Source organism: Meridianimaribacter flavus (assembly GCF_004366715.1).
Classification (GTDB): domain Bacteria; phylum Bacteroidota; class Bacteroidia; order Flavobacteriales; family Flavobacteriaceae; genus Gaetbulibacter_B; species Gaetbulibacter_B jejuensis.
Genome location: NZ_SOQZ01000005.1, coordinates 115343 through 173013 on the forward strand (window position 1 = coordinate 115343; position 57671 = coordinate 173013).

At 33.5% G+C, this 57671-nt stretch carries 51 protein-coding genes and 1 tRNA gene (2 of these 52 running past the window's edge); 21 read left to right on the top strand and 31 right to left on the bottom strand.

What is annotated here, in order from left to right; translation table 11 throughout:
- Positions 1–814, bottom strand: the 5' portion of a protein-coding gene (locus A8975_RS11450; protein WP_131508767.1) for a hypothetical protein. It extends 458 nt beyond the left edge of the window; 814 of the gene's 1272 nt are visible here — the first part of the coding sequence; its start codon is at positions 812–814; its stop codon lies off the left edge, out of view.
- 201 nt (positions 815–1015) lie between these two features.
- On the opposite strand from A8975_RS11450, the gene A8975_RS11455 reads away from it, so the two are divergent.
- Both A8975_RS11455 and A8975_RS14575 read left to right on the top strand, forming a co-directional pair.
- Positions 1016–2359 carry a deoxyguanosinetriphosphate triphosphohydrolase gene (locus A8975_RS11455; protein ID WP_134200617.1) on the top strand — a complete coding sequence of 448 codons (1344 nt, stop codon included), beginning with the start codon at positions 1016–1018 and terminating at the stop codon, positions 2357–2359.
- A 179-nt stretch (positions 2360–2538) separates the two neighbouring features.
- Positions 2539–2706 carry a hypothetical protein gene (locus tag A8975_RS14575; protein ID WP_161566756.1) on the top strand — a complete coding sequence of 56 codons (168 nt, stop codon included), beginning with the start codon at positions 2539–2541 and terminating at the stop codon, positions 2704–2706.
- On the opposite strand, the gene A8975_RS11460 is transcribed toward A8975_RS14575, so the two are convergent.
- Both A8975_RS11460 and A8975_RS11465 read right to left on the bottom strand, forming a co-directional pair.
- Positions 2680–4464, bottom strand: a complete 1785-nt coding sequence (locus A8975_RS11460; RefSeq protein WP_134200619.1) for a 1-deoxy-D-xylulose-5-phosphate synthase — start codon at positions 4462–4464, stop codon at positions 2680–2682. The two genes, A8975_RS14575 and A8975_RS11460, sit on opposite strands and share 27 nt — an antisense overlap.
- A gap of 22 nt (positions 4465–4486) precedes the next feature.
- Positions 4487–5491, bottom strand: coding sequence for an energy transducer TonB (locus A8975_RS11465; protein ID WP_134200621.1), 1005 nt, complete (start codon positions 5489–5491; stop codon positions 4487–4489).
- Between the two features lie 79 nt (positions 5492–5570).
- On the opposite strand from A8975_RS11465, the gene A8975_RS11470 reads away from it, so the two are divergent.
- Entirely contained in the window at positions 5571–6020 is a 450-nt protein-coding gene (locus A8975_RS11470) for a nucleoside deaminase (protein ID WP_131508771.1), read from the top strand.
- A 63-nt stretch (positions 6021–6083) separates the two neighbouring features.
- On the opposite strand, the gene A8975_RS11475 is transcribed toward A8975_RS11470, so the two are convergent.
- From A8975_RS11475 to A8975_RS11510, 8 genes are all read right to left on the bottom strand, one after another.
- Complete coding sequence (locus tag A8975_RS11475) at positions 6084–6275, bottom strand: cold-shock protein (RefSeq protein ID WP_134200623.1); 192 nt, start codon at positions 6273–6275, stop codon at positions 6084–6086.
- A gap of 88 nt (positions 6276–6363) precedes the next feature.
- A complete protein-coding gene (locus A8975_RS11480) occupies positions 6364–6606 on the bottom strand; it encodes a hypothetical protein (RefSeq protein ID WP_134200625.1) in 243 nt (80 codons plus the stop codon).
- Complete coding sequence (locus A8975_RS11485; RefSeq protein ID WP_134200627.1) at positions 6603–8378, bottom strand: chloride channel protein; 1776 nt, start codon at positions 8376–8378, stop codon at positions 6603–6605. Before A8975_RS11485 ends, A8975_RS11480 begins: the two co-directional genes overlap by 4 nt.
- Positions 8379–8423: 45 nt before the next feature.
- Complete coding sequence (aspS, locus tag A8975_RS11490) at positions 8424–10178, bottom strand: aspartate--tRNA ligase (protein ID WP_134200629.1); 1755 nt, start codon at positions 10176–10178, stop codon at positions 8424–8426.
- Positions 10179–10304: 126 nt separating this feature from the next.
- Positions 10305–13826, bottom strand: coding sequence for an efflux RND transporter permease subunit (locus A8975_RS11495; protein ID WP_134200631.1), 3522 nt, complete (start codon positions 13824–13826; stop codon positions 10305–10307).
- 15 nt (positions 13827–13841) lie between these two features.
- Positions 13842–15032: an efflux RND transporter periplasmic adaptor subunit gene (locus A8975_RS11500; protein ID WP_134200633.1), complete on the bottom strand. Its 1191-nt coding sequence runs from the start codon at positions 15030–15032 to the stop codon at positions 13842–13844.
- A 21-nt stretch (positions 15033–15053) separates the two neighbouring features.
- A complete protein-coding gene (locus A8975_RS11505) occupies positions 15054–16469 on the bottom strand; it encodes a TolC family protein (protein WP_134200635.1) in 1416 nt (471 codons plus the stop codon).
- The gene (locus A8975_RS11510; RefSeq protein ID WP_134200637.1) at positions 16469–17080 is read right to left on the bottom strand and encodes a TetR/AcrR family transcriptional regulator; all 612 of its coding nucleotides are present in this window, start codon (positions 17078–17080) and stop codon (positions 16469–16471) included. The genes A8975_RS11505 and A8975_RS11510 overlap by 1 nt, the downstream gene beginning before the upstream one ends.
- A gap of 122 nt (positions 17081–17202) precedes the next feature.
- On the opposite strand from A8975_RS11510, the gene A8975_RS11515 reads away from it, so the two are divergent.
- Both A8975_RS11515 and A8975_RS11520 read left to right on the top strand, forming a co-directional pair.
- The gene (locus A8975_RS11515; protein ID WP_129760910.1) at positions 17203–18177 is read left to right on the top strand and encodes a polyprenyl synthetase family protein; all 975 of its coding nucleotides are present in this window, start codon (positions 17203–17205) and stop codon (positions 18175–18177) included.
- Positions 18177–18527 carry a hypothetical protein gene (locus tag A8975_RS11520; RefSeq protein WP_134200638.1) on the top strand — a complete coding sequence of 117 codons (351 nt, stop codon included), beginning with the start codon at positions 18177–18179 and terminating at the stop codon, positions 18525–18527. Before A8975_RS11515 ends, A8975_RS11520 begins: the two co-directional genes overlap by 1 nt.
- Here the strand turns inward: A8975_RS11520 and A8975_RS11525 are convergent.
- On the bottom strand, positions 18524–19057 hold the full coding sequence (locus A8975_RS11525) for an alpha-ketoglutarate decarboxylase (protein ID WP_134200640.1): 534 nt from the start codon (positions 19055–19057) through the stop codon (positions 18524–18526). The two genes, A8975_RS11520 and A8975_RS11525, sit on opposite strands and share 4 nt — an antisense overlap.
- A 113-nt stretch (positions 19058–19170) precedes the next feature.
- Between A8975_RS11525 and A8975_RS11530 the strand changes: the two genes are divergently transcribed.
- Both A8975_RS11530 and odhB read left to right on the top strand, forming a co-directional pair.
- Positions 19171–21927, top strand: a complete 2757-nt coding sequence (locus tag A8975_RS11530; RefSeq protein ID WP_134200642.1) for a 2-oxoglutarate dehydrogenase E1 component — start codon at positions 19171–19173, stop codon at positions 21925–21927.
- Positions 21928–21964: 37 nt separating this feature from the next.
- Complete coding sequence (gene odhB / locus A8975_RS11535) at positions 21965–23182, top strand: 2-oxoglutarate dehydrogenase complex dihydrolipoyllysine-residue succinyltransferase (RefSeq protein ID WP_134200644.1); 1218 nt, start codon at positions 21965–21967, stop codon at positions 23180–23182.
- A gap of 656 nt (positions 23183–23838) precedes the next feature.
- Here odhB and A8975_RS11540 read toward each other — a convergent pair.
- Positions 23839–24465 carry a response regulator transcription factor gene (locus tag A8975_RS11540; RefSeq protein ID WP_134200647.1) on the bottom strand — a complete coding sequence of 209 codons (627 nt, stop codon included), beginning with the start codon at positions 24463–24465 and terminating at the stop codon, positions 23839–23841.
- Between the two features lie 72 nt (positions 24466–24537).
- Positions 24538–24981, bottom strand: coding sequence for a retropepsin-like aspartic protease (locus tag A8975_RS11545; RefSeq protein ID WP_134200649.1), 444 nt, complete (start codon positions 24979–24981; stop codon positions 24538–24540).
- A gap of 46 nt (positions 24982–25027) precedes the next feature.
- Here A8975_RS11545 and A8975_RS11550 point away from each other — a divergent pair, with 46 nt between their 5' ends.
- The 8 genes from A8975_RS11550 to A8975_RS11585 all read left to right on the top strand — a co-directional run bounded on the left by A8975_RS11550 (position 25028) and on the right by A8975_RS11585 (position 30208).
- On the top strand, positions 25028–25795 hold the full coding sequence (locus A8975_RS11550) for a TatD family hydrolase (protein WP_131508784.1): 768 nt from the start codon (positions 25028–25030) through the stop codon (positions 25793–25795).
- 5 nt (positions 25796–25800) lie between these two features.
- Complete coding sequence (locus tag A8975_RS11555; RefSeq protein WP_129760918.1) at positions 25801–26832, top strand: asparaginase; 1032 nt, start codon at positions 25801–25803, stop codon at positions 26830–26832.
- 73 nt (positions 26833–26905) lie between these two features.
- A tRNA-Ser gene (locus A8975_RS11560) sits at positions 26906–26993 on the top strand.
- 73 nt (positions 26994–27066) lie between these two features.
- Positions 27067–27849 (top strand): MotA/TolQ/ExbB proton channel family protein, encoded by a 783-nt coding sequence (locus A8975_RS11565; protein WP_129760919.1) that lies wholly within the window; start codon positions 27067–27069, stop codon positions 27847–27849.
- 24 nt (positions 27850–27873) lie between these two features.
- Complete coding sequence (locus A8975_RS11570; protein ID WP_129760920.1) at positions 27874–28317, top strand: hypothetical protein; 444 nt, start codon at positions 27874–27876, stop codon at positions 28315–28317.
- A gap of 2 nt (positions 28318–28319) precedes the next feature.
- The gene (locus A8975_RS11575) at positions 28320–28922 is read left to right on the top strand and encodes an ExbD/TolR family protein (RefSeq protein WP_134200651.1); all 603 of its coding nucleotides are present in this window, start codon (positions 28320–28322) and stop codon (positions 28920–28922) included.
- 17 nt (positions 28923–28939) lie between these two features.
- Entirely contained in the window at positions 28940–29422 is a 483-nt protein-coding gene (locus A8975_RS11580) for an ExbD/TolR family protein (protein ID WP_129760922.1), read from the top strand.
- A 93-nt stretch (positions 29423–29515) separates the two neighbouring features.
- Entirely contained in the window at positions 29516–30208 is a 693-nt protein-coding gene (locus A8975_RS11585; RefSeq protein WP_134200653.1) for a porin family protein, read from the top strand.
- Here the strand turns inward: A8975_RS11585 and A8975_RS11590 are convergent.
- The 11 genes from A8975_RS11590 to rplM form a co-directional block, all read right to left on the bottom strand.
- Complete coding sequence (locus A8975_RS11590) at positions 30203–30811, bottom strand: hypothetical protein (protein WP_129760924.1); 609 nt, start codon at positions 30809–30811, stop codon at positions 30203–30205. The genes A8975_RS11585 and A8975_RS11590 overlap by 6 nt on opposite strands.
- Complete coding sequence (gene rpoN, locus A8975_RS11595; protein WP_134200655.1) at positions 30808–32274, bottom strand: RNA polymerase factor sigma-54; 1467 nt, start codon at positions 32272–32274, stop codon at positions 30808–30810. Before rpoN ends, A8975_RS11590 begins: the two co-directional genes overlap by 4 nt.
- A 146-nt stretch (positions 32275–32420) precedes the next feature.
- Entirely contained in the window at positions 32421–33854 is a 1434-nt protein-coding gene (asnS, locus tag A8975_RS11600; protein ID WP_131508788.1) for an asparagine--tRNA ligase, read from the bottom strand.
- Positions 33855–33893: 39 nt separating this feature from the next.
- Complete coding sequence (locus A8975_RS11605; RefSeq protein WP_134200657.1) at positions 33894–36296, bottom strand: efflux RND transporter permease subunit; 2403 nt, start codon at positions 36294–36296, stop codon at positions 33894–33896.
- A 73-nt stretch (positions 36297–36369) separates the two neighbouring features.
- On the bottom strand, positions 36370–37644 hold the full coding sequence (locus tag A8975_RS11610; protein ID WP_134200659.1) for a DUF5686 family protein: 1275 nt from the start codon (positions 37642–37644) through the stop codon (positions 36370–36372).
- 56 nt (positions 37645–37700) lie between these two features.
- A complete protein-coding gene (gene frr / locus A8975_RS11615; RefSeq protein ID WP_129760929.1) occupies positions 37701–38258 on the bottom strand; it encodes a ribosome recycling factor in 558 nt (185 codons plus the stop codon).
- A gap of 62 nt (positions 38259–38320) precedes the next feature.
- The gene (gene pyrH, locus A8975_RS11620) at positions 38321–39028 is read right to left on the bottom strand and encodes a UMP kinase (RefSeq protein WP_129760930.1); all 708 of its coding nucleotides are present in this window, start codon (positions 39026–39028) and stop codon (positions 38321–38323) included.
- 108 nt (positions 39029–39136) lie between these two features.
- Entirely contained in the window at positions 39137–40111 is a 975-nt protein-coding gene (tsf, locus tag A8975_RS11625) for a translation elongation factor Ts (RefSeq protein WP_129760931.1), read from the bottom strand.
- An 84-nt stretch (positions 40112–40195) separates the two neighbouring features.
- Entirely contained in the window at positions 40196–40966 is a 771-nt protein-coding gene (rpsB, locus tag A8975_RS11630; protein ID WP_129760932.1) for a 30S ribosomal protein S2, read from the bottom strand.
- 184 nt (positions 40967–41150) lie between these two features.
- Entirely contained in the window at positions 41151–41537 is a 387-nt protein-coding gene (gene rpsI / locus A8975_RS11635) for a 30S ribosomal protein S9 (RefSeq protein ID WP_129760933.1), read from the bottom strand.
- On the bottom strand, positions 41537–41992 hold the full coding sequence (gene rplM, locus A8975_RS11640) for a 50S ribosomal protein L13 (protein ID WP_129760934.1): 456 nt from the start codon (positions 41990–41992) through the stop codon (positions 41537–41539). The genes rpsI and rplM overlap by 1 nt, the downstream gene beginning before the upstream one ends.
- Positions 41993–42399: 407 nt before the next feature.
- Between rplM and A8975_RS11645 the strand changes: the two genes are divergently transcribed.
- Together A8975_RS11645 and A8975_RS11650 are read left to right on the top strand one after the other, a co-directional pair.
- Positions 42400–44031: an ABC-F family ATP-binding cassette domain-containing protein gene (locus tag A8975_RS11645; protein WP_134200661.1), complete on the top strand. Its 1632-nt coding sequence runs from the start codon at positions 42400–42402 to the stop codon at positions 44029–44031.
- 96 nt (positions 44032–44127) lie between these two features.
- Positions 44128–46077, top strand: coding sequence for a YgiQ family radical SAM protein (locus tag A8975_RS11650; RefSeq protein WP_134200663.1), 1950 nt, complete (start codon positions 44128–44130; stop codon positions 46075–46077).
- A 5-nt stretch (positions 46078–46082) separates the two neighbouring features.
- Here the strand turns inward: A8975_RS11650 and A8975_RS11655 are convergent, their stop codons facing one another.
- Together A8975_RS11655 and A8975_RS11660 are read right to left on the bottom strand one after the other, a co-directional pair.
- Positions 46083–46301, bottom strand: coding sequence for a hypothetical protein (locus A8975_RS11655; RefSeq protein ID WP_131508791.1), 219 nt, complete (start codon positions 46299–46301; stop codon positions 46083–46085).
- A gap of 10 nt (positions 46302–46311) precedes the next feature.
- Positions 46312–46803 (bottom strand): DinB family protein, encoded by a 492-nt coding sequence (locus tag A8975_RS11660; protein ID WP_131508792.1) that lies wholly within the window; start codon positions 46801–46803, stop codon positions 46312–46314.
- Between the two features lie 230 nt (positions 46804–47033).
- Between A8975_RS11660 and A8975_RS11665 the strand changes: the two genes are divergently transcribed.
- The gene (locus A8975_RS11665) at positions 47034–47990 is read left to right on the top strand and encodes a helix-turn-helix transcriptional regulator (protein ID WP_134200665.1); all 957 of its coding nucleotides are present in this window, start codon (positions 47034–47036) and stop codon (positions 47988–47990) included.
- Between the two features lie 12 nt (positions 47991–48002).
- On the opposite strand, the gene A8975_RS11670 is transcribed toward A8975_RS11665, so the two are convergent.
- The 3 genes from A8975_RS11670 to A8975_RS11680 all read right to left on the bottom strand — a co-directional run bounded on the left by A8975_RS11670 (position 48003) and on the right by A8975_RS11680 (position 52192).
- Entirely contained in the window at positions 48003–48956 is a 954-nt protein-coding gene (locus tag A8975_RS11670) for a bile acid:sodium symporter family protein (protein ID WP_134200667.1), read from the bottom strand.
- 20 nt (positions 48957–48976) lie between these two features.
- Complete coding sequence (gene polA / locus A8975_RS11675; protein ID WP_134200670.1) at positions 48977–51826, bottom strand: DNA polymerase I; 2850 nt, start codon at positions 51824–51826, stop codon at positions 48977–48979.
- A gap of 99 nt (positions 51827–51925) precedes the next feature.
- On the bottom strand, positions 51926–52192 hold the full coding sequence (locus A8975_RS11680) for a hypothetical protein (RefSeq protein WP_129760939.1): 267 nt from the start codon (positions 52190–52192) through the stop codon (positions 51926–51928).
- Between the two features lie 176 nt (positions 52193–52368).
- Here A8975_RS11680 and A8975_RS11685 point away from each other — a divergent pair, with 176 nt between their 5' ends.
- Complete coding sequence (locus A8975_RS11685; RefSeq protein ID WP_134200672.1) at positions 52369–53781, top strand: aldehyde dehydrogenase family protein; 1413 nt, start codon at positions 52369–52371, stop codon at positions 53779–53781.
- A 52-nt stretch (positions 53782–53833) separates the two neighbouring features.
- Here the strand turns inward: A8975_RS11685 and A8975_RS11690 are convergent, their stop codons facing one another.
- Entirely contained in the window at positions 53834–56422 is a 2589-nt protein-coding gene (locus tag A8975_RS11690) for a T9SS type A sorting domain-containing protein (RefSeq protein ID WP_131508797.1), read from the bottom strand.
- A 126-nt stretch (positions 56423–56548) separates the two neighbouring features.
- On the opposite strand from A8975_RS11690, the gene A8975_RS11695 reads away from it, so the two are divergent.
- Both A8975_RS11695 and A8975_RS11700 read left to right on the top strand, forming a co-directional pair.
- Complete coding sequence (locus A8975_RS11695; RefSeq protein ID WP_134200674.1) at positions 56549–56773, top strand: hypothetical protein; 225 nt, start codon at positions 56549–56551, stop codon at positions 56771–56773.
- A gap of 144 nt (positions 56774–56917) precedes the next feature.
- On the top strand, positions 56918–57671 hold the beginning of the coding sequence (locus A8975_RS11700; protein ID WP_134200676.1) for a histidine kinase dimerization/phosphoacceptor domain -containing protein. It continues 824 nt past the right edge of the window; 754 of the gene's 1578 nt are visible here — the first part of the coding sequence; the start codon lies at positions 56918–56920; its stop codon lies off the right edge, out of view.

The window sequence follows — 57671 nt, forward strand, 5'->3', positions numbered from 1 at the left end:
CAATAGTACCAGAGTAAGCTTGATCAATATCTAAAGCGTCATCTCCTTGTCCCCAAACTAATAAGTTAGAAGCGTTAACTGAACCACCAAAGAATTCAATACCGTCGTCTACGTTAGCAACAACTTCAATATTGCTAATAAGAGTTCCAGTTCCAACACCACCTAGAGTTAAACCGTTAATTTCGTTACCTTCTCCAATTAAAGCTCCACCATGACGAATAGAAATATATTGTAATACACCAGAGTTGTCAGCAGCATCAGAACCACCATAAAGACCAAATGTGTCATCAGCAGGAATACCTTCTATTTGAGCTTCAGTAATATCTCCAGAGAAAGAACATGGAGCATAACCCATAACTAATAATCCTCCCCAAAGACCTCTATCGTTTACATCTAGGTTAGTACCAGCAGTTTCTCCACAAGTAATGTTATCACTTGTAGAAGTAAAGATAATTGGCTGAGAAGCAGTCCCTACAGCGTTTATTTTAGCACCTCTAGCAATAATTAATGCAGAAGCTAATGAACCAGTTCCTGGAGAACCTTTAATTATTGTACCTGGTTGGATAGTTAAAGTAGCACCATTGTCTACCACTACTTTTTGGTTTAAAACATAAATGTTGTCGCTAGACCAAGTTGTGTCTGAAGTAATTGCTCCTGTTACAGAAACAGTAGGACAAATATCTCCTCCACCATCTCCACCACCTTGATTGATGATTGTAGTTTCCTCAATAATAATAGGAGTATCGTCATCTTTAAAACAGCCAGTAAATACTAATGATAGCATTGTTAATACGGCTAAAGTTAATTTTCTCATTTTACTTTTTTTTAAAATAGTTTTGTTATATTAAATCGATGCTGCAAAGAAACTGTTGAACTGTAAAGACAAGGTTAATCAGAAGTTAAACATTGGTAATAAAAAAGTTATTTAAATGTTACCAAACCTTGATTTTTTGAGTTTCTCTAAACATTAAATTAACATTGAATTAGCTATCTTGCGAGCACTTAATATTTTGTTATGAATTGGGAACAATTACTCTCTTTAAAACGATTTGGTGATACTAATAAAAGGCTAAGAAAGGAGCAGGATGAGACTAGATTAGGGTTTGAGGTTGATTATGATAGGGTTATATTTTCTTCGGAGTTTAGAAGTCTTCAAGACAAAACTCAAGTTATTCCACTTTCTAAAACCGATTTTGTTCATACTCGTTTAACGCACAGTTTAGAGGTAAGTGTCGTGGGTAGGTCTTTAGGTAGAAAGGCAGGACAAAGGTTAATAGAGAAGCATCCTTATTTACAAAATATTCATGGTTATCAAGCAAATGATTTTGGAGCTATTGTTGCCGCAGCTGCTTTAGCGCATGATATTGGTAATCCGCCTTTTGGACATTCTGGAGAAAAAAGTATAGGTGAGTTTTTTAAAACAGGAAAAGGTGTAAAGTTTAAAGATAAACTTACGCAAAAAGAGTATCAAGATTTATGCGACTTTGAAGGAAATGCCAATGGCTTTAAAATATTAACCGAGAGTAGACCAGGTAGAGAAGGAGGTTTAAGGTTGAGCTATGCTACCTTAGGTGCTTTTATAAAGTACCCTAAAGAGTCATTGCCTAAAAAGCCAACAACTCATATTGCTGATAAAAAATATGGCTTTTTTCAAAGTGAAAAATCAGTGTTTTTAGATGTTGTTAAAGAACTAGGTCTTGTAAAGCGTAGTAATGATAATGATATTAGTTTTAGTAGACATCCACTAACTTACTTGGTTGAAGCCGCTGATGATATTTGCTACACTATTATTGATTTTGAAGATGGTATCAATCTTGGGTTAATACAAGAAGAATATGCGCTTGAGTATCTTATTAATCTTGTTAGAGGCTCAATTAATACTTCAAAATATCACGAATTAACGACCACACAAGATAGGGTTAGTTATTTAAGAGCTTTAGCTATTAATACGTTAATTAACGAAGCTGTTGAATTATTTATTGAAAATGAAGGAGCTATTTTAGATGGAACATTTTCCAAAGCTTTATTGGATTTGAGTAAATACAAAGCCCAGATAAAGGATATTATTCAAATCAGCATTTCAAATGTTTACCAGTCTGAAGAGGTAATTGATAAAGAGATTTCTGGTTATGAAGTTTTAAATCAGTTACTGAACGTATATACTGATGCAGTCGACAATAAATTGAATAATTCACTTTCTAGTTTTAATAGTTTAGTTTTAAAATCATTACCAAAAACTGTTAATTTGAATGATGATAATCTTTACAGTTGCCTAATGGCTGTATGTAATTATATTTCAAAACTTTCTGACAGTAATGCAATTTTAACCTATAGAAAACTTAAAGGTAATCACCTATAAATACTCAAATTGTTAATATAAATGTTGATAATTTTCAACTGTTTTTTTTAAAGTGGTTGAATTAAGCCTGAACTTTGAGAGTATAGATGGGAAATTAAATAATTGCATTTCATCGATAAAATTTGTGTTTTAACGATGATTTGTTATATTTGTTAACACAATCCCATAAATCTACTAAGATGAAAAAAAATCTATTAGGTGCGATAGTTATATTTTTTGTAACAGTAGCGTTTTTGCTAATGATAGACGATATCTCTAAAAGCAAAAATTCACAGCATGTACAAAACATTGATATGTACAATGTAGATCAGCAACCAGATTTAGCTACTACTGATACTGAGGAATAGGTCTTCAATAGTTTTAACCAAGCTATCTACATCCATTTTAGAAACCTTTTGTAATTGGTCAACCGTTCCATGTTGAATAAATTCATCAGGAATACCAACAACTTCTGTTTTTGCTGAGTAATCATATTTTGACTTAAACTCTAAAACTGCACTACCAAAGCCACCAACTACTGTTCCGTCTTCAATTGTTATTACAGCTTTAAATGTTTTAAAAATATGATGCAATAAACTCTCGTCAAGTGGTTTTACAAAACGCATATCAAAATGAGCAATTGTATCAGTATACTTGCAGTTTTCAATAGCATTTTCAACGTTTTTGTAAATAGAACCAATACTTAAAACAGCAACGTCTTTACCTTCTTTTAGTTGAATACCTTTACCTATTTGTAAAGTTTCAAAAGGGGTTTTCCAATCTATTACACTACCTCGTCCTCTAGGATACCTTATGGCAATTGGATGGTCTAAACCTAATTGCGCAGTGTACATAATATTGCGTAATTCAATTTCGTTTCTAGGTGCAAAAACAATTAAATTAGGGATACATCGTAAGTAAGCCAAATCAAAAACACCATGATGTGTCGCTCCATCTTCACCAACCAATCCTGCTCTATCCAAGCAAAAAATGACAGGAAGATTTTGAGTAGCAACATCGTGTATTACTTGATCGTAAGCACGTTGTAAAAATGTAGAATAAATATTACAAAATACAGTAAAACCTTGGGTAACCAAACCTGCAGCAAAAGTTACTGCATGTTGTTCGGCAATACCAACATCAAAAGCACGTTTAGGAAATTCTTTCATCATGTATTTTAAAGAACTTCCAGTAGGCATCGCAGGAGTAATCCCAATTATGTTTTTGTTGTTTTTTGCAATCTCAACAATGGTTAATCCAAATACATCCTGAAATTTAGGAGGTTGGCTAGAACCCGATTTAACAATCAGTTCGCCTGTTTTAGCATTGAACTTTCCAGGAGCGTGATATTTTACTTGATCGTTTTCAGCTTGCTTTAACCCTTTTCCTTTAGTAGTTATTATATGAAGGAACTTAGGTCCTTTAACGGTTTTTAGTCTGTTGAGTTCTGAGATCAAAAGTGTTAAATCATGGCCATCAATAGGTCCTGAATAGTTAAAGTTTAGAGCTTCAAAAATATTGTCTTGTTTTTGAGTACCTTTTTTTACATTGGTTAAATACTGTTTTAAAGCACCAACACTTGGGTCTATTCCAATAGCATTGTCGTTTAAAATCACCAACAAATTAGCATTAGTTACTCCAGCATGATTAAGACCTTCAAAAGCCATTCCGCTTGCAATTGATGCATCGCCAATGACTGCAATATGGTGTTTGTTTTCATTCTTTAACTGAGAAGCAATTGCCATTCCTAAAGCTGCTGATATTGATGTAGAAGAATGCCCAACACCAAAGGTGTCAAACTCACTTTCGCTACGTTTAGGAAACCCACTAATACCACCAAATTGCCTGTTGGTGTCAAAAACGGTTTTTCTACCAGTTAAAATTTTATGCACATACGCTTGATGACCAACATCCCAAACCAAAATGTCATCAGGAGTATTAAATACGTAGTGTAACGCTATTGTAAGTTCTACCACACCAAGACTAGCACCAAGATGTCCTTCTTTAGTTGCGACAATGTTAATGATAAATTCACGTAGTTCTTTAGCAAGTTGAGGTAAATCATCAACTGATAATTGACGTAAATCCTTAGGAACGTTAATATGGTCTAAATGTCTTTTTTGCACTATACAAAAGTACAAGAATTAATTAGTCTTTAATATCAAAAATAATAGGTAAAGAGTATACTGATGCAACATTTTTATCACGCTGTTTTGCTGGAATAAATTGAGGAAGTAGCTTCATAACTCGTGTGGCTTCTTTATCAAAATAAGGATGAGGTGATCTTACTTTGATGTCTTTTGTAGTTCCTTGCTCATCTATAGTGAATTGGACATGAATTCTTTGTTTGCCAGATAAACCTAAATCTCCTTGCGGTATTTTAAAAATCTCATTCACAAATTCACCGATTTTTTTATTAAAATAATCTCGTTTTTCAACAACACTTAAACTTTTAGGTGTGTTTTTAAACTCAGGAGGATTTTCAACTTGAATAAAACCTAATATTATATTTTCTTCAACTTCAATAATTTCTCCAGTTACATTAGGAATAGGGCAAAAAGGAGGAGCTGTAATTTCTGTAGAATCTTTTTTTGATGTCTTTGAGGAAGTTTTATCGGTTTTTGGGTGTTCATCAATTTCAATAACTATACCAGTTAACACAGGTTTTGGTGGTGGTTTAATGCCTTTAATAGTATCTTTTTTTGATTTCTTTTCTAGAGTTTCATCAAGTATATGTTCAATATCTTTATCAATTTCTCCCATTTTTTCAATAGTGTCTGTTTTTGCATCTATCAACTCAATGCTTTCAATTTTCTTTGTATTGCCTTTTTCATCAGCACAACTAAAAATAGTGGTTCCCATGGCTAATAATAATGCCAATAAGAACATTTTATGAAAACTTAGTGTTTGATCAAAAACACTTTGAGACACTTTTAGGTTAATGGTATCTAATTGACTTTGTTTAATGTGTCCACAAATGCGCTGGTGTTTGTTGGCATGGATAAAGTCTTGAATGTCATCAGTGGTCATGTTTGTAAAGTCGACAACGGTTTTGGAGCAAGATTGACAAAAACGTCCTTTTTCATTAGGCGTCATTTTCAACCAGTTTTCATGACATGGTTTGGGAATAGAAATTGAATAGTGAGGTTTCATAATTAATAGCTTTGTAGTTTGAATATCAAATTTCTTGCCGATTTGTTTTTGATTCAATTAGAATTGTATTTTTACAACCATGGAAAACCCTTTTGACGATACCTATTTTATGAAAAAAGCTTTACAGGAAGCTGAAATTGCTTTTGAAAAAGGCGAAATTCCTGTTGGAGCTGTTATTGTAATTGAAGATAGAATTATAGCAAGAGCACATAACCTTACTGAGTTGCTCAATGATGTTACTGCTCATGCCGAAATGCAAGCTATTACTGCTGCAGCAAATTTTTTAGGAGGAAAATATCTGCACAACTGTACATTGTATGTTACTCTAGAACCTTGCCAGATGTGTGCTGGTGCATTGTATTGGAGTCAAATATCTAAGATAGTGTATGGAGCTAGTGATGAAGAACGTGGTTGTATAAACCTAAAAACAAAACTACATCCAAAAACTAAAATGGTAGGAGGTGTACTGCAAGACGAAGCTTCGCAACTGTTAAAGCGTTTTTTTATTGAAAAACGCAATTTAAATTAGGGCATAAAAAAACGCCCAACATTTCTGTTGAGCGTTGAAACTGTGATAAATAAAGTATATCGCTTAGAGAACTTGCACGTTAGCGGCAACCATCCCTTTTCTTCCTTCTTCTTCTGTGTACTCCACATTATCGCCTTCACGAAGTTCAATACCGTTTAGGTTTGAAACGTGTACGAAAATGTCTTTTCCTGTTTCGTCGTTGGTAATGAATCCAAATCCTTTTGAATCATTAAAAAATTTAACTGTTCCAGTCATTGTAAAAAAATATTAATTAAAGGACAAAGGTATAATATTAAATGAAGCAATATGTTAACAAATTGTATTTTTATTAAAAAATTGATAATCAGCGTTTTTTTTCACGATTTCGCATTTTTTCTAAATTCTCATTGGTAATCATATAGTCTTTAAGGTTTTTATCTTTCCATCTGTAGTATGAAAACAACGGAAACACAACAAAAAACAACCCTACCACACCTAATCCAATGAGTTTTTGAGAGTATTCTGCATCAATAGAAAAACCACAAATAATAGATGCTAGTGAAGCAAAAAACGCAATGCCTGTGAAAATTTTTATAAATCGAATCATGATGTAAAATTAATCAATTCGCGTCTATAGGCAGTGAGTAATTTAGATTTTGACACAAACCCATAGTACTTTCCATCTTTTATTACAGGTAAGTTCCAAGCTCCAGAATCTTGAAAGCGCTGCATTACCTTTTGCATGGAATCTTCATTGTAGTTTATATAATCTGGTGGATTATGCATAAAAGTTTCAACCGAAGTAGTGTTATATAAACTTTGGTCAAACATCACATTTCTTATATCGTCCAATAGAATAATACCAACCAATCGTTTGTCTTCATCTACAACAGGAAATAAATTCCTGCTTGATTTTGCAACACCTTTATGAAGCATTTTGCCTAAAGACATTTCAGGATGTAAAAGCGTAAAATCATTTTCAATCACACTATCTAAAGTCATTAATGTTAATACACTTTTGTCTTTATTATGAGTTAACAAAGCACCTTTTTCAGCCAATTCTTTAGTGTAAATAGTGTGCTCAACAGCATTTTTGGTAATAATGAACGACATAGAAACTGTAATCATTAAAGGAACAAAAAGTTCGTAGCCACCAGTAATTTCGGCAATTAAAAATATAGCAGTTAAAGGCGCGTGAAGTACACCAGCAATTAATCCTGCCATTCCTATTAAAGTGAAATTAGATTCAGATACATTAAAATTCAGTCCTAGATTATTAATGATTTTTGCCACAACATTTCCCAAGGCACTACCCATAACCATTGTTGGGATAATAATACCACCAGCTCCACCAGCTGCAAGAGTTGTGGTCATGGCAATGGCTTTAAAAATTGTAATCCCTATTAATAAAGCAATAACAACCCAAATGTTATCAATAAAAGCGTCAAAAGGAGTTTTTCCTAATGCTTTTAGATGGTTGTCGTGTAATAAATCATTTATAAAACCAAAACCTTCACCATATAAAGGCGGAATAAAATAAAGCATAGTACCTATTGCTAAACCACCTATAATTAACTTTTGACCATTGGTTTTAAACCGATTAAAAAATGCATAAACGCCAAAGTATATTTTAGAAAAATAGATAGAAGCTATTCCTGTTCCAACACCAAGTACTAAGTAAAACAGCGTGTCTTTAATGGTGAATTTATCAACAACGGTAAAGTTGAACAGCACTTCATCACCTAAAAAGAAATAAGATGTCAATACCGAAGATACCGAAGCAATTAAAAGCGGAAGTAATGAAGCAAATGTGAGGTCTAAGCTAAAAACTTCAATAGCGAAAATAATTGCTGCAATAGGCGATTTAAAAATAGAAGCTATAGCACCTGCAGATGCACAGCCTATTAATAAAGTTCTTGTTTTCCTATCAATATGAAATAGTTGACCAATATTAGAGCTTATAGCAGAAGCAGAGGCTATTGCAGGACCTAATAGTCCTACCGAACCACCAAAACCTACTGTTATTGGAGCAGTAATTAGCGGTAAGTAAATTTTACTTCGCTTTAATAAACCATTCTTTTTGGAAAGTGAAAATAGTATGGTTGGGATAGCGTGTTCAATAGGTTGTTTTGAAATATGCTTAACAAACAAATACACTAGCCACAACCCAATAATTGGAAAAATGAAGTAAAAACTACTTTGAGAAAAGGTAATAGTTTCTAAAAACCACTCAATACCATAGGTAATATTTTTTATGATTACTGAAACAATTCCAGCTAGTAAACCAATTAAAATACTTAAAAGGAATACAAAGTTTTTATGGGAAATATACTTGTATCTCCATATATGTATTCGTTTTAAGAATGATTTTGCTGGCATAAATTAAAACTACTAAAAAATCCTGCAATTAGCAGGATTTTATTTTTATGATTTTAAATTGAGTTTTAAATTGAGTTCTGTGAGTTGCTCTTCATCAATAGGAGCAGGAGCATCTATCATAACATCTCGACCAGAATTGTTTTTTGGGAATGCAATAAAATCTCTAATGGTTTCTTGACCTCCAAGAATAGCCACTAGTCTATCTAGTCCAAAAGCTAAACCACCATGAGGAGGAGCTCCATATTCAAAGGCATTCATAAGGAAACCAAACTGCGCTTTTGCTTCTTCTTCGGTAAACCCTAAATAGTCAAACATTAAGGCTTGTGTTTTTTTATCATGAATTCTTATAGAACCACCACCAATTTCGTTTCCGTTTAACACTAAATCATAAGCGTTTGCTTTAACAGCTCCAGGGTTGGTTTCTAAAAGTTCCAATTGTCCTGGTTTTGGAGAAGTAAATGGATGATGCATTGCATGGTAACGCTCTGTGTCTTCATCCCATTCTAATAATGGAAAATCCATTACCCAAAGTGGTGCAAATTCATTTGGTTTTCTTAATCCTAAACGTTCAGCAAGCTCCATACGTAAAGCACTTAACTGTGTTCTTACTTTATTTGTGTCACCAGATAGCACACAAATTAAATCTCCTGCTTTAGCTCCAGTTACTTCAGCCCATTTAGCTAAATCGTCTTGGTCATAAAACTTATCCACTGAAGATTTGAAAGTACCATCATCATTACAACGACAATACACCATTCCTAAAGCGCCAACTTGCGGTCGCTTTACCCAGTCAATAAGTTTGTCTATCTCTTTTCTTGTGTAACTGTTTCCTCCAGGAACAGCGATTCCTACTACTAATTCAGCGTTGTTAAAAACACCAAAGTCTTTATGTTGTGCTACTTCGTTAAGTTCTCCAAACTCCATTCCAAAACGAATGTCTGGTTTGTCGTTTCCATACAAGCGCATAGCATCGTCATAAAGCATTCTTGGGAATTCTTGAATATCAACTCCATTTACTTCTTTAAGTAAATGACGTGTTAAACCTTCAAAAGCGTTTAAGATATCTTCTTGCTCTACAAACGCCATTTCACAGTCTATTTGTGTAAACTCAGGTTGTCTGTCGGCACGTAAATCTTCATCTCTAAAGCATTTTACAATTTGAAAATACTTATCCATTCCACCAACCATAAGCAATTGCTTAAAAGTTTGAGGTGACTGCGGAAGCGCATAAAATTGACCTTCGTTCATACGAGAAGGTACCACAAAATCGCGAGCTCCTTCAGGAGTAGACTTAATTAAATACGGAGTTTCTACTTCTATAAAACCTTCTTTTGATAAATAGTTGCGAACTTCTTGAGTAACTTTATGTCTGAATATCAAACTGTTTTTTACTGGATTACGACGAATATCTAAGTAACGATACTTCATACGTAACTCTTCACCTCCATCTGTATCATCTTCAATAGTAAAAGGCGGTAATTTGGCAGAGTTTAAAATGGTTAATTTGCTTACCAATATTTCAACGTCGCCTGTAAGTATGTTAGGGTTTTTAGAAGCACGTTCAATAACAGTTCCTGTAACTTGAATGACAAACTCACGACCTAGCTTTTGAGCTTGTTCCATCATGGTTTTAGAAGTGCGTTCTTCATCAAAAATAAGTTGTGTAATACCATAACGGTCGCGTAAGTCTACCCAAACCATAAAGCCTTTATCACGAACTTTTTGAACCCAACCTGAAAGTGTTACTTCTGTATTAATATGTGATGCTCTTAACTCACCACAGTTATGACTTCTATACATACTATAAATTTTGATGTGCAAATTTAATGAAGTTAAATGATTATCAAATAAAAAAAGCCTCAACATTTGTAGAGGCTTTTCTGCTATTAATCAAACTACTTAAACAGGGTTAAGATAGTACTTTCATTATTCTTCAATGCGTTCATTCATAGAAAACGCTACTTGCTCTTCTTCTTCATTGCCAGATGATCTTTTTCGGAGCCACATTTTAAACTTAGTGACTAAGAAGAATAGAACAGGAACTATAATAAGGGTAAGGAACGTTGCAATAAGTAATCCGTAAATTACTGTCCAAGCTAATGGTCCCCAGAAAATAACGTTGTCACCACCAATGTATACATTAGCATCAAACTCTTTAAATAATGTAAAGAAATTAATGTTTAATCCAATGGCTAATGGTACTAAACCAAATATAGTTGTGATTGCAGTTAATAGTACTGGACGTAAACGTGCTTTACCTGCTTTTACAATACTTTCGTATAAATCTTCTTCTTCAAGGTAATCGTCATCTTCAAGATTAAGATTTACCTTTTTTCGGTCAATTAACAGTTGTGCGTAATCTAGGAGTACAACACCATTGTTTACCACAACTCCTGCTAGTGATATAATACCAACCATGGTCATCATAATTACAAAGGCGCTTCCTGTTATAACAATTCCTCCAAATACACCTATTAAACTTAAGAAGATCGCTAACATGATAATTGTTGGCTTTGAAATAGAGTTAAATTGGAATATTAAAATGAAGAAAATTAAACCTAAACCTGTAAAGAATGCACCCATTAAAAAGGCCATTTGTTTGTTTTGCTCTTCAATTTGACCAGTATAATCTACTTTAATATTATCAGGCAAACCTTCGTAAGCCTGCATTTCATTTTGAATTTGGGTTACCACAGCTCCTGCATCAGTAAATCCTGGTGCTAATGCTGAATAAACTGTTACCACACGCTTGGTGTCTTTGTGTTTAATAGCACTAAAACCTGAAGTATTTTCGGCATGAGCAATGGCAGAAACAGGTATCTCTTTAATTTGCCCACTTGCCATATCTCTAAATGTGATTTTTTGATTGAAAAGTGCACTTTTATTGTAGCGGTTATCTTCATTAAATCTCACATAAATATCATAATCGTCACCACCTTCTTTGTAAATACCAGCTTTAGACCCAAAAATAGAATTACGTAATTGCTGCCCAACTTGTGATGCAGATACACCTAATTCACCTGCTTTTTCTCTGTCAACAATAACACGCATTACAGGTTTGTCTTTGTTAACATCAATTTTAAGCTCATCAATACCAGCTACGTTTTTACTGTTGATAAACTCACGCATTTGCTCAGCAGCATTGATAAGTTCGTTATAGTCTTCACCTTCTAATTCGATATTAATTGGTGCTCCTGCAGGAGGTCCATCAACATTTTTTTCTACAGAGATTAATACACCTGGGAATATGCCAACTAAAGCTTTTTGAACTTTTTGACGCAGTAACTCACTGTCTTCACCTTCACGATATTTAAATTCACGCATTGATGCGGTAATTTTTGCTTTATGAGGCATTTCGGCAGCTGAACCACCATCGGTTTGTGGGTTTCCAGCACCTTCACCAACTTGAGATACAGCACTTTCAACCATAAAGTTGTAATCGCCATTTTTATATTGGTCGTCATCTAAAACATCGTAAACAATCTTTTCAATTTCTTTGGTTATAGCATTGGTTTTTTCAATTGCTGTACCTTCAGGATATTCAATGTAAACAATGATTTGATTCGGGATGTTATCTGGGAAAAACTCTACTTTGGTACGTTGGGTAGCTAATGAAGCTCCAAAAGCTATAAAAGCAATAATAAGCAGTAAAAATGTTCCGACAGCTAAACCGTAAGGACGCCAACCTTTTAAGGCTTTACGCAATTGTCTTTCATACCAGTTTTCTAGTTTTACTAATGTTTTGGTTTGGAAATTATTTGCCCATTTACGTAAAAACAATCGATACACCCAAAGCATAACAGCTGTAAATACCATTAAGGTTCCTAAAGCTCTGTATTCTCCACCAACAATAAATATAATAATACCAATAACAGCCATTATAATTGTTGTTCTTATGATTTTGTGAAGAGGCATGTCTTTGTCTTCGGTATTCATAAATTGAGATACTAAAACAGAGTTAAAGAAAATAGCCACGAATAATGATGATCCTAATACTATAGATAGTGTTTGAGGTAAAATCATCATAAATTCTCCCATAATTCCAGGCCATAATCCTAATGGAATAAAGGCAGCTACTGTAGTTGCTGTTGAAATGATAATAGGAAACGCAATTTCACCAATACCTTTTTTAGCAGCTTCAATTCGGCTCATACCTTCTTCGTCCATTAAACGATAGACGTTTTCAACAACCACAATACCATTGTCTACCAACATACCAAGTCCCATAATTAGTCCAAATAATACCATGGTGTTTAGGGTAATACCAAACATACTTAGTATCATGAGCGACATAAACATAGACATTGGTATTGCAAACCCAACAAATATGGCATTTTTAAATCCTAAGAAGAACATTAAAACGGTTACTACCAGAATAACTCCAAAAATGATATTGTTTACTAAATCATCAACTTGACCGATAGTAACTGAAGATTGGTCGTTAGTAATGGTAATGTCTAAATCTTGAGGGAAAACATTTTCTTTAGATTCCTTAACTATAGTATGAATTTGTTCTGCAGCATCCACCATATTTTTACCAGCACGTTTTTTTACATCAAGCATTACTACTGGATGTCCATACTCACGTGCATAAGTGGTTTTATCTTCTTCTTTAAAGCTGACCGTTGCAACATCTTTTAAATAGATAGGATAATCGTTTTCAGATTTTACAACAAAGTTTTCCAATTCTGAAGGTGTTTCGATTTCACCTAAAACTCTAATCGTACGACGTTGTCCACTCGCTTTGATGTTACCAGCAGACATAGTTACGTTTCCACCATTTATGGCATTAATGATATCGCTAAAGGTTACTTTAGCTGCGGTCATTTTATAAATATCTACAGCAACTTCAACTTCTTTTTCTTGCGCACCACGAATAGCAACTTCTTTAATTTCTAGTAAGTCTTCAATTTCATCTTGAAGGTACTCACCATATTCTTTAAGTTTTTCTACAGGATAATCACCAGAAATATTAATGTTTAGAATTGGCATTTCTTCTGAAAGACTTAGCTCAAACACATCAGGTTCTACTTTTGCACCATTAAATGTTGGCCAATCCTCGCCAGCAGTTTCAGATTCTATTTCGTCTTTTACCTTCTGTTTGGCTTGTTCAACGGTTAAGTTTTCGTCAAACTCAACAATTACCATAGAATAATCTTCGGCTGAGGTAGAGGTTATTTCTACTACATTACTTACGGTTTTTAGCTGGTCTTCTAGTGGGTCTGTTACTAGTTTTTCAATGTCCTCAGCTGTGTTTCCTGGAAAAACAGTGCTTACATATATTTTGGTTTCGTTTACTTCTGGGAAGTTTTCTCGTGGCATATCAAAAAATGCCGAAACACCTAGATAAAAGAATACCAATATAAGGACATACATTGTCGTTTTATTGTTGATTGCCCATGAGGACAACCCAAATTCTTTATTGACTTTTTTCTGTTTGTCAGTCATAACTTTGGTTGATCGTTAATTGATTGAGTCTTTATTGATATTAATTACCTTAACTGTTTGCTCGTCTTTAACACTACGTGCACCTTCTTTAATGATTTCAGCACCTTTTTCAATTCCTGAAAGGACTTCAATAACATCTCCTTGTGTTTTACCAGTTTTGATAATTACTTTTTTAGCAACACCTTCTTCTTTGTCATTTTTATCTTCAACAACATATATGTATTGCTCGCCTTCAGCATTTTCGGAAATGACACTTTGAGGGATTAAAATGGCACTCTCATTAGTGTAATCGTTGATTTTTAACTTCGCTGTTAAGTTTGGTTTAATAGTATTGTCTCCTTTAGGTAATCCAATTTCAACTTTAAATGTTCTGTTAGCAGCATTGATAAAATCTCCTGCTTGACGAACATTACTTTCAACAGTTTTACCAAGTACAGGAAACTCAACATCTACATGTTTACCTACAGTAACGTCTTTAATGTAACGCTCAGGAACCTCAGTTTCTATATACATATTACTTAGGTTTACAATTCGCATTAAAGGCGATTGACCAGCAGCTACAACACTACCTTGTTCGGTAATAACGTCATCAATAGTTCCAGAAAATGGAGCTCTTACAGTAGTTTTAGCTACTTGTTGTTTTATTTGGTCAACAGCTTTTTGTTGCGCTTCGTAATTAGATTTTGCTTGTAAAAATTGAATTTCACTACCTATGTTTTGATCCCATAAACGTTTTTGACGTTCGTAAGTGGTTTTAGCTAAATCTGCTTGAATTTGAAGCTGAGATAATTGTTGGCCTAATCCACCATCATCAATTTTAGCTAACACTTGTCCTTTAGTTACCTTTTGTCCTTCTTTTACATATACATTGGTAAGAATACCATTATACTCTGGTGTGATTACTAAAAGGTTTTTTGTTGTAACATTACCTTGAACTTCAAAATAGTGGTTAAACACTTCTTGTTTAGCTGTGATTGTAGTAATAAGTGGTACTTTTTTTACAGTATCTAATTTTGAAATAACAGCATCTAGTTGTTTTAGCTTTTCATCTGCTTCGTGTTGTTCTGCAACAACTTCAGCACGTTTTTGGCGTAATAATTCTAGATTGTTGGAGCTTAAAACATTCTCCATAGAGTTCTTTTTGTTTTCGCCTCCACATGAGACTAAAACTAAAGCTGTAATTACTAATAAATATATTTTTTTCATGATGTGGTATTACGTAATTGATTAGTTTGATTGAATATTGTTAAGTGTGGTTTCTAATTCTGCTTTAGAGTTAATTACGTTAAGCATAGCTTGTAAAAACTCTTGTTGAGCAGTGTATAGTTGAGTTTGAGCTTGACGTAACTCAAAGCTAGAACCTACACCTTCAAAAAATTTGGTTTGGTTTTTACGCTCGATACGTTCGGCTAGATTAAGATTTTCTTTTTTGTTGTCGTATTCTTCAATAGCAAATTGGTATTCGCTTTTAGCATTAGCTATTTTAAGTCTTATTTGTTGTTCGGTTTCGGTTAAATCAGCTTTTGCTTTTTCAAGATTTATTTGAGCACGTTGTGTTGAAGCACTTCGCATACCTGAACTAAATATTGGAATGTTTAAGCTTACACCAAATAATGAAGAACCAAACCAATCTTGTTCCTTTTCTAAAAAGGAAAAATCATCGCTAAATGCAGAATAGCCACCATTAACAAAAGCGTTTAGTGTTGGTAATGCTTTGCTTTTTTCTAGTTTAACTAAAAGCTCTTTTGAAATCATATCGTTTTCAGAAATTTGAAAATCAATAGTATTTTCAACAGACTCGTCAGCTTCTAATAATTCTAAGCTTATATTTTGTGCTGTTAAGGTTTCTAAATTATCAGTAAGTGTTGTTTGAGAATTTAAGTCAATACCAAGAGTTATATTAAGCATTTGGTAGGCTAATGTTTTTAAACGCTCAGTATTTCTTAAGTTACTTTCTACACTAGATAATGTGATTTTTAATTGCTCAACGCTCTCTTCTTCTTCAAGACCATTTTCATAAATCTTAGTAGTCTCGTCAAGGTTTTTAGTTAGTACTTCTAAGTTTCTTTTTAAAATAGAAATACTTTCTTCTGCAAGTAATACATTTCCGTAAGCGTTAATTACTGCTTTTCTTACTTCTAAATCGGTTTTAACTTTAGCATTTTCAGAAATTTGTAAATACACTTTTGCCGATTGTAAGCCAACAAGATATGACCCATCAAAAAGTAATTGAGATAAGGTAGCTGTTGCTGTTACGCTTTGCTTTGTTCCAAAACGTAAAGGAATAAACCCTTGAGGAGTAGTAACATTGAAGTTATCTTGAGTTACATCAAAATAGTCATTCACTATATCAATAGTACTTTGAGTATTGTCAAAAGCAGCAGCAGGTAAAAGCTGAACTTGTTGTTTTAACCAGTTTTGATAATCTACACCAACATTAACTTGTGGTAATCCTGCAGCAGTGGTTTCCCATTTTTGCTTTTTGGCTGCTTCTATATCTCGAGTAGCATTTTGTGCCGATCGATTGTTTTCTAGAGCATAATCTATAGCTTCCTGTAGGCTGAAATTATAGACATTCTCTTCTTGAGCAAAAGCTGACCAAGACAAGAATAACCCTAAAAGGATAATTGAGATGTGTTTCATTAATTATTGTTTTGATTGATTTGTAAATAGTTGTTTAAGTGTTCTAGTCCTTTGCTTGTGCAAATACCTCGCAAATGGTATTCTAGATAATTGTTCATAAGCATTCTCATAGAAAAATGTTCTAATGGAAATAATGACTTGTCTTTTAAAGCCATCATACAATTAAAATAGATTTTTGATATGAAATCTGAATTCAAATCTTCTCTAAATAATCCCATTTTTTTACCACGTTCTATGTTGCACCCAACACAATCTTCCATAACGCACATTTGTTTTTCTTTAATGTTATGGAAAATTTTTGGGTAGTATTTTTCTAGTTGATATTGAGGAGAAGACTTTTCATCTTTTAAGTTTTTCATCAAAAACTGTTTGATTTCATAAATCTCTTCAATAGGGTTTTTTTCTTGGGTTCTAATCTCTTCAATACCAGTAGAAATAATTTGAAACAAAAGCATTACTGATTCTTCAACCAATACGGTTTTGTTTTCAAAATACTGATATATCGTTTTTTTAGAGATGCCTTGCGCATTGGCAATATCATCCATAGTTACACTCTTAAACCCATAGGTTAAGAACAAATCGACTGCTGTTTTTAAAATATCTTGCTTCATAATTCTGAGGCAAAACTACGATAGGAAACTTTAAAAACAAAAAAAGTTTCCAAAGTTTTAACAATTATTTAATATTGAAGATTGTGCTTGTTATACTGACGACAAATACCGATTTTTGTTTCATGCAAACAGTACAATATTATCAAGAGCAGTTTATAGCTTATTTGGAAGAGTTTACAAAACAACGTGAGCCAGAAAACCTTTATAATCCAGTTAATTATATTTTAAAGTTAGGAGGAAAGCGCTTGCGGCCTGTTTTAACTTTAATGGCAGCCGAAGTTTTTAATTGTGAATACCAAAAAGCGCTTGATGCTGCTTTGAGTGTTGAGGTGTTTCATAATTTTTCATTAGTTCATGATGATATTATGGATGATGCACCTTTGCGAAGAGGTCAAGAAACTGTTCATGAAAAATGGGATATTAACACAGGTATTTTGTCTGGTGATGCGATGTTAATTTTAGCATATCAGTTATTCGAAAACTATGAGGCTACTACTTTTCAGGCTTTGGCAAAGTTGTTTAGCAAAACAGCTTTAGAGGTTTGCGAAGGACAACAGTATGACATTGATTTTGAAACACGAGATGATGTTACTATTCCCGAGTATTTAAAAATGATTGAATATAAAACTGCTGTTTTGGTTGGTGCTGCTATGCAAATGGGAGCAATTGTAGCGCAATCTTCTAAAGAAGACCAAGAAGGTATTTATGCTTTTGGCAAAAACCTAGGTATAGCTTTTCAATTACAAGATGATTATTTGGATGCTTTTGGAGACCCAAAAACGTTTGGAAAGCAAGTAGGTGGTGATATTATAGAAAATAAAAAGACCTTTTTATATTTAAAAACCCTAGAGTTTTCAAATGCTAATGATAAGTTACAGTTGCAGCATCTTTTTAGTATTAATCCAACAGACGCTAAGGATAAAATAGAAACCGTAAAGCAGTTATTTGAGTCGAGTGGTGCTTCTGAAGCTACAAAAGAAGAAATAAAAAAATATACCGAAAAGGCGTTTTCAGTTTTAGAACATCTAAATATTTCAAATGAAAATAAAGCTATCCTTAAAGCATTTGGGGAACAATTAATGAACAGAAATGTATAATGCAGCTACCAGCAACTTTTGAAGAATTAATTGATGAAGCAAATAAGCTTGAGTTGTATTCTAAATTAGTAAAGCAATTAAACAAGGATTTCTTATTTGCTAATATTGATTTAGATTTTGATGAAGCTATTTTGCCAACAAGTTTAAAGCTACTGCTTCATGAAACCGTTTACAAACTCATCCAAGAAAAATTTGCGGAGTACCTTAACTTACTTTACATCATTGATGTGCCAGAAGATAAAATAAAACAGCTAAATGGTGATGATACTTTAAAACTTTCAGAAGAGGTTGCCTTTTTAATTTTGCTTCGCGAATGGCAAAAAGTATGGTTTAAGCATAAATACTCTTAAAAATAAAACCTAACAAAAGGCATCCAAGGGTCAGCATAAATGCTTTTGTCTTCATCATATAAAACGTCATACCGAATACCAAAGGTTACATTTTGAGTTCTGTAACCAGCACCAATAAATAAAGCAGGATACCAATAGTTTTGGTCTTCAATACCTAAATTATCTTCCCATTTTCTGCTTACGTTGAGTTCTTCAAATTCTGCAGAAAGCTGAATTTCATTTATAGGTTGAAAAAGACCAATTAAACTACCTCCAAAAATGGTGGATTTATAAAAGTTTTTTCTAGAGTTGTAAGTTCCATTAAGACCAAGCCCTAACGCAAATTGATTATTGAATTCATAAATAGCACTTGGTGCTAAAGTGCCACTAAAAAAGCCATCACCAAAGCTTAGTCCTACTCCTCCTCCAAATCGCACATGATTCCAAAAATCGCTAGTGTTTTCTTGGGCATTTACAGTGTTAAAACAAACCGAAATAAGTATTAATAAGATGATTTTTTTGAGGTTAAATTTTGTAGAAAAGGTCTTCATAGTATAAATAGTTGAAAAAGAGATGTTATAAATATAATAAAACATAAGTGTATTATAGTAAAAGTTGTACTTTTGTATAAATTTTGTCGGAACGATACAGTTTTTAACTACTTATGGATAAATATTCCTTTTTAAACGCAGCACATACAGCATATTTTGCTGATTTATACGAACAATATTTACAAAACCCAGACTCAGTTGAACCAAGTTGGAGAGCCTTTTTTCAAGGTTACGATTTTGGTAGTGAGAGTTACGGAATGGAAGGTGAAATTGTTGAAGGCGTTTCTACCCAAATTCCTGAGCATGTACAAAAAGAGTTTCAGGTTATAAAACTTATTGATGGTTACCGTAGCAGAGGTCACTTGTTTACAAAAACTAACCCAGTAAGAGCAAGACGTAAATATGTTCCAACGCTAGATATTGAGCATTTTGGATTGTCTAATAGTGATTTAGATACTGTTTTCAATGCAGGTGAAGTATTAGGGATTGGAGCACAAACTTTACGTGAAATCATCAAACACCTAGATAGTATTTATTGCGATTCTATTGGTGTTGAATACATGTATATTAGAAAACCTGAGGAAATCAATTGGATTCAGGAAAAATTAAATATCAACGATAACCAACCAAATTTTTCAGCAGAACAAAAAAAGCATATCCTTAAAAAACTTAATGAGGCTGTCTCTTTTGAAAGTTTCTTGCATACAAAGTATGTAGGTCAAAAGCGTTTCTCTCTAGAAGGAGGAGAGTCTTTAATTCCTGCATTAGATGCTGTAATTGAAAAAGCAGCAGACTATGGTGTTAAAGAGTTTGTAATGGGTATGGCACATAGAGGTCGTTTAAGTACGCTTACAAATATCTTTGGAAAATCTGCAAAAGACATCTTTAGTGAGTTTGATGGTAAGGATTATGAAGAAGAAATTTTTGATGGCGATGTTAAGTACCATTTAGGTTGGACAAGCGATAGAGTTACCGACTCTGGCAAAAAAATAAACCTTAACATAGCACCAAACCCTTCACACTTAGAAACTGTTGGAGCAGTTGTTGAAGGAATTACTAGAGCAAAACAAGACGATAAATATCCTGAAAACCCATCTCAAGTACTACCAATAGTTGTGCATGGTGATGCAGCTATTGCTGGTCAAGGATTGGTATACGAAGTTGTGCAAATGGCACAATTAGACGGTTATAAAACTAATGGAACCATTCATATTGTAGTAAATAACCAAATTGGTTTTACTACTAACTATTTAGATGCAAGGTCAAGTACCTATTGTACTGATGTTGGTAAGGTAACATTGTCACCTGTATTACACGTAAACGCTGATGATGCCGAAGCTGTGGTACATGCCATGTTGTTTGCTTTAGACTTTAGAATGCAGTTTAAACGCGATGTATTTATAGATTTATTGGGTTACAGAAAGTATGGTCATAACGAAGGTGATGAACCTAAGTTTACACAGCCATTACTTTATAAAGCTATTGCAAAGCATCAAAACCCAAGAGATATTTATGCTCAAAAACTAATTGACCAAGGTATTATCACTAAAGACCATGTATCACAATTAGAAGAAGATTACAAAGCATCTTTAGAAGAAAAATTAGAAGACTCTCGTAAAGAGGATAAAACAGTAATTACTCCATTTATGCAAAATGAATGGACTGAATATATTACTGTTGATGAAAATAAAATGATGAAACCTGTAGATACTGCTTATTCTGCTGAAGGATTAAAGCGTATCACAGAAGTAATTTCTTCATTGCCAAAAGACAAAAAATTCATACGTAAAATAGAGCGTTTAGTACAATCCAGACAAACTATGTTTGATGAAAACAAGTTAGACTGGGCTATGGCTGAACACTTAGCCTATGGTAGTTTACTAGAAGAAGGTCACGATGTTCGTATATCTGGTCAAGATGTAGAACGTGGTACATTCTCTCACAGACATGCCGTTGTAAAAGTAGAAGATAGCGAAGAAGAAATTGTATTACTTAATAAGTTGAGTGATAAGCAAGGAAAATTCTTTATCTACAACTCACTATTATCAGAATATGGTGTGGTAGGTTTTGATTATGGTTATGCTATGGCAAGCCCTAAAACCTTAACCATTTGGGAAGCGCAATTTGGAGATTTCAGTAATGGAGCTCAAATTATGCTAGACCAATATATTTCTGCAGCTGAAGATAAATGGAAACTTCAAAATGGTTTGGTAATGTTATTACCTCATGGTTATGAAGGTCAAGGTGCAGAGCATTCATCAGCACGTATGGAACGTTACTTACAACTATGTGCAAAAGATAATATGTATGTAGCAGACTGTACAACACCTGCTAACATGTTCCATTTATTACGTAGACAAGTAAAAGCAAAATTCCGTAAGCCTTTAATTGTGTTTACGCCTAAGAGTTTATTGCGTCATCCATTGTGTGTGTCAACAGTTGATGAGTTTGCAAATGGTAGTTTCCAAATGCTAATCGACGATGAGTCTGTAAAAACTGATGCTGTAAAAACGCTAGTGTTTGTAACAGGTAAGTTTTATTATGACTTATTAGAAGAACGCGAAAAACTAGAAAGAAACGATGTTGCTTTAGTAAGAATAGAGCAATTATTCCCATTACCAGAAAAAGAAATTAAAGCTGTTTTGGAAAAATACAGTCATGTTGAAGATATGGTTTGGGCTCAAGAAGAACCAAGAAATATGGGAGCTTATAGCTTTATGTTAATGCATTTAGATGAAGCTAAAAACTTTAGAGTAGCATCGCGAAGAGCTTATGGAGCACCTGCAGCAGGAAGCTCAGTACGTTCTAAAAAACGTCATCAAGAAGTTATTGATTTCGTTTTCGATAAAACAAAAAACAACCAACGATAAAATAAAAACAAATCCAAAAACATAAAATTATAGAACAATGATTTTAGAAATGAAAGTACCTTCACCAGGAGAGTCTATTACTGAAGTAGAAATTGCAGAATGGTTAGTGCAAGATGGTGATTATGTAGAAAAAGATCAGGCCATTGCTGAAGTAGATAGTGATAAGGCGACTCTTGAGCTTCCAGCTGAAGCTAGCGGAACGATTACCTTAAAGGCAGAAGAAGGTGATGCAGTTGCAGTAGGAGAAGTGGTTTGTTTAATTGATACAAGTGCAGCAAAACCAGAAGGATCTGATGCACCTGCAAAAGAAGAGAAAAAAGAAGAAGCACCTAAAGTTGAAGAAAAGAAAGCAGAACCAGTTGCAGAGAACAAAACGTATGCAACAGGAACAGCAAGTCCTGCAGCAAAAAAGATTTTAGCTGAAAAAGGAATGGAAGCTTCTCAAATACAAGGCACAGGTAAAGACGGTAGAGTAACCAAAGACGATGCTGTAAACGCAAAACCATCTATGGGAACTCCAACAGGAGGAAGTCGTGGAGAGTCACGCTCTAAACTATCAATGTTACGTCGTAAAGTAGCAGAGCGTTTAGTGTCTGCTAAAAACGAAACAGCAATGTTAACCACTTTTAATGAGGCTAACATGACACCTATTTTTGAATTGCGTAAACAATACAAAGAAGAGTTTAAAGCAAAGCATGGTGTAGGTCTTGGGTTTATGAGCTTCTTTACGTTAGCAGTGGTAAGAGCATTAAAAGAATATCCAGCTGTTAACTCTATGATAGATGGAAAAGAAATGATTTCTTACGATTTCTGTGATATTAGTATAGCAGTGTCAGGACCAAAAGGACTTATGGTTCCAGTAATACGAAACGCTGAAAACTTAACCTTTAGAGGTGTTGAAGCTGAAGTAAAACGTTTAGCATTAAGAGCTCGTGATGGTCAAATTACTGTTGATGAAATGACAGGTGGTACATTTACAATTTCAAATGGAGGTGTATTTGGTAGTATGTTATCTACACCAATTATCAACCCACCACAAAGTGGTATTTTAGGAATGCACAATATTATTGAGCGTCCAATTGCTGTTGATGGTAAAGTTGAAATTCACCCAATGATGTATTTAGCATTATCTTATGATCACAGAATTATTGATGGTAGAGAGTCTGTTGGATTTTTAGTTGCAATTAAAGAAGCACTTGAAAACCCAGTTGAGTTATTAATGAATAATGATGTTAAGAAGGCTTTAGAGTTATAAAGTAATAGACATATCATATAAAACAAAAAGCGCAATTCCCCTTAAATTGCGCTTTTTTCTTGAAAATAACTAACTAATAACTAAAAAAAATTGACAAGAATATTTATAGATATTATTAAAATGACACTAATTACTAAACCAATAATAAAAAGCTTATTAGAAGATTTTAAATTATGTTTCATCTTAATCGAGTCAATATTTTCACTCAAAATCCCTGGGCAATTAAGCCCAGAGCTTTCAAGTTTCCCTTATAAAAAATTAATAGCACTGTAAAGGTCTAGAATAATTGAAAGCCAAACAATACGTAACGTTACGTATATTTTGGTTTTTTGTAATAAAAAAAGTGCAAATTTTGAGGGTTTGCACTTTTTTCAATCATCATAGTATGGTTAAGTTCATTGAAAACAGACTAAAATATTTAATGTTATTGTTAACACGACACTTAAAACTAGAGTAACAATCAAAGGTGAATTAAAGAGTGACAACTTCTGTTTCATTTTTTTGTAATTTTTAACTTCGAGAATAGTTGTTAAAAACAAAAAAGCTCCTAGTTAAGCTAATAACCAAGAGCTTTTTATCCCCTAAGTAGTTTGATTAATAGCACTGTAAAGTTGAGCAATATATCAATGCCAAACAATACGTAACATTACGTATTTTTAAGTAAGAAATTCCTGATTTTCCTTTGCCCAAATCAATAAACTGTTTTGAAACGGAGTGATATCAAGCTTTTTAATGATGTTGCTTTTGTGTTTTTCTACAGTTCTGTTAGAGATAAACATTAGTTCTCCAATTTCTTTTGCAGTTTTGTTTTGCGCAATATGTTTTAATACTTCTTTTTCGGTTGGAGTCAACTCTTCAAGTTCTTTTGGGACTTCTTTAATTTCTAAATGCGAAATAAGTTCAGGACTAAAATACGGTGTGTTTTTTAATACCGAAGAAATACATTGCTCAATTTCAACTAAAGCAAATTCTTTAAGGACATAACCAAAGATATTTAGTGCTTTGGCTTCGTAATAGGTTTCTTCGTCCTTTTCAAAAGTTATAAGGACAATTTTTGTTGGTAAATTATTATCGAAACACTTTTTTGCGATTTCCAAACCTGTCAAATGTGGCATCCTAATGTCTAGTATGGCAATTTCAGGTTGGTGAGTTTCTATAAGGTTGTAGGCGTCTCTGCCATTTTCGGCACTACCTATTATATTGTAGTCCTTTTCTTTTAAAAAATCATTCAGACCTTTTAGGATCAATGGATGATCGTCTGCTATTATTATAGAGGCATGCATTTGTGCTATTAATTAATTGAGGGATTGACTATAAATATAAGCACAATTTTGAAATATTCAGAAAGAATTATACTACAATTTTAAGTATAAATATTTTTTTTGATAATCAATCACTGCTTTTCCCTTTTTTAAGATGTCAGCACCAATAATGCCATCAACTGGTTTTGAGTTATGACTTGTTAGTGCAGTATTTACATGTGCTAGGTTAAATAAGATTAAAGCTACTTTGTCTTTTTTCCATTTACCAATTTTTACTTTATTCTTTTTGGAAATTTGCGTTTCCATATCAGTTGCGCCAGCTCCTGCAGCTCGTATAGGAGAGTCTTTTGCTTTTAAGTTGAACCTCTCAACAGCATCAAAGCCTACGCAAGAGTTTGAAGCACCAGTATCTAAAATAAATAAACCTTTTACTCCATTTATTGTAGCGCGAATTTCAAAATGATTGGTTCTAGTTAGGTGTAGCTTTATTTTAGTAAACCCCTTTTCTAACAGAAACTCTTGAAGACTGTTTTCCATAACTTTTTTTACAAATATAGTGGTATAAAAGAATTATTTTAGCAAAATGATTATTACCGATACACATACTCATTTATACAGTGAGGCTTTTGATGAAGATAGAAAGGAAATGATACAACGTGCTATAGATGCCAATGTTTCTCGTTTTTTTATTCCAGCAATAGACTCTAGCTACACAACGTCTATGTTACAGTTGGAACAAGAATTTCCCAATCATGTGTTTTTAATGATGGGTTTGCATCCTACTTCTGTAAAAGATAACTATAAAGAAGAATTACAACATGTTGAGGAGTTAATGGCAAAAAGACACTTTTATGCTGTTGGCGAAATAGGGATCGATTTATATTGGGATACTTCTACTTTAGAAATTCAAAAAAAAGCATTTAAGCATCAAATTCAGTTAGCAAAAAAATACAAGTTGCCAATTGTGATACATTGTCGTGATGCTTTTGATGAAATATTTGAAGTTCTAGAAACCGAAAAAGACGATGCGCTTTTTGGTATCTTTCATTGCTTTACTGGTACTTTTGAGCAAGCACAAAAAGCAATTTCTTACAATATGAAATTAGGAATAGGTGGTGTTGCAACATTTAAAAATGGAAAAATAGACCAGTTTTTAAATCAAATAGACTTAAAACATATTGTTTTGGAAACCGACTCGCCATATTTAGCACCAAAACCATATCGAGGGAAACGTAATGAAAGTAGTTATATAATAAAGGTGTTAGAGAAACTATCAGAACTGTATAATTTTCCTCAAGAAACCATTGCAGAAATAACAACACAAAACTCAAAAGACATATTTAATATATAATAGGTATGGAAAGCAATAGCCCAAAAATACTTTTAATATATACTGGTGGAACTATTGGGATGATTAAAAACCCAAATACTGGAGCATTGAAGTCCTTTGACTTTAATAATCTGTTAAAACGTATTCCTGAATTAAAACTATTAGACTGTGATATAAGTACAATATCCTTTAAAGATCCAATAGATTCTTCAAACATGAATCCTGACTATTGGGTTCAAATAGCCGAAATTATAGAAGACAATTACGATAGCTTTGATGGGTTTGTAGTACTTCATGGCAGTGATACCATGAGCTATACAGCTTCAGCATTAAGTTTTATGTTAGAAAACTTAGCTAAACCTGTAATATTAACAGGGTCGCAATTACCAATTGGTGATTTGCGTACCGATGCCAAAGAAAACTTGATAACCACAATTCAAATGGCATCGTTGCAAACTAGGAACAGACCATTAATAAGAGAGGTAGGGTTATATTTTGAATACAAATTATATAGAGGAAATCGTACAACTAAAATAAATGCAGAACATTTTGAAGCATTTGAGTCCTTAAATTATCCTCATTTAGCCGAATCTGGAGTACATATTAAGGTAAACCATGAAGACTTGTATAAACCAAATGCTAGAAAAAAGTTGGTTGTGCATAAATCTTTTGATAACAGTATTGCTTTAATAAAGCTGTTTCCAGGTATTTCGAAATCGGTTTTGGAATGCATGACACATAATCCTAATATAAAAGGTATTGTTTTAGAAACCTATGGAGCTGGTAATGCTACAACCGAAGATTGGTTTATAGACTTAATGGAATCTGCTATAAAAAAAGGGGTGCAAATTATAAATGTAACACAATGCTCAGGAGGAAGTGTCAATATGGGACAGTATGAAACCAGTTCGCAGCTTAAAAAAGCAGGTGTAATTTCAGGAAAAGACATTACAACCGAAGCTGCAATAGCAAAATTAATGTATATGTTGGGAGAAAACATTTCTGCTAAAACGTTCAAAACCATATTTGAAACGCCTTTACGTGGAGAAATGTCTTAAAATTAACTTTCAAAATTTTAACATTCAAAGAATTTTTTGTTATTTGACCCACTGTAATTAAAGATAAAGTTACAGAGAGGTGGCCGAGTGGTCGAAGGCGCACGCCTGGAAAGTGTGTATACGTCAAAAGCGTATCGAGGGTTCGAATCCCTTCCTCTCTGCTGTTATTTTATTTTTAATTGTAATTTTTTTATATCTTTAACACTTTAACTAATAAAATTAAGAATAAGAACAATGAAAAGACTATTTTCTATCCTAGCCATAGCAGGAACCATGGCTTTCGGAACTGTTAATGCAAACGCATTTACTACAACTACAACTGCCGCAACAACAACTGTTGCAACTGTAACACAAGAAGAAGAGGCTGCAGCTCCTGCTGAAGAAGACCTTGGATTTCACCAAGAATTAAAGAAACGTTTTATTGAAGGTGGACCTGGGTTTATGGGAATTGTATTGCTATGTTTAATTTTAGGTTTAGCAATTGCAATTGAAAGAATTATCTTTTTAAACTTATCTACTACAAATACTAAGAAATTAACTCAAAATGTAGAAGATGCATTAGCATCAGGTGGTATCGAAGCAGCTAAAGAAGTTTGCAGAAACACAAAAGGACCTGTTGCATCTATTTTTTATCAAGGATTAGACAGAGCAGACGAAGATATCGATGCTGCTGAAAAAGCTGTTGTTGCCTATGGTGGAGTACAAATGGGACAATTAGAGAAAAACGTATCATGGATTTCATTATTTATCGCATTGGCACCAATGCTTGGGTTCATGGGTACAGTAATTGGTATGATTCAAGCATTCGATAAAATTGAAGCAGCTGGTGACATGCAACCTTCTTTAGTAGCAGGTGGTATTAAAGTTGCCTTATTAACAACTGTATTCGGTCTTATTGTAGCAATTATACTTCAAATTTTCTACAACTATATTATTGCAAAAATTGATAGTATCGTTAACGATATGGAAGATGCGTCTATTACATTAATGGACATGTTAGTAAAGCACAAAAAATAATAAGCAATAAATTATAGAAAAATTATGCATAAGATTTTAAAAATAGTAGCAGCTGTACTTAGTTTACTAGGTATTGTCTTCCTAATTAGAATTATTTCTAAAGGAGACGAAGCTATTAAAGCAGCTGCCTTAGAAGGAGATACAGCAATTGTAGATCCAATGGCAATAGTTACTTATATTGTTCTTGGACTCGTATTACTATTTGTTGTAGTGTTTGTGTTAAAAAATCTATTCACAAATACTGGATCCTTAAAAAACACGTTAATAGGAGTAGGCCTTTTTGCTGCTGTACTTATAATTGCATACGCAGTATCTGGTGGAGACACTAATACATATATGTACAATAACAAAGTAGCAACTGAAGGACAATCTCACATGGTAGGAGCTGGTTTAATTGCCTTCTACATATTAATAATTGGAGCAGCTGCGGCAATGTTATTTGCTGGAGCAAAAAAAATGATTAAGTAATTATGGCAAAAAGATCAGCACCAGAAGTTAATGCAGGCTCAATGGCTGATATTGCATTCTTACTTCTTATTTTCTTTTTGGTTACAACAACTATTGAGACTGATACAGGTTTAAATAGAAAGTTGCCTCCAATTGAAGAAAGTGAAGAAGATGTAATCATCAAGCAAAAAAATATTTTTACCGTACTTATTAATGGTAAAGACCAATTGCTTGTTGAGGACGAATTGATGGATCTTAAAGATTTGCGTAAAGCTGCAGTAGAATTCCTTGATAATGGAGGAGGAACTGGAGAGGATGGATGTGACTATTGTAAAGGGAAAAGAGACCCTAAGTCATCTGACAATCCTGATAAAGCTATCATATCTTTAAAGAACGAGCGTGAAACTACTTACAAGACTTATATTTCTGTTCAAAATGAGTTAGTAGCAGCATACAATGAACTTAGAAATCGTAGAGCGCAAGAGCTTTACGGAACTTCATTTTTACAAATGCAAGCTAACTATGACGACGTAAACTGGGTTGGAAGTAAAGACAAGCTTAAAGAAAAGATTGAAAAGATAAAGATTGAGTACCCTCAAAAATTATCTGAAGTTCAACAAAAGTAATTTAGAAAACATAAGATATGTCTAAATTTAATAAGAAAAAATCAGGCGATTTACCAGCTATTTCAACTGCGTCTTTACCTGATATTGTATTTATGTTATTATTCTTCTTTATGGTTGCTACCGTAATGAGAGATAATACCTTAAAAATTAAAAACGAATTACCAAGTGCTGACCAAGTTGAAAAGCTAGATAAAAAAGATTTGGTGATGTACATATACGTAGGACAACCTACAGAAAGATATCAAAGCCAATTTGGTAAAGAATCACGTATACAGTTAAATGATAAATTTGCTGATGTAAGTGATATAAAAGCTTTTATAGCTGCAGAACGAGCATCTAAAAGAGAAGAACTAATCCCGTTTCTTACAACTGCTTTAAAAGTAGATAAAGAAGCAAATATGGGATTAATTGGAGATATTAAGCAGGAACTTAGAGAAGAGAATGCTTTAAAAATTAACTACACCACTAAACAAGGTGATATCTCTGCTAATAGAAAATAATTTTATTTGTTAAATTTCTAAAACATCCTGGTTATTTTGATCAGGATGTTTTTTTATACATTATATTTTAATCATTACCATATATTTGTATAAATGAATCTCAAACTCCTATTTGCATTTCTATTGTTGTCACAATTTGTATTGGGACAAACTACTAACGATTCTACTCTAGTTGATTCTCGTTATAGAGAAGACCAATTTTATGTTTCGGCAACTTATAACTTACTAGCAAATAAACACGAAGATGTTTCTCAAAGAGGCTTTTCTAGTGGTTTTCATTTGGGCTTTATAAGGGATATGCCTATCAATAAAAAGAGAAATGTAGCTGTTGGTTTAGGTATTGGTTTATCAGCCAATTCTTATAATCAAAATCTATTAATCGATGAAATTCCTGGAGGATATACATATACTGTTTTAGATGAAGACGAAACGTCTTTTTCAAAGAATAAATTTACTACCTATGTTCTTGAGGTACCACTAGAATTTAGATGGAGGACATCTGACGCCTCTACATATAAGTTTTGGAGGATTTATTCAGGACTGAAATTTGGTTACGTTTTTGCTAATTCTACAAAGTTTAAAGGCAATTCAGAAACCATTAAGCTTACTAATGTTTCTGACTTCAATACAATTCAATATGGCTTGACCTTTAGCGCAGGTTATGACACTTGGAATATTCATTTTTACTATGCTTTAAATCCAATCTTTGAAAGTAGTGCGAAAATTGAAGATTCTACTATTGACATGTCAGTTGCCAGAATTGGAATAATGTTTTACATTTTATAGCCAATAATTAAGTAAGATTAATTGTGGAATTAATCCAATAAAAAAGCCTATAATTAGTTCTATGCTACTATGCGCTTTTAAATGCAGCCTAGAGCTTGCAATAGCGCCTAAAATGATACACATAAGTGCAATAGTACCATTAATATTTATTTTAAAATGAATACCTATTGCAACTGCAAACATGAAAAAACCAGCTGCAGCTATCATATGTATACTTGCTTTAAATTTTAGAAAAGCCAAAATAAGACACGTTATGGTTGAGCAAAGTACACCTACAAAAAAGTAGTATAATTCAGGAATTTCATTATAGGTTAAAACCCTATTTAAAACAAGTATTATGATTGCACTATTAAGAATTAAAGGGATAATACGTTCTTGAGTTGTTTCAAGGTAAAAAGAGTCTATTTTTTTAATGGTTTTAAGTAGATAAAATAGCAATATAGGAAGTGCAATAGTGAGTATTGAAACCGAAAATAGTTTAGCTTTTACTATAGGAACAGGAATAAACCTAGGTGTTTTTGAAAAGTAAAAGATTACACCTAATAAAGGCATTAAAACAGGATGGAAAATAAATGATATGGCTCTAAGAATATGGTTTATCATATCTTTTTTCTCAATCGTGCCACAGGAATATCTAGTTGCTCTCTGTATTTTGCTACAGTACGTCTAGCAATTGGATAGCCTTTTTCTTTTAAAATTGAAGCTAATTTTTCATCGGTTAGTGGTTTTCTTTTGTTTTCTTCTTCAATAACCGTTTCTAGAATTTTTTTAATTTCTCTAGTTGAAACTTCTTCACCTTGGTCATTTGTCATCGACTCAGAGAAAAATTCCTTAATCAATTTAGTACCATAAGGTGTATCTACATATTTACTATTAGCAACTCTTGATATTGTTGATACATCCATGTCTATTTCATCAGCAATATCTTTTAAAATCATTGGTCTTAACTTACGTTCGTCACCTGTTAAAAAATACTCTTTTTGATAATGCATAATAGCACTCATGGTAACAAAAAGGGTTTGTTGACGTTGTTTAATAGCTTCAATAAACCATTTTGCAGCATCTAGTTTTTGCTTAATGAAAAGCACAGCATCTTTTTGTGATTTGCTCTTGTCTTTAGATTCTTTATAGCCTTTCATCATGTTGCTATATTCTCTTGAAACATGAAGCTCAGGAGCGTTTCTTCCGTTTAAGGTAAGCTCAAGTTCGCCATCTACAATTTTAATAGCAAAATCTGGTACTACGTGTTCAACAATCCTATTATTACCAGCATAAGAACCACCAGGTTTTGGGTTAAGATGCTCAATTTCATCTATAGCATCTTTAAGCTGTACTTCGGTAATGTCAAATTTTTGAAGTAGCTTTTTGTAATGCTTTTTGGTGAACTGTTCAAAAGCTTTATCAATAATATCAATAGCAAGTTCAACATCAGGTGTTTTTTCTTTTCTATGTAGCTGAATGCTTAAACACTCTTGAAGGTTTCTTGCGCCAACACCAGCAGGATCTAGTTGATGTACTTTATGTAGTACTTTTTCAACCGATGCTTCATCAGTATACACACCTTGAGTAAATGCTAAATCGTCAACAATATCGTTTAAAGAACGACGTATGTATCCACTCTCATCAACGCTTCCAACTAAAAATTCAGCGATTTCATATTCGTTATCATCTAGTCGGAATGTGTTTAACTGATTGGTTAAATGCTGAGTAAAAGAGGTTCCAGCAGCATAAGGTACATTTTTTTCTTCATCGTCGCTACTGTAATTATTGGCTTGAGTCCTGTAGTCAGGAATATCATCATCACTCAAGTACTCATCTACATTTATGTCTTCGGCATTTATAGATTCGTTGTCATTATAGTCGTCAGCAGAGTTGTCAAATTCATCATATTTATCATCAAATTCATCTGATGATTCTTTACCACTTTCTAAAGCTGGGTTTTCTTCTAATTCTTGCTTTAATCTTTGCTCAAACGCTTGTGTAGGCAACTGAATCAATTTCATTAATTGAATTTGTTGCGGAGACAACTTTTGTGATAATTTAAACTGTAAATACTGTTTAAGCATTGTGTTATTTGGGTTTAGAGTAAAAATAAAAAAAACAATCTACATTATGTTAGAACGTAGATTGTTTTATTTCATTATTTATTTTGAAGTGATACATTTAATAAACATCTAGCGATATAAATTAAAAATCTCAGTGTCTTCTGCAATTAGAATTCAGCATTTTGAGGTGTTCTTGGGTAAGGTATAACATCTCTAATGTTACCCATTCCTGTAGCAAACATAACTAAACGCTCAAAACCTAATCCAAATCCAGAGTGAACAGCAGTTCCGTATTTACGTAAATCTAAATACCACCATAGTTCTTCTTCTTCGATATCAAGTGCTTTCATTTTTTCTTTTAAAACGTCTAAACGCTCTTCACGTTGTGAACCACCTACAATTTCTCCAATTCCTGGGAATAAAATATCCATAGCTCTAACGGTTTTTCCGTCTTCATTTAAACGCATGTAAAATGCTTTAATGTTTGCAGGATAATCAAATAAGATTACTGGGCATTTAAAGTGCTTTTCAACTAAATAACGCTCATGTTCGCTTTGCAAGTCCGCTCCCCATTCTTCAATAATATAATTGAATTTCTTTTTCTTGTTTGGCTTACTATTACGTAAAATATCTATGGCTTCAGTGTAACTTACACGCTTAAAGTTATTGTCTACAACAAATTTCAACTTTTCAATTAAGCTCATTTCGCTACGTTCAGCTTGAGGTTTTGTTTTTTCTTCGTCAAGTAAACGGTTTTCTAAAAATTTTAGGTCGTCCATGTTGTGTTCTAGAACATAGCTCAACACCGATTTCATAAAATCTTCGGCTAAATCCATGTTGCCAGCTAAATCCATAAAAGCCACTTCTGGTTCTATCATCCAGAATTCAGCTAAGTGACGCGATGTGTTAGAATTTTCCGCTCTAAATGTTGGTCCAAATGTGTACACTTTACCTAATGACATTGCATAGGTTTCGGCCTCTAACTGACCAGAAACGGTTAAGTTGGTTTCTTTTCCAAAGAAATCTTCTTTGTAGTTTACTTTTCCATCTTCAGTCAATGGAGGGTTTTTAGCATCTAGAGCACTTACTCTAAACATTTCACCAGCACCTTCGGCATCACTACCTGTAATGATTGGTGTGTGCATGTAATAAAAACCATTTTCATTAAAGTACTTGTGAATAGCAAATGATAATGAAGAACGCAAGCGCATTACAGCGCTAAATGTACTTGTTCTTGTGCGCAAGTGTGCATTTTCACGTAAAAACTCAAACGAGTGTTTTTTAGGTTGAATAGGATATTCGTCTGGGTGAGAATCACCAAGAATATCAATGGTTTTAACCTGTATTTCTACACTTTGTCCTTTTCCTTGGCTTTCTACAAGTTCACCTTTTATATGTATTGCAGCACCAGTAGTTATGCGCTTTAAGGTGGCTTCGTCTGTGTTTTCAAAATCAACTACACATTGTATATTATTAATTGTAGAACCATCATTTAAAGCTATAAAACGATTAGCTCTAAACGTTCTAACCCATCCTTTAATTTCAATGTCTTGTAGTGTAATGTCACTTGACAATAGTTCTGCAACAGTGTGTAATTTCATTTGATATTAAATTTAAAATGCAAAGATAATTTTTTATGATTATTCTGAAGAATTTTCTATTTCATCATCTTCTTCAGGAATAATGTTTATTGCTGGTTTTCGTAATACTTCTTTATTGGCAATGCTTCTTTCTAACGATAATAATAACGATGGTAAAAGCAATAGGTTAGACAACATTGCAAAAAGTAATGTAGCCGAAACTAGAGCTCCTAAAGCAACTGTACCTCCAAAACTAGATATGGTAAATACCGAAAAGCCAAAGAATAATACTATTGAAGTATAAAACATGCTTACACCTGTTTCGCGCAATGCTGCATAAACCGATTTTCTTATTTTCCAGTGGTTGGCTTGAAGCTCTTGACGGTATTTTGCTAAAAAGTGAATAGTGTCATCTACCGAAATACCAAAAGCAATACTAAATACTAGAATTGTTGAAGGTTTTATAGGCACTCCTAAATAACCCATTAAACCTGCGGTTACTAGTAATGGTAATATGTTAGGAATTAAGGATACAATAATCATCCTAAAAGATCTAAACATATAAGCCATAAATAATGAGATTAAAATTATGGCTAAGGATAATGATATTGCTAGGTTTTTTACTAAATACTTTGTTCCTTTTTGAAATACCAATGCTTTACCTGTCATGGTAACTTTATAACGCTCTTCAGGAAACACTTTGTTGATTTTGTTTTGAAGGTCTTCTTCAATACGCTCCATTTTATCAGTACCAATATCTTTCATAAAGGTTGTAATACGCGCATATTGACCTGTACTATCTACAAAGTTATTCAGCAAATCTACATTTGAAGATGAGTTTTTTGCATACGATAAAATAAAACTGTTTTCTTGACTGGTTGGGAGTTGGTAATATTTTGGGTTACCATTATAGTAAGCTTGTTTAGAATATTTTACCAAACTAACTACTGATATTGGTCTTGACAGTTCTGGCGTTTCAATGATGAGTTCCTCTAACTCGTTCATGCGTTTTAAAGTACTTAACTTCATAACGCCTTTTTTACGTTGAGTATCTACCATAATTTCAAGAGGCATAATACCATTAAACTCACTTTCAAAAAAGCGAATATCATGGAAGAACTCTTTTTCTTTAGGCATGTCTTCAATTAAACTTCCCGAAATTTTTATTTGGTAAATACCAATAATACTGGCAGTAAGTAAAACAACCGAAGTTGCATAAATAGCAATTTTGTGCTCTCTTACCATGCGTTCCATCCAATCTACAAAAGTTCCAATCCAACGTTTGTTAAGATGTTCTAAGTGACGTTCTTTAGGGTAAGGTAAAAAGGTGTAAATAATGGGAATTACCAAAAGGCACAATATAAAAATAGCTAAAATGCTAAGCGAAGCCACAATACCAAACTCTTTAAGCAACGTACTTTCAGTAAGAATAAAAGTAGCGAAACCAGAAGCAGTAGTAACGTTAGTCATTAACGTAGCGTTACCAATTTTTGTAATAACACGCTGTAGCGACTTTACTTTATTACCATGTTTTTTAACCTCGTGTTGGTATTTATTTATTAAAAAGATACAGTTAGGAATACCAATAACTATAATAAGTGGCGGAATTAAAGCTGTTAAAACAGTAATTTCATATTTTAACAACCCAAGTATACCAAAAGTCCACATTACACCAATACACACTACAATAAGAGAGATAAATGTGGCTCTAAACGACCTGAAAAAGAAAAAGAAAATTAACGAAGTTACTAGTAAAGCTGCTCCAATAAATAGTCCTATTTCATCAACAATGTTTTGTGAGTTTAGGGTACGAATGTAAGGCATACCTGAAACCCTAACATCTAAGTCATTTTCACTTTCAAACGTGCTTATTTTATCTTGAAGCGTTTCAATTATAAAATCTTTTCTTGCAGGTGTATTTACTATATCTTTTTTAAGATAAATAGCTGTTCGAATGGTTTTTGTGGTCTTGTTAAACAGAAAATTATCATAAAAAGGATACTGTTTAAACAGTTCGTTTTGAAGCGTATCTATTTGCGCCAAAGAATGAATAGAATCTTTTATAAAAGGCTCTAATTCAAATTTTTGAGCATCGTTGTTTTTTACAAGTTTTTGGAGGTCTTTAATTGATACAACGGTTTCAACTTCATCATAAGCTTTAAAATCTTCAGAAAGTTCATTCCAAGCGTTAAGTTTTTCAACCGAAAAAAGTGTTGAGTCTTTAACACCCAAAACAATGAGGTTACCTTCTTCACCAAAAATATCTAAAAACTCGTTGTAAGTAACATTTACCTCATGATCATCAGGTAATAAATTGGCTTCAGTATAGGTGAAGCGCATATATTTCCACTGATAACTAAAGAAAATTGTAGCAAGAATTATGGCAATAAGTATTGCTATTTTATTACGCAAAATAACTCGCGCAACAACTTCCCAGAATCCTGTTGTAAATAGTTTAAACATAGTGTTACAAAAACAGCGACAAAGGTAGAAAAAAGCTAAGGATTAGCTAAGAAAAACAAGTTTATTATTGTGTTTATAACGAAACGTTAAAGGTAAATTTAAAAGCTACGTTATCTTCGGTTTTTGGTAGGTGGTAAGCTCCATAACGATACGCAAAGCTAAGTCCGAAACCAAAGAGAAGTTTATTGATTTCAAAACCAGATTCAGAATAACCATCTTCTAAGGTGTTGAATGTTATATTTTGATGTCTGTCAATATTGCCCATGTTTCCAATTGCATACCTTGTTATTAAAACCAATTGAGGTTTGTAGCGTTCAGAAATATTAAAAGGTTGAAAATAATGCTTCAGCTGAAAGGTTGAAAACCTATCAGAGAAAAATTCATTAAAATACATGGTTTCAAAGCTATTTATACCTGCAACCGAAAATCGTTGTAATATGGTCTCTTTGGTGATATTGTTTGGATAAGCATGATATAAATGCGTTAAGGGTGTATCGCCACTTACCATTCCAGCAACTACTGTTGCTTGTGTGTACGACTCTTTAGTATAATTTAACTGATATACAGTTCTAAAGTCTAACTTTGAAAAGTTAATATTGCTTCTAAAAACATCTTCAAAAGCATGTGTGTATTGTAGTGTGAATTTAGGATAGCCAGATTTAATTTCTTTTATTAAGTCATCTTCTGAAACTTCAAACTTACTAAACGGACTCCATTGCAATGCAACTTTAGCTGTACTTAAGTGAAATTCGTTTAATATTTTGTCATTTTTTAAATATTCATAGCTATACGTAGGGTTGATGTTGCTAACGGCAAATTGCGTTTCGGTAAGTAAATGTTTACTTAGTTTATGCTCTAAAGTTATAGCTTTAGTAATGTGTTTATGAAACAAGTTAATATTAAGCAATCGAGGTTCAAAGAACTGAAAAAAACGTTTGTCGGTTAAAAAAGCAGAACTTCCTGTTTCCTGAAGATCATCAGTATATGATAAGTTTAGCCAAGTGTTAGATTTTGACGCAAGTCTAAACCCACCACCAATACTGTATTTAAAATTATGGTCTAAAAACCCATAAACAAGATAGCCATTAAGCCTATAATGTTCTGAAAAGCGTTTGTTTGTAATGCCACCTAAACCTGTTCTTACACCTTCATATTGGTTGTATTTAAAAAGGTATCGTAAATCTATGTTTAAGTAATTGGTTGGAAAAAAACCATTGCCTATTTGTTTAAGAAATTCGGTTTTTTTAATAGAATCCTGACTAACTTTAATAGAATCTTTTAAAGTTGTTTGCGACTGTGTAGTATAAATACAGAGTATAAAAAAAATAAAAACACAGTGTTTATGCATGTAAGAGGGAAGGGTTTTAAAAGGATAAGAAAAAGCGACATAATTGTCGCTTTTAATTATACTGTCATTATCTCTTTTTCTTTGACTTCTAAAATATCGTCAATTTTTTTAACGTATTTATCGGTCATTTGTTGTATGTCAATCTCTGCATTTTTTTGTAGGTCTTCCGATGCATCATCTAATTTTTTAATTTCGTTGTTAGCATCTTTTCTTGCACTTCTAACACCAATCTTAGCATCTTCAGCTTCGGCTTTAGCTTGTTTAGCAAGGTCACGACGACGCTCTTCAGTCAATGGTGGTACATTAATAATAATCATTTCACCATTGTTCATAGGGTTAAAACCAAGATTAGCAATCATTATTCCTCGCTCAATTTCTTGTAGCATTCCTTTTTCCCAAGGTTGAACAGATATGGTTCTACCATCAGGAGTGTTTACGTTTGCAACCTGATTTAATGGTGTTTGAGACCCATAATAGTCAACCATTACACCTCCCAACATTGCAGGACTAGCTTTTCCTGCTCTAATGTTTACTAATTGTTTTTCTAAATGCTTTATTGCAGCATCCATTGATTCTTTAGCAGAGTCTAGTATAAATTGTATGTCTTCGTTCATCTTTAAAAGTATTTTAATTCTTAAAAAGCCATTTCAAAAAATGAGCCAAACCTTTAAAATTATTATAAGTTTACTTTAGTTCCAATCTTTTCTCCAGAAACTACTTTTAGTAAGTTTCCTTTTTTGTTCATATCAAAAACAATAATTGGAAGTTCATTTTCCTGACTCAATGTAAAGGCTGTAGTGTCCATTACTTTAAGGCCTTGGCGCAATACATCATCAAAAGAAATATAATCAAATTTTACAGCTTTTGAGTCTTTTTCAGGATCAGCATTGTAAATTCCATCCACACGAGTACCTTTTAAAATAACATCAGCTTCCATTTCAATTGCTCTTAATACAGCAGCAGAATCTGTTGTAAAATATGGGTTTCCTGTTCCACCACCAAAAATTACAACACGTCCTTTTTCTAAGTGGCGAAGTGCTTTTCTTCTAATAAAAGGTTCAGCAACTTCATCAATACTTATTGCCGACTGTAAACGAGTAGGTACACCAGCATCTTCTAAGGCACTTTGTAAAGCTAAACCATTAATGACGGTTGCTAACATACCCATGTGATCACCTTGAACCCTGTCCATTCCATTGCTTGCACCAGCAACACCTCTAAAAATGTTTCCACCACCAATAACGATGGCTACTTCAACACCTTTTTCAATGATTTCTTTAATGTCGTTTGCATATTCTGATAAACGTACAGGATCAATACCGTATTGACGTGTTCCCATTAGGGCTTCACCAGATAATTTTAGGAGAATTCTTTTGTATTTCATTTTGATTTTGAAAGTTTAGCAAAACTACATAATTTTTTTGTTTTTGAATTATAAAAAAAGCCTCTCGTTATGAGAAGCTTTTTAATGTTTTGGAAAATTGGATTTTAATTATCCAACAGTTACACGTTTAAAACTTGTAACTTCAACATCTCCATAAGATGCAACATATTTTGCTACGTTTATTTTTTCGTCTTTAATGAAGTTTTGATCCAATAAGCATTGTTCTTGGTCTAAAGTTGTGTTATCAGAAATGAAACGCTCCATTTTACCTGGTAAAATTCTATCCCAAATTTGCTCTGGCTTACCTTCAGCTTTTAATTCAGCTTTTGCATCTTCTTCAGCTTTAGCTAAAACTTCAGGAGTTAATTGTGCCATTGAAATGTATTGAGGTACATTTTTTAAAGTTTTACCTAAACGACCTAATTCAATATTGTCTTTTTCAATAACAGCAATTCTAGCTTCAGTTTCAGAAGCGATAAATGCAGGATCAAAATCTTTGTAAGATAATGTAGTTGCTCCCATTGAAGCTACTTGCATTGCAACGTCTTTTACTAAAGTATCAGCGTTATCAACTTTTGCAGATAAACCTACTAAAGCAGCAATTTTATTGATGTGAACGTATTGTCCAACATAAGGAGCTTCTAACTTTTCAAAAGCAGTGATGTCTAATTTTTCACCAATAACACCTGTTTGCTCAGTTAATTTATCAGCAACAGTCATTCCACCAAAATCAGCAGCTAAAAACTCTTCTTTTGTATTGTAGTTTATAGCGATATCAGCTAAATCGTTAGCTAATTTCACAAAGTTTTCGTTTTTACCAACAAAGTCAGTTTCGCAACCTAATACAATAGCAACACCTACAGTATTATCATCGTTAATTTTTGCGATAGCTGCACCTTCAGATGAGTCACGGTCAGCTCTTTTTTCAGCAACTTTTTGTCCTTTTTTACGTAAAACCTCAATAGCTTTGTCAAAATCACCACCAGCTTCCACTAGGGCTTTTTTGCAATCCATCATTCCTGCTCCTGTTGCTTGTCTTAGTTTATTTACTTCTGCGGCTGTAATTTTTACAGTATTTTCCATGAGTTTAAAATTTAAAAAAGTCGTCCAATTAATTTTCAACAAAGAAAAGAACTAAACGACTTATTTATGTTTTGAAATTGTTATTTATTCTTCTTCTTCAGCTACTGCTTTCTTTTTTGCAGTTTTAGCAGGTTTAGCTGCTTTTTCTGATTTATCAGCTTTATCAGATTTTCTTTCTGATAAACCGTCTGCAATTGCAGATGTTACCAAAGAAAGTACTTTGTTGATTGATTTTGAAGCATCATCGTTAGATGGAATCAAGTAATCAACTTGTCTTGGATCTGAGTTAGTGTCAACCATTGCAAAGATTGGAATGTTTAATTTTTGTGCTTCTTTAATTGCAATGTGTTCACGCTTGATATCTACAACAAATAAAGCACCTGGTAAACGAGTCATATCAGAGATAGAACCTAAGTTCTTTTCTAATTTAGCTCTTAAACGGTCTACCTGTAAACGCTCTTTTTTAGAAAGTGTGTTGAATGTACCATCTTTTTTCATTCTATCAATAGAAGCCATTTTTTTAACAGCTTTTCTAATAGTTACAAAGTTAGTTAACATTCCACCTGGCCATCTTTCAGTAATGTAAGGCATGTTTACTGCACCTGCTTTTTCAGCAACGATGTCTTTAGCTTGTTTTTTTGTAGCAACAAATAAGATTTTCTTTCCAGAAGCTGCAATTTTGTGAAGAGCTTGAGAAGTTTCTTCAATTTTGGCAGCAGTTTTGTAAAGATTGATAATATGGATACCGTTACGCTCCATATAAATGTAAGGAGCCATGTTTGGATCCCATTTTCTAGTCAAGTGTCCAAAATGTACACCTGCTTCAAGTAATTCTTTTACTTCTACTTTTTCCATTTTGTAATAGTTTACGTTCTGTTGAATTAGCAATGATTGAGTGGTTGCTTTCGCTCGCCTTAATCATTTAGATGCTAAACTAAACCCTGACACAAAGGCCATGGGCAACAATAACTGGTTTAAATGTTTTAAATAACTTGATTGTAAAACTGTAAATACAGATCCCGAAATCAAGTTGGGGATTTTAACGTTTAGAGAACTGGAATTTCTTACGAGCTTTCTTCTGTCCGAATTTCTTACGCTCTACCATTCTTGGGTCTCTAGTTAATAAACCTTCAGGTTTTAAAATACCTCTGTTGTCAGCATCTACTTCGCACATAGCACGAGATAATGCTAAACGGATTGCCTCAGCTTGACCTGTTATGCCACCTCCATATACATTTACTGTAATATCAAAGTTGCCATCATTGTTAGTCATAGCTAAAGGTTGGTTTACTTTGTACTGTAAAGTTGCAGTAGGAAAATAAACCGCCATGTCTTTTTTGTTAATCGTGATGTTTCCTTTTCCTTGGGCAACATACACACGAGCAACAGCCGTCTTTCTACGGCCGATTTTGTGAATTACTTCCATTAATTGAATTCGTTTAAGTTAATTGCTTTTGGTTTTTGAGCTTCATGAGCATGCTCAGTACCAACAACAACTGTTAGGTTACGGAATAAATCTGCGCCTAATTTGTTTTTAGGCAACATTCCTTTTACTGATTTTTCTACTAATCTTGCTGGATCTTTTCCAAACATTTCTGTAGCAGATAAACTTCTTTGACCACCTGGATAACCTGTGTGACGAATGTAAGTTTTGTCGTTCCACTTGTTTCCTGTTAAGTTGATTTTTTCAGAGTTAACAACAATTACATTGTCTCCGCAATCAACGTGTGGTGTAAAGTTAGGTTTATGCTTACCTCTTAAAAGTTTTGCAACTTTAGAAGCTAAGCGACCTAAAGTCTGTCCTTCAGCATCAACTAAAACCCACTCCTTATTTACAGTGGCTTTATTTGCTGAAACTGTTTTGTAGCTTAATGTGTCCACACTTTCTAATTTAATAATTAAACATTCTTCTCTCAAAAAGAGTTTGCAAATTTACGATTATATATTTGATTACCAAATTCTAATTAGATGTTTTTTTTCGTTGAAAATCAGGCTGTTTAAAAAGGTTGAATTAAGGTTTGTTTTATACTAGGTTGCAATTTGTCATTTATAGGTTTTTCTATTCATATAATTATAGAATAGTTTTGATATACAAATGTTTAAAATAAGAGGTGATTTTTGATTGATTATTTAAAGTATACCAAACATTATAATGTCAATTTTCTTAGAGGTTTTGAGTGTTTTTATTAATGTCATCTATGTAATACCGTAAAAACTAACATTACTTCAAAAAAATCAAAGATTTATCTTTCGGCTTTTAGTAGTTTTGCGCCTTTAAAATTAAAGCTATGATTTCTGTAGATAATTTAGTTGTAGAATTTAGTGGTCACACCTTATTTAGTGATGTGTCTTTTACTATAAATGAAAATGATAAAATTGCCCTTATGGGTAAAAATGGTGCTGGAAAATCTACAATGATGAAAATTATTGCAGGTGTACAAAACCCTACTAAAGGACATATGCGAGCTCCAAAAGATGCTGTAATTGCTTACTTGCCTCAGCATTTATTAACCGAAGATGATACATCTGTTTTAGAAGAAACATCTAAAGCATTTAGTCATATTTTTGAAATGCGAGATGAAATGGATGCGCTAAATAAGCAACTTGAAACTAGAACAGATTACGAATCTGACGAGTACATGAAAATCATTGAGCGCGTATCAGATTTGGGTGAAAAATACTATGCTTTAGAAGAGGTTAATTACACGGCCGAAGTTGAAAAAGCGTTGAAAGGTTTAGGCTTTAAACCTGAAGATTTTAATAAACCAACAAGCGAGTTTTCAGGTGGATGGCGTATGCGTATTGAGTTGGCGAAAATTTTACTTCAAAAACCTGATTTAATTTTGCTTGATGAGCCAACCAACCATATAGATATTGAATCGGTAATTTGGCTAGAAGATTTTTTAGTGAATAAAGCTAAAGCAGTGGTCGTGATTTCGCACGATAGAGCGTTTGTAGATAACATTACCAATCGAACCATAGAAGTGACTATGGGTCGTATTTACGATTATAAAGCAAATTATACTCATTATTTACAGCTTCGTGAAGATAGACGAGCGCATCAAATAAAAGCTTATCAAGAACAACAAAAATTTATAGCCGATAACCAGGCGTTTATTGAGCGATTTAAAGGAACATATTCTAAAACCAACCAGGTGGCATCTCGAGTGCGTATGCTAGAAAAACTTGAAATTATTGAGGTTGACGATGTTGATACTTCAGCTTTAAAACTGCGTTTTCCAAAAACACAGCGTTCGGGAGATTATCCTGTAACGGTAAAAGATGTCTCTAAATCATACGATGATCACGTAGTGTTTAAAAATGCAAACATGTCGATTGCGCGTGGCGAAAAAGTATGTTTTGTAGGTAGAAATGGTGAAGGGAAATCAACGATGATAAAAGCCATTATGGGACAAATTGATGTAGAAGGCACTTGCTCTTTAGGTCACAATGTTCAAGTAGGTTATTTTGCACAAAACCAAGCTGCACTTTTAGATGAAGACTTAACTATTTTTCAAACGGTTGATGAAGTTGCCAAAGGCGATATTCGTACGCAAATAAAAAATATTTTAGGTCGTTTTATGTTTAAAGGCGACGATATCGACAAAAAAGTTGGTGTGCTTTCTGGTGGTGAAAAAACCAGATTAGCCATGGTAAAATTACTATTAGAACCTGTAAACCTACTGATTTTGGATGAACCAACCAACCATCTCGATTTAAAATCTAAAGACGTTTTAAAAGACGCTCTAAAAGAATTTGATGGTACCTTAATTTTAGTATCTCACGATCGTGATTTTCTTCAAGGCTTATCAAAGAAAGTATTCGAATTTAAAAATCAACGTGTTATTGAACATTTTGAAACTATTGATGATTTTCTAGAGCGTAATCGTATAGAAAACATTAAAGCGCTCGATTTATAATTTTTCACCAAAATATACTTCTATTGTGTTGCATTTGTGTGGTTTAACAGGTGTGTTTGCAATTAAGTAGTAATTTCTATTTACCTTTGTGTCGTTATGCAAGAAGAATTAAGACTTTCTAGTTGGTTACCTACCACAAACAAAGAGGTGAAAATTCGCGGATGGGAATACTTAGATGTTATCCTGTTTAGCGGAGATGCCTATGTAGATCATCCAACCTTTGGTCCAGCAGTAATTGGACGTTTGTTAGAAAGTATGGGTTTGCGTGTTGCTATCGTACCGCAACCTAACGTTAACGATAATCTTCAAGATTTTGTTAAGTTAGGTAAACCGCGTTTATTCTTCGGTGTTACTGGTGGTTGTATGGATCCTATGATTAGCAACTATAACGCCAATAAAAAACGTCGCGATAAAGATGCCTATACGCCAAATGGTGAAATTGGTTTTAGACCAGATTATGCATCAACCGTTTACAGTAAAATATTAAAAGAAAAATGGCCTGATACACCAGTTTTAATTGGTGGTATTGAAGGCTCGTTGCGTCGTGTAACCCATTACGACTATTGGAGTGACCAATTAATGCCAACTATTTTAGAAACCTCTAAAGCAGATATGTTGGTGTATGGAATGGGCGAACAACCACTTCGTGAAATTGTCCGTTTACTTGAACGTGGAGTCCCTTTCAATAGTATTAATACGGTTAACCAAACAGCAATTCTTATTAATGATGAAAACGATATCCCAAAAAACAAAAATTGGGAAGATGTTGAAATCGCTTCACACGAAACCTGTTTAAAAGATAAAAAGGCTTACGCATCTAACTTTAAAGTAATAGAGCAAGAGTCTAATAAGTTAGCTGCAAGACGAATTTTTCAGCGTGTTGGTAGTAAGATGTTGATGATTAATCCGCCTTATCCTACAATGACGGAAGCCGAAATTGATGCCTCTTTCGATTTGCCTTACACACGTTTACCACATCCAAAATACAATAAGCGTGGGCCAATTCCTGCTTACGAGATGATAAAAACGTCTATAAACATTCATCGTGGTTGTTTTGGTGGCTGTAGTTTTTGCACCATTTCGGCACATCAAGGAAAATTTATAGCGAGTCGAAGTAAAGAATCTATTTTAAAGGAAGTTGATAAAGTGGTTAATATGCCCGATTTTAAAGGCTATTTGTCTGATATTGGTGGGCCAAGTGCAAACATGTACCAAATGAAAGGTAAAGTACAATCTATTTGCGATAAATGTGTTGCACCAAGTTGTATTTCACCAGTAATTTGTAGCAATTTAGATACGTCTCATAAACCGTTAACCGAATTATATCAAGCAGTTGATAGTCATCCAAAGGTGAAAAAATCGTTCATAGGCTCTGGTATTCGTCACGATATGTTAGTGCCTGAATTTAATAAAAACGCAGACCCAAAAGAGTTAGACGATTATACAGAAGAAGTGATGACAAAGCATGTTTCTGGTCGCCTTAAAGTAGCGCCAGAACATACCAGTGATCCTGTTTTGAAATTAATGCGAAAACCATCGTTTAGTTACTTCCATAAGTTTAAAGAACGTTTTGATAAAATCAATATCAAGAATAAACTGAACTTACAGTTAATTCCGTATTTCATCTCAAATCATCCAGCATGTGAGGTTGAAGATATGGCAAATCTTGCCGCCGAAACTAAAGATATGGGCTTTCAGCTTGAGCAAGTTCAAGGTTTTACGCCAACACCTATGACAGTTGCTACAGTAATTTATTACTCTGGTTATCATCCATACACTTTAAAGAAAGTAAATACTCCAAAAACCAGAAAAGAAAAAGACGAACAACACCGTTTTTTCTTTTGGTATAAAGATGAAAACAAAGCCTGGATAAAAAACACGCTTAATAAATTAGGAAGACAAGATTTACTTGATGTTTTATTGCCTAAAAAAGATGAAAAATGGCGTAAAAATAAACCTGGTAAAACTAAAAACACCTTTAACGATGCTGTACCTTTTAACCAACGAAAAAATAAGGTCAAGTATAAGAAGAGAAAACGTAAATAGGTTTTCTAATCCAATTCTTCGCAATAAAAACCAAGACTTTTAAAGGCCTGTGAAATAGCATAAGGTGTAATGGTTTTGGTTTCAACTCGGAAGATATTGTCACAATCTTCCAAGTCAAAATTCCAATATCCATTTTTGGCAATTAAGCTATTTAAAACAGGCTTTAACTGTTTAATTTCACGATTTGAAGTGATAGATGTTTTAAAGACCAAAACAGAATTCATGCTGTAAATTTTAGCGTTCGTAAAAGAAAGGTGGTTCAATATTTAAAGCACGTAAATACACATAGGCTTGTCCGCGATGATGAATTTCATTATCTATGAAATAAAAAATTGAAGACCAAACAGTACCTTCATATTCACCAAAACTTTTAATAGTGTCATGAAATTGTTCTGGCTTTATTTGCGCCCAATATGTATTGATATCTTCGGTTGTTTTATCCCAAAGCTCAAGCAGTTTTGCCTTCTTATTTTCATGGTTAATGTCTTCATTAAACGCTGCAGTTTTACCAGTAACAATTTCTTTGATACCAGGTGCTGCAATAGCTAAAAGTTCAACAACCATTTCAGAGAAAGGACGCATGCCACCTATTGAAAAATTGAATAAGTCTTTTTCTGTAAAAGCTTCAATAACACGTCGAGTTAAGTTACGATGTCCTTGCCATTGCGCTAATAATTCTTCAGGTGTAATTACTGTTTGTAATGTAGTGTTGGTGTTTGTTTCCATGTTTTTTGTTTTTTGATGTTCTTGTTATTTGAAATCAAAATTACAAGTGCATAGTGACAGCTTTGTGTCAGTAGTAAAAAATAAAGTTTTAAAAAATTTCAACTGACAAACCCTTGTCATACACCACATCTATTTTTGTGTCTTATTAATGATTAATAATTATGTTGAAGGGTAAATTAAATACAAACTTCAACCTGAAAACCTATCTTTGGGATATATGTTACAGCATTATGAGTTTAGACACTGTAAAACGTTTTGATAGAATTGTAGCTATACTTATTCAATTGCAATCCAAACGCATTGTAAAAGCACAAGAATTAGCCGATAGGTTTCAGGTAAGTTTACGAACCATTTATCGCGATATTCGTACGCTTGAAGCTTCGGGAGTGCCAATAGTTAGCGAAGCAGGTGTTGGCTATTCAATAATGGAAGGCTACCGTTTGCCACCAGTTATGTTTACACGCGAAGAAGCAGGTAGTTTTGTTGCTGCCGAAAAACTGATGCAGAAATTTGTAGATAAATCGTTAGGAAATTACTACGAATCAGCAATGCTGAAGTTGAAATCGGTGTTACGTGGACGTGAAAAAGACTGGATTTCTGCTTTAGAATCTCAAATATTAGTCGACCCTTCTCATAAACTATTTAATGATGATTTGCCCAATGCACTAGAGGTACTTTTTGAAAGTATTGCTGAAAAGCGTCAAGTGCATTTAAAATATCAGGCGCTTAACAACGAAAATCCTACCGAACGTTTTGTAGAGCCTGTTGGTATTTATCACGAAACGGGATTTTGGTATGTTTTGGGTTTTTGTCATCTTCGGAAGGATTACAGACAATTTAGAACCGATAGAATGCAAGCCATAAAACCAACCCAACATAGTTTTACAAGAGAGCACATTACCTTAGATGATTACCGTAATAAATTGAATGACGTAGAAAAAACAAAAGTAGTTATTCAAGTAGATAAATCTGTCGTTCGATTTATAAACAATAGCAAATGGCAACACGGATTTGTATCAGAAAAAGTAAAAGGCAATTATGTTGAAATGACGTTCTTAACACCTTATGTAGAACATGGTTTTTCAAGATGGTATATAGTTTTTTCAGATTATGCAAAAATCATAGAACCTGAAAGTTTAAAGCATCAGATAAAAAGTATTCTAGAAAAGGCTATTTCTAAACTTTAATTCAAATAACACTTAATTCCGTTTAGAATGTTTTGAAGCAATCACGCTTATAGCTAAAATTTGAAATGCGTGAAACATCATAATTGGTAGTAAAATAACTCCTAAAAAAGAAGCGTTTTGAAATAGTATTTTTGAAAATACCGTACCATGAACTAACGATTTTTTGGTGCCACAAAATTGAGCTGTAATGCGATCTTCAATATTGAAATTCAGTTTTTTACTTATAAAGCCTATTAAAAAATATACGAGCCAAAACAATACAACAGCTAGAAGAAAAACTCCAATTAAGTTGATAATACTTAAGTTGTCGAAAATGCGGTCTAAAAAGGATTTTGAAAAACTTTTATAGATAATTAATAAAATCACGCTTTTATCAAACAGTGTTATTTTTTTACTGTGCTTTAAAGCAAAAGCACCTAAAAAACGTCTTAATAATAAACCAAGAATAACAGGTGCTAATATTTCCAATAACAATTTTTGATACACATCGATTAAACTATAATCGGTATTGGTAGAAGTCATAAAAAAACCAATCCAAAGCGGTGTGAGCACAACTCCAATTAGTCCCGAAATACTCGCATTAAAAATAGCAGCAGGAATGTTACCCTTTGCAATAGATACCATAACCACTGAGGACGAAACGGTTGAAGGTAAAGCTGCCAAAAACATAAAAGCTAACCACAACGATTTATTATCGGAAGAAATAAAGGGTTGCACTGCCAACACAATTAAAGGGAAAACTACAAACGTTATACTTTGAATAAGCACATGTAATTTCCAGTTTTTTAACCCTAATTTTATCTGTTCTGGACTCAATTTTAATCCGTAGAAAAAAAAGATGAGTGAAATACCAATACTGCTCAGCGTATTTAAAAGTTTTGCGCTTTCACCAGCACCTAAATGTGGATAAATATATGCTGTTATAACAACGATTATAATAGCAAGAACAAACTTGTCTATTTTCAAATTATAAAAAGATTAAAAAATTAATGCGCCTCTAACCAATTATCACCAGTATCTAACTCAACATCGAGCGGTACAGACAGTTTATAAGCGTTTTCCATTTCGGCTTTAATTAAGGTTGAAATGGTTTCCAGTTCTGGTTTGTAAACGTCGAAAACCAATTCATCGTGTACTTGCAGTAGCATTTTTGTTTTGTAATTGCCAGCTTCAAGTTTCTTGTAAATGGCAATCATAGCGAGTTTAATAATGTCGGCTGCACTACCTTGAATTGGTGCATTTACCGCATTTCGTTCTGCTGCACCACGCACCACAGCATTTCTAGAGTTGATGTCTTTTAAATATCTGCGACGGCCTAAAACAGTTTGCACATAACCATGGTCGCGTGCAAAATCGACTTGCTTACTGATGTATTTTTTTAACTTCGGATAGGTTTCATAATACGTATCAATTAATTCCTTTGCTTCACTACGAGACAAGTTAGTTTGATTGCTTAATCCGAAAGCAGAAACGCCGTAAATAATACCGAAGTTTACAGTTTTGGCGTTGCTACGTTGTTCGCGTGTGACGTCTTCAATAGCTACATTAAACACTTTTGCAGCGGTTGAAGCGTGAATATCTTCACCGTTGTTAAAGGCTTCAATCATGGTTTCTTCTTCACTTAAGGCTGCGATAATGCGTAATTCAATTTGAGAATAATCAGCAGCTAAAAGGGTGTAATCTTCGCTTCGCGGAATAAACGCCTTTCGCACTTGACGACCACGCTCGGTACGAATAGGAATGTTCTGTAAGTTCGGGTTGTTACTACTTAAACGACCTGTGGCAGCAACGGTTTGCATGTAATCGGTGTGTACGCGTCCTGTGGCTTCTTCAACCTGAAGCGGTAACGCATCAACATACGTGCTTTTAAGTTTGCTTAAACCTCTAAAATCAAGAATGTTTTGAATGATTTCATGGTCTTTAGCCAAATAACTCAATACGTCTTCGGCAGTAGAATATTGCCCAGTTTTAGTCTTTTTAGGCTTGTCAACCAGCTTCATTTTTTCAAATAAAATTACACCTAATTGTTTAGGTGATGCAATGTTGAATTCTTCGCCAGCAGCTTCGTAAATGCGCTTTTCAAGTGTAGCAATGTCGTTGTTTAGTTGCTCTGCTAGTGATGCTAAAAAGTCTTTGTCAAGGTTTATGCCTTCCAATTCCATAGCCGCTAAAACGCGCAGTAACGGAATTTCAATGTCATCAAACAAGGTTTGGGTATTGGCTTCGCCTAATTCGTTTTGAAAATGTTCTTTTAATTGCAAGGTGATGTCAGCATCTTCAACCGCGTACTCCGTTTGTTTTTCCAGAGGAACATCGCGCATTGAAAGTTGATTTTTTCCTTTCTTGCCAATTAACGTTTCAATAGAAATTGGTGTGTAATTCAAATAGGTTTCTGCCAACACATCCATATTGTGACGCATATCTGGATTAATCAGGTAGTGCGCTAACATGGTATCGAACAATTTACCTTTTACCTCGATGTTGTATTTGGCTAAAACTTTAATATCGTATTTTAAATTCTGACCGATTTTTTCAATGGTTTCACTTTCAAAAAACGGACGTAACTGTTCAATAAGTTCTTGTGCTTCGGTTTTATCCTCAGGAAATGGCAAGTAAAAGCCTTTACCAACTTCCCATGAAAATGCAATACCAACCAATTCTGCAGTTAACGGATTTAAACCTGTGGTTTCGGTATCAAAACACACCGAAGTTTGATTCATTAAATTTTTAATGAAAAGTTTTGTTGCCATACCAGAGGCGACGCTTTGGTAAAAATGGCTTGTGCTTTCTGCGGTTTTTCGGGTATGCGATGCTGGATTTGTTTCGGTATCTATATCATTAACATCGCCACCAAATAGAGAAAATTGTCCTGCACCAGCTGTTGAGGTTGTTTTTGGTTTTACTTTTTCCTCCGTTTTCGATGCTGTTTCAGCAGTTGCTTGAGTATCTTCCGCAGCAAAAGTTTTTAAGAAGTTTTCAGTGAGTCTTCTAAACTCTAAATCTTGAAAAATGGTTTTAACCGCTTCAATGTCCGGATCGCACATTTCAAAATCTTTTTCATCAAATTCCACAGGAACATCAAGCATTATGGTAGCCAGTTTTTTCGATAGTAAGCCTAATTCTTGATTAGCTTCAACTTTCTCTTTCATTTTACCTTTCAGTTCGTGGATGTTTTCAAACAAACCTTCTATACTTCCGTAAGCTTTCAAGAATTTTTTCGCAGTTTTTTCGCCAACACCAGGTAAACCTGGGATGTTGTCGCTGGAATCTCCCATCATTCCTAAGAAATCAATTACCTGTAACGGATCTTCAACTTCAAATTTTTTCTGCACTTCAGGAATGCCCCAAGTTTCGTAACCACCACCAAACGATTTTGGACGGTACATAAAAATATTTTCAGACACTAACTGCGCAAAATCCTTATCAGGTGTAACCATAAAGGTTTGATAACCTTGTTTTTCGGCTTGTTTCGATAGGGTTCCTATAACGTCGTCGGCTTCATAACCTTCCTTCACCATAATAGGAATATGCATTGCTTTTAAAATCTCTTGAATGTAAGGTACGGCAACTTTTATGGCTTCTGGCGTTTCGTCGCGATTGGCTTTGTACGCCTCAAACATTTCTACTCTATCTGTACTTCCGCCTTTATCGAAACATACGGCTAAATGGTCTGGACGCTCACGTTTTATAACATCTAAAAGTGAATTCATAAAACCCATAATGGCCGAAGTATCGATGCCTTTTGAGTTGATTCTTGGATTTTTAATAAAGGCGTAATACCCACGAAAAATTAACGCGTAAGCATCGACTAGGAAAAGACGTTTTTGGTCTGACATTTTTTGAAATTTTGTAGTCTATAAAACTACAAAACTTAAGAATACTAATAAAAAAAGCCGAAACAATTGTTTCGGCTTTTTTTATAATCTTTATTTATTCTAGCAAAGCTTTATGGTCTTTACTTTTATTTGTAAACTTTTTCTGTAAGCTTTAATACTAATAATATCATTGCTTTTTTTGTGGTTTAAGTTCATTAATTCTGATTTGAATTTAGAACTATCTGTAGTCTCTTTTTTAGACTGAGTATCTTCTTTCTTAGTTGTAGTTTCAATAGTATCACTATTTTTGTTAGTAGCGATATCATTTTGTCCTACAGAAAGTAGAGGTAAACTTAAAAAAACTAAAAATATTAAAACTTTTTTCATGACCTTGTTATAAAGGGTTTATTTTAAAATTCTTGTCAAAGAAACGTAACATTTAAGGCTAGTTTAAATATTTTAGATGAAAACAGTCGATTACTAGATAAGATGAAAAGCATGGTAAAAAACATCGGTGAAATGCACAAAATGAGCTTTGAGCCCAATAAAAACGTTGTTTAGAAATGGTAAATAAGAGTGAGAACGCCTATTTAAATCTGTTTAACAGTCAGAAAATCAATCAGTTTTCTGTTGGGAATACAACATACAAAGCACGTATTATGAAACTTAACCGTTTAAAGAACGCATTAGAGTTTACCTATAAACAAAGGCTTAGAGATGCATTGTATAGTGACTTCAAGAAACCACAGTTAGAAACTGACTTAACTGAGATATATCCTGTTATCGATGAAATTAATTTTGTAAAACGAAATCTGAAATCTTGGTTAAAGCCTCAAAAAGTAGAAACACCCATTTCTCTTTTAGGAAGCTCATCATACATTAAAAACGAGGCAAAAGGTGTTTGTTTAATTATTTCACCATGGAATTTCCCTGTCAATCTTACTTTTGGACCGTTAGTCTCTGCAATAGCAGCAGGCAATACTGTGATTTTAAAACCTAGCGAAATGACACCTCATACTTCTAAAGTGATGAGAGATATAATTGAGGAGCTGTTTGACGATAATGAAATTGCGCTAGTTGAAGGAGAGGTAGAAGTTTCTCAGGAACTTTTAAAGCTACCTTTTAATCATATCTTTTTTACAGGTTCTCCACAAGTTGGTAAAATAGTAATGAAAGCAGCTTCGGAGCATTTAACATCAGTAACTTTAGAACTTGGAGGGAAATCGCCAACCATAATTGATGATACCACCAATTTGGATAAAGTGGTGAAGAAAATAATTTTTGGAAAATTTATGAATGTTGGTCAAACCTGTATTGCTCCAGATTATGTGTTCATAAACGAAACTATTAAAACAGCATTTATAGCAAGTTTTAAAAAGCATTTAGATGAATTCTATTCAGAAAAAGCCTCTGAGTCCAACTCTTTGGCAAGGATAGTAAACAGAAAACATTTTGAACGATTAAAGTCTTATTTAGAAGATGCATCATTAAAAAATGCAACTATAGAAATAGGAGGAAGCTATAAAGAAGAAGATAATTATATAGAACCTACTTTAGTTTTTGATGCTTCTGAAGATAGTGCACTGATGAAAAACGAAATTTTTGGGCCAATTCTTCCTGTAAAAACTTACGGTAATATTGATGAGGTTATCGACTATATTAATTCAAAAGAAAAGCCGCTTGCCTTATATGTTTTTAGTAAAAACAATAAGACTATAAAACACATTATTGACAACACAAGAGCAGGAAGTACTTGTGTTAACCACAATTTGTTACAGTTTTTAAACCATAACTTGCCTTTTGGAGGCTCAAACAATAGTGGCATTGGGAAATCGCATGGGTATTTTGGTTTTTTGGAATTTACCAATCAACGATCTGTGTTAAAACAACATACTATTGGAGCTGTAGATTTACTAATGCCTCCTTACAATAACTTTAAGCAGAAATTAGTAGACTTAACTATTAAATGGTTTTAAAAAGGAACAACCTCATAGATTGTTCCTTTTTAACTAACTAAACTAAAAAACACTACTCAACCATAATCTTTTTTATAAAACTTCCGGAGAGCGTTTCAATTTTAAGCAAATAAAGACCAGATTTTAAATAACTAACATTAATTTGTTCTTTGTAGGTTGAATTGAAAATTTGTTTTCCCATTAAGTCATAACATTGTATTGCTGTTATTGTTTGATTGTTTGCAATTGAAATATTGATGTAATCCCTTACTGGATTTGGGTAGATGTTAATGGTGTTTTCTAAAGATTGATCCTCAATTCCTAAAGTATTATCTACCCAAATATCAAAAAACGCATAGGGATGAAACATTTCGTTTTGTCTTTGAAAAGCTCTCAAAATATAGGTTTCTCCAGGTATAAGGCCTTCCACTTGGTCTGATCCTTGAAAGCAATGTATTTCATTACCATTGCAAGCATCAAAAACTGCATAATGGTTGTAAACATAACTTGTGATAGTTAGATTTCCGGGAAGGTTGGGCATAGTGAACTCAAACCAAACATCAACATAATCTTCTAGATTGAATGTGCCACAACCGTATTCTTCATTTATCTCTGAACCAAATGTGTAAAAATTTATTTCTTGTGCAGTATCTGTTATTGTTGGAATGGTTTCCGCATTTGCACAAGCGTCATTTTCAGCTCTTTCAAAAACTCTTAAATTCATGGAATGAAAATCAGCAGGACCAAATAGAGTTGATTCTGTGTTAAAAAAGCGAATTAAATACGTGTTGCCTTCAATTAAATTGTCAATGAGTTTAAAAGCTGATGAGGTTTCTAAAGCACAAAATAGCTGATTACCATTACAAGCATCATAAACAGCAATACCATTCCCTCCAGGAGTGTCAACAAATAAGTTTCCTGTTATAGGCATAGTGACTTGCCACCAAGCATCTAGAATATAATCTGAATCACCTATACAGGTTTCTTCAGTGCTAACACTTGCACCTCCTAAATTGAAGTAAATTGCTGTATTATCTGAAGTTAATGTAGGTAATACTTCGGCATTACTACAGATATCATTTGATATACGCTCATAAGCTCTAATTGCAAACTGGTTCCCGTCAGGATATATAGTTCGAGGTCTGTAAATACGTAACAGATATGTTTGTCCCTGTACTAAATCATCTATGAGTTTATTTTCTGAAAAACAATACAGCAAATTGCCGCCACAAGCGTTGTAAATAGCTGCTTTGTTGTAATTATATGATGTAGATGGATTTATATAAAGATTGCCGTTTACTGGCATTGTAAATTCATACCAAAAATCGGTGTAGTCATCAATATCTGTATCATCACAACCTATTTCATGATTATAAACTGCTGAATCCAAGTCTAAATCGATAGTGGTTTCAGTTGTTGTAACCGTAAGAACTTCTGGAGATGAGCAATCTAAAATAGTTGGGTCAGTCGCTTTTAAGGTAAAGGAATTGTAAGACATATTATCCACTTGGTCTTCTTCTCTATATACCTTTAATATATAACTTTCTCCTTGCTCAAGTTCATCAACATATAATGGGATAGAAGTCTCGTAAAATAAAGGTGAACAATAGATTAAAGTACCATTACAAGCATTGTATAATGAAAACTTATTGATGGTTGAGGCACTCATTATTTCTAATGACCCATCAACAGGCATTGTAAAACTGTACCAAAGATCAGCATAATTATCAGCGCTACTTTCATTACAGGCAATTTCATTATTAATAGTTGCTCCAAGCATACTGAAGTTTACTGTTTGAGTGTTTGTTGTAAGGTTGATGTTTTCTGCATTTAAACAATTGTCATTAAGGCTAAACTCATAAGCTTGAACAGTAAAACTTAAACCGAGATGCGAAAGGGTTGCTGTTTCACTTCTAAAAATGCGTAGTTTATAGTTTTGCCCTTGTGTTAAAGTTGTTAGTGTTTGTGATTGGTTAAAGCATACTATTTCATTGCCACCACAAGCATCATATAATACAAAGTTGTTAAATGAAGAGTTACTTTCAATGTTGAAATAACCAGTAACAGGCATTGTAAAATCAAACCATACATCAGTATAATCGTCAGGAGAGTCTCCATTACAGGCAGCCTCATTGTTTATTACAGCACCTCCTATATTAAAGTCTACTGATTGAACAGTGTTATCAACAATAATCGTTTCAGAATTATTACAGGTGTCATTTGCTGGAGTTTCGTAGGCTCTTATTAAAAAAGATTGATTATTACCATCGTTGTGTGGCAGCCATCTACGAACTCTTAATATATAGGAGCTTCCTTGTATAAGGTCATCAATAAGCTTGTTGCTGGTAAAACAGTGCAATTCTGTACCATTACAGCTATTATAAATATTAAATCTGTTTTTAGTAACTGAACCATTAATGTAAAGTTTACCTGTAACAGGCATTATAAATTGATACCAAACATCTACATAGTCATCTGCCGGATCTCCAGAGCAACCAGATTCATTATTGACAGTTGCGTTAGTTAAATCAAAATCAATATTTTGAAATGATGTGTTTATAGTAATAAATTGTGCGCTAGTACAGGCATCATTACTCGGTTGTGCAAATACTGCTATTCCAAAAAGAACATAAAAAGCCAAAAAAGTAAATCTTGTTTTCATAAGTAATAAAGTTGTGATTAATATAGCGTTGCTAAATTCTTATAATACAGGCAACTCTATTTCATACTTTTGGGTGATTTTTTGAAGAAATGGTTTTGTAAATTTGTTTCACTAACTTGAAAATCAATGTGTAAATTTTTTAGTTTTTGCCTTTTCGTAACCTTAAGTGGTTTGTATTCGTATGCTCAAGATGCCAAACCAGACGCTTATCAGGATAGTTTGCAAACGATTATTGATAGCAACGTTTCTAAAACTTTAAAAAAGGATGCGCTTTTTTTGCTAGGTGAGCATTTGGTACAGCGTGATCCTGATAGAGCTGAAAACATAGCAAATAAACTTCAAGAGGCTTAGATTAAATCAACTGATAGTAGTGCGGTAATACGAAATAACTACATTTTTGCCGCTAGTCATCGTTGGCAAGGTGATTATAAAACGGCTTTAGATTATTATCAGTCTATTTACAATTATTCTAAACGAAAAAAAGATTCTATTGACATGGCTAAAAGCGGTCATTTTATAGGAACTATAAATATGTTTTTGGGTAATAATGTTATTTCTCAAAACCACTTGATTGAGGTTGCTAGCATTTATGATAAGCTTGGAACTGCCGAACAAAAAGCTGATATCAATAACTCTTTGGCTGGGTTTTACCTTAATATGGATCAAATTGAAAAAGGTAAAGACAAATACCTTTTAGCTTTAGAACAATATGAGAAACTCAATGACAGTGCTGGTATGGCAAGTGCTAATGCCAATTTAGGGATGCTTTATACTGAATTGGGTGAGTTTGATAAAGCTGAAATGCACCTAATGAAACAAAAAGCGCTGAATGCAGTGTTTCCTACGTTGCGTGAAATGGGCTTTCATTATGATTTTTTAGGTGTGTTAAGGCAAGAACAAGGTAGGTTAAACGATGCTTACCAAGAACATTTAAAAGCTTTAAAAATTCGAGAGAACTTAAGTAGCACCTATAATTTGTGCGAATCAAAGCTAAATATGGGTGAAGTACTCATTAAGCTGAAACGTTATCCTGAAGCTATTTCACACTTAAAAGATGTATTTAGCTATGATGAGCATCAATCATTGTATCAGCAACAAGCGGCTTATCAATTACTATCTGAAGCTTATGAAAAAAATGGCGATTATAAATCGTCTTTAGTCAATTTTAAAGCCTTTAAAAGGTTGAGTGATTCTATTTATTCGGAAGAATCTATCGAGATTATAGCTGAAAAAGATGCGCGCTACAATC

Excerpts from the sequence above, each read along its gene's own strand:
- A8975_RS11455 (WP_134200617.1), top strand. The coding sequence starts at position 1,016 with ATGAATTGGGAACAATTACTCTCTTTAAAACGATTTGGTGATACTAAT.
- A8975_RS11660 (WP_131508792.1), bottom strand. The coding sequence starts at position 46,803 with ATGGAAACAAACACCAACACTACATTACAAACAGTAATTACACCTGAA.
- A8975_RS14575 (WP_161566756.1), top strand. The coding sequence starts at position 2,539 with ATGAAAAAAAATCTATTAGGTGCGATAGTTATATTTTTTGTAACAGTA.
- rpsB (WP_129760932.1), bottom strand. The coding sequence starts at position 40,966 with ATGGAAAAAGTAGAAGTAAAAGAATTACTTGAAGCAGGTGTACATTTT.
- A8975_RS11475 (WP_134200623.1), bottom strand. The coding sequence starts at position 6,275 with ATGACTGGAACAGTTAAATTTTTTAATGATTCAAAAGGATTTGGATTC.
- A8975_RS11525 (WP_134200640.1), bottom strand. The coding sequence starts at position 19,057 with ATGAAGACCTTTTCTACAAAATTTAACCTCAAAAAAATCATCTTATTA.
- A8975_RS11690 (WP_131508797.1), bottom strand. The coding sequence starts at position 56,422 with ATGAAAACAAGATTTACTTTTTTGGCTTTTTATGTTCTTTTTGGAATA.
- A8975_RS11500 (WP_134200633.1), bottom strand. The coding sequence starts at position 15,032 with ATGAAAAAAATATATTTATTAGTAATTACAGCTTTAGTTTTAGTCTCA.
- A8975_RS11655 (WP_131508791.1), bottom strand. The coding sequence starts at position 46,301 with ATGAATTCTGTTTTGGTCTTTAAAACATCTATCACTTCAAATCGTGAA.
- A8975_RS11485 (WP_134200627.1), bottom strand. The coding sequence starts at position 8,378 with ATGCCAGCAAAATCATTCTTAAAACGAATACATATATGGAGATACAAG.
- A8975_RS11650 (WP_134200663.1), top strand. The coding sequence starts at position 44,128 with ATGCAAGAAGAATTAAGACTTTCTAGTTGGTTACCTACCACAAACAAA.
- A8975_RS11480 (WP_134200625.1), bottom strand. The coding sequence starts at position 6,606 with ATGATTCGATTTATAAAAATTTTCACAGGCATTGCGTTTTTTGCTTCA.
- A8975_RS11585 (WP_134200653.1), top strand. The coding sequence starts at position 29,516 with ATGAATCTCAAACTCCTATTTGCATTTCTATTGTTGTCACAATTTGTA.
- A8975_RS11530 (WP_134200642.1), top strand. The coding sequence starts at position 19,171 with ATGGATAAATATTCCTTTTTAAACGCAGCACATACAGCATATTTTGCT.
- rpoN (WP_134200655.1), bottom strand. The coding sequence starts at position 32,274 with ATGCTTAAACAGTATTTACAGTTTAAATTATCACAAAAGTTGTCTCCG.
- A8975_RS11665 (WP_134200665.1), top strand. The coding sequence starts at position 47,034 with ATGAGTTTAGACACTGTAAAACGTTTTGATAGAATTGTAGCTATACTT.
- A8975_RS11685 (WP_134200672.1), top strand. The coding sequence starts at position 52,369 with ATGGTAAATAAGAGTGAGAACGCCTATTTAAATCTGTTTAACAGTCAG.
- A8975_RS11465 (WP_134200621.1), bottom strand. The coding sequence starts at position 5,491 with ATGAAACCTCACTATTCAATTTCTATTCCCAAACCATGTCATGAAAAC.
- A8975_RS11555 (WP_129760918.1), top strand. The coding sequence starts at position 25,801 with ATGGAAAGCAATAGCCCAAAAATACTTTTAATATATACTGGTGGAACT.
- aspS (WP_134200629.1), bottom strand. The coding sequence starts at position 10,178 with ATGTATAGAAGTCATAACTGTGGTGAGTTAAGAGCATCACATATTAAT.
- asnS (WP_131508788.1), bottom strand. The coding sequence starts at position 33,854 with ATGAAATTACACACTGTTGCAGAACTATTGTCAAGTGACATTACACTA.
- pyrH (WP_129760930.1), bottom strand. The coding sequence starts at position 39,028 with ATGAAATACAAAAGAATTCTCCTAAAATTATCTGGTGAAGCCCTAATG.
- A8975_RS11590 (WP_129760924.1), bottom strand. The coding sequence starts at position 30,811 with ATGATAAACCATATTCTTAGAGCCATATCATTTATTTTCCATCCTGTT.
- A8975_RS11695 (WP_134200674.1), top strand. The coding sequence starts at position 56,549 with ATGTGTAAATTTTTTAGTTTTTGCCTTTTCGTAACCTTAAGTGGTTTG.
- rpsI (WP_129760933.1), bottom strand. The coding sequence starts at position 41,537 with ATGGAAGTAATTCACAAAATCGGCCGTAGAAAGACGGCTGTTGCTCGT.
- A8975_RS11580 (WP_129760922.1), top strand. The coding sequence starts at position 28,940 with ATGTCTAAATTTAATAAGAAAAAATCAGGCGATTTACCAGCTATTTCA.
- A8975_RS11470 (WP_131508771.1), top strand. The coding sequence starts at position 5,571 with ATGGAAAACCCTTTTGACGATACCTATTTTATGAAAAAAGCTTTACAG.
- A8975_RS11510 (WP_134200637.1), bottom strand. The coding sequence starts at position 17,080 with ATGAAGCAAGATATTTTAAAAACAGCAGTCGATTTGTTCTTAACCTAT.
- A8975_RS11680 (WP_129760939.1), bottom strand. The coding sequence starts at position 52,192 with ATGAAAAAAGTTTTAATATTTTTAGTTTTTTTAAGTTTACCTCTACTT.
- A8975_RS11610 (WP_134200659.1), bottom strand. The coding sequence starts at position 37,644 with ATGCATAAACACTGTGTTTTTATTTTTTTTATACTCTGTATTTATACT.
- A8975_RS11515 (WP_129760910.1), top strand. The coding sequence starts at position 17,203 with ATGCAAACAGTACAATATTATCAAGAGCAGTTTATAGCTTATTTGGAA.
- A8975_RS11570 (WP_129760920.1), top strand. The coding sequence starts at position 27,874 with ATGCATAAGATTTTAAAAATAGTAGCAGCTGTACTTAGTTTACTAGGT.
- A8975_RS11520 (WP_134200638.1), top strand. The coding sequence starts at position 18,177 with ATGCAGCTACCAGCAACTTTTGAAGAATTAATTGATGAAGCAAATAAG.
- tsf (WP_129760931.1), bottom strand. The coding sequence starts at position 40,111 with ATGGAAAATACTGTAAAAATTACAGCCGCAGAAGTAAATAAACTAAGA.
- odhB (WP_134200644.1), top strand. The coding sequence starts at position 21,965 with ATGATTTTAGAAATGAAAGTACCTTCACCAGGAGAGTCTATTACTGAA.
- A8975_RS11545 (WP_134200649.1), bottom strand. The coding sequence starts at position 24,981 with ATGGAAAACAGTCTTCAAGAGTTTCTGTTAGAAAAGGGGTTTACTAAA.
- A8975_RS11550 (WP_131508784.1), top strand. The coding sequence starts at position 25,028 with ATGATTATTACCGATACACATACTCATTTATACAGTGAGGCTTTTGAT.
- A8975_RS11565 (WP_129760919.1), top strand. The coding sequence starts at position 27,067 with ATGAAAAGACTATTTTCTATCCTAGCCATAGCAGGAACCATGGCTTTC.
- A8975_RS11495 (WP_134200631.1), bottom strand. The coding sequence starts at position 13,826 with ATGACTGACAAACAGAAAAAAGTCAATAAAGAATTTGGGTTGTCCTCA.
- frr (WP_129760929.1), bottom strand. The coding sequence starts at position 38,258 with ATGAACGAAGACATACAATTTATACTAGACTCTGCTAAAGAATCAATG.
- A8975_RS11575 (WP_134200651.1), top strand. The coding sequence starts at position 28,320 with ATGGCAAAAAGATCAGCACCAGAAGTTAATGCAGGCTCAATGGCTGAT.
- A8975_RS11645 (WP_134200661.1), top strand. The coding sequence starts at position 42,400 with ATGATTTCTGTAGATAATTTAGTTGTAGAATTTAGTGGTCACACCTTA.
- A8975_RS11605 (WP_134200657.1), bottom strand. The coding sequence starts at position 36,296 with ATGTTTAAACTATTTACAACAGGATTCTGGGAAGTTGTTGCGCGAGTT.
- A8975_RS11540 (WP_134200647.1), bottom strand. The coding sequence starts at position 24,465 with ATGCATGCCTCTATAATAATAGCAGACGATCATCCATTGATCCTAAAA.
- polA (WP_134200670.1), bottom strand. The coding sequence starts at position 51,826 with ATGTCAGACCAAAAACGTCTTTTCCTAGTCGATGCTTACGCGTTAATT.
- A8975_RS11505 (WP_134200635.1), bottom strand. The coding sequence starts at position 16,469 with ATGAAACACATCTCAATTATCCTTTTAGGGTTATTCTTGTCTTGGTCA.